This is a genomic window from Streptomyces stoeckheimensis, from assembly GCF_045822005.1.
Classification (GTDB): Bacteria; Actinomycetota; Actinomycetes; order Streptomycetales; family Streptomycetaceae; genus Streptomyces; species Streptomyces stoeckheimensis.
Genome location: NZ_CP169550.1, coordinates 1,580,897 through 1,637,466 on the forward strand (window position 1 = coordinate 1,580,897; position 56,570 = coordinate 1,637,466).

The 56,570-nt window shown below is 71.3% G+C and carries 51 protein-coding genes and 1 pseudogene (2 of these 52 running past the window's edge); 24 read left to right on the forward strand and 28 right to left on the reverse strand.

The genetic code is table 11. The features are described from left to right. The 5 genes in view from ACE1OC_RS07505 to ACE1OC_RS07525 are tightly spaced (at most 35 nt apart) and all read right to left on the reverse strand, a layout consistent with a single transcriptional unit that may run on beyond the window. On the reverse strand, window positions 1-50 hold the beginning of the coding sequence (locus tag ACE1OC_RS07505) for a glycosyltransferase family 2 protein (RefSeq protein ID WP_407841499.1). The gene continues 814 nt to the left of window position 1, outside the view; 50 of the gene's 864 nt are visible here — the first part of the coding sequence; it begins with the start codon at window positions 48-50; its stop codon lies beyond the left edge, outside the window. Window positions 51-85: 35 nt separating this feature from the next. Beyond that, complete coding sequence (locus tag ACE1OC_RS07510) at window positions 86-865, reverse strand: CDP-alcohol phosphatidyltransferase family protein (RefSeq protein ID WP_250740857.1); 780 nt, start codon at window positions 863-865, stop codon at window positions 86-88. Continuing rightward, window positions 843-1,904: an iron-containing alcohol dehydrogenase family protein gene (locus ACE1OC_RS07515; RefSeq protein ID WP_250740856.1), complete on the reverse strand. Its 1,062-nt coding sequence runs from the start codon at window positions 1,902-1,904 to the stop codon at window positions 843-845. Before ACE1OC_RS07515 ends, ACE1OC_RS07510 begins: the two co-directional genes overlap by 23 nt. After that, entirely contained in the window at window positions 1,892-2,644 is a 753-nt protein-coding gene (locus tag ACE1OC_RS07520; RefSeq protein WP_407836327.1) for a sugar phosphate nucleotidyltransferase, read from the reverse strand. The genes ACE1OC_RS07515 and ACE1OC_RS07520 overlap by 13 nt, the downstream gene beginning before the upstream one ends. Then, window positions 2,641-4,440, reverse strand: a complete 1,800-nt coding sequence (locus tag ACE1OC_RS07525; protein ID WP_407841500.1) for a DUF5941 domain-containing protein — start codon at window positions 4,438-4,440, stop codon at window positions 2,641-2,643. Before ACE1OC_RS07525 ends, ACE1OC_RS07520 begins: the two co-directional genes overlap by 4 nt. 507 nt (window positions 4,441-4,947) lie before the next feature. Between ACE1OC_RS07525 and ACE1OC_RS07530 the strand changes: the two genes are divergently transcribed. Together ACE1OC_RS07530 and idi are read left to right on the forward strand one after the other, a co-directional pair. Then, window positions 4,948-6,219 (forward strand): methyltransferase domain-containing protein, encoded by a 1,272-nt coding sequence (locus ACE1OC_RS07530; protein WP_407841501.1) that lies wholly within the window; start codon window positions 4,948-4,950, stop codon window positions 6,217-6,219. A gap of 161 nt (window positions 6,220-6,380) precedes the next feature. Then, complete coding sequence (idi, locus tag ACE1OC_RS07535) at window positions 6,381-6,980, forward strand: isopentenyl-diphosphate Delta-isomerase (RefSeq protein WP_250740854.1); 600 nt, start codon at window positions 6,381-6,383, stop codon at window positions 6,978-6,980. Between the two features lie 5 nt (window positions 6,981-6,985). Here idi and ACE1OC_RS07540 read toward each other — a convergent pair whose 3' ends face one another. Beyond that, window positions 6,986-7,504: an ATP-binding protein gene (locus ACE1OC_RS07540; RefSeq protein ID WP_407841502.1), complete on the reverse strand. Its 519-nt coding sequence runs from the start codon at window positions 7,502-7,504 to the stop codon at window positions 6,986-6,988. Window positions 7,505-7,634: 130 nt separating this feature from the next. Continuing rightward, complete coding sequence (locus ACE1OC_RS07545) at window positions 7,635-8,327, reverse strand: HdeD family acid-resistance protein (RefSeq protein ID WP_250740853.1); 693 nt, start codon at window positions 8,325-8,327, stop codon at window positions 7,635-7,637. 125 nt (window positions 8,328-8,452) lie between these two features. Between ACE1OC_RS07545 and ACE1OC_RS07550 the strand changes: the two genes are divergently transcribed. After that, the gene (locus ACE1OC_RS07550; protein ID WP_407836328.1) at window positions 8,453-9,202 is read left to right on the forward strand and encodes an enoyl-CoA hydratase/isomerase family protein; all 750 of its coding nucleotides are present in this window, start codon (window positions 8,453-8,455) and stop codon (window positions 9,200-9,202) included. Here ACE1OC_RS07550 and ACE1OC_RS07555 read toward each other — a convergent pair. Both ACE1OC_RS07555 and ACE1OC_RS07560 read right to left on the reverse strand, forming a co-directional pair. Beyond that, window positions 9,177-9,815 carry a DJ-1/PfpI family protein gene (locus tag ACE1OC_RS07555; protein WP_407836329.1) on the reverse strand — a complete coding sequence of 213 codons (639 nt, stop codon included), beginning with the start codon at window positions 9,813-9,815 and terminating at the stop codon, window positions 9,177-9,179. The two genes, ACE1OC_RS07550 and ACE1OC_RS07555, sit on opposite strands and share 26 nt — an antisense overlap. 40 nt (window positions 9,816-9,855) lie before the next feature. Then, a pseudogene (locus ACE1OC_RS07560) lies at window positions 9,856-10,837 on the reverse strand (GlxA family transcriptional regulator). Between the two features lie 217 nt (window positions 10,838-11,054). On the opposite strand from ACE1OC_RS07560, the gene ACE1OC_RS07565 reads away from it, so the two are divergent. From ACE1OC_RS07565 to ACE1OC_RS07575, 3 genes are all read left to right on the forward strand, one after another. Continuing rightward, window positions 11,055-12,296, forward strand: coding sequence for an SLC13 family permease (locus ACE1OC_RS07565; protein ID WP_407841503.1), 1,242 nt, complete (start codon window positions 11,055-11,057; stop codon window positions 12,294-12,296). Window positions 12,297-12,370: 74 nt separating this feature from the next. Further along, window positions 12,371-14,008 carry an ABC-F family ATP-binding cassette domain-containing protein gene (locus tag ACE1OC_RS07570; RefSeq protein WP_407836330.1) on the forward strand — a complete coding sequence of 546 codons (1,638 nt, stop codon included), beginning with the start codon at window positions 12,371-12,373 and terminating at the stop codon, window positions 14,006-14,008. A 245-nt stretch (window positions 14,009-14,253) separates the two neighbouring features. Beyond that, the gene (locus ACE1OC_RS07575) at window positions 14,254-14,484 is read left to right on the forward strand and encodes a hypothetical protein (RefSeq protein WP_407836331.1); all 231 of its coding nucleotides are present in this window, start codon (window positions 14,254-14,256) and stop codon (window positions 14,482-14,484) included. Between the two features lie 105 nt (window positions 14,485-14,589). On the opposite strand, the gene ACE1OC_RS07580 is transcribed toward ACE1OC_RS07575, so the two are convergent. The 5 genes from ACE1OC_RS07580 to ACE1OC_RS07600 form a co-directional block, all read right to left on the reverse strand. Then, the gene (locus ACE1OC_RS07580; protein ID WP_407836332.1) at window positions 14,590-15,378 is read right to left on the reverse strand and encodes an SDR family NAD(P)-dependent oxidoreductase; all 789 of its coding nucleotides are present in this window, start codon (window positions 15,376-15,378) and stop codon (window positions 14,590-14,592) included. A 61-nt stretch (window positions 15,379-15,439) separates the two neighbouring features. Beyond that, a complete protein-coding gene (locus tag ACE1OC_RS07585) occupies window positions 15,440-16,621 on the reverse strand; it encodes an MAB_1171c family putative transporter (RefSeq protein ID WP_407836333.1) in 1,182 nt (393 codons plus the stop codon). Beyond that, entirely contained in the window at window positions 16,611-17,156 is a 546-nt protein-coding gene (locus tag ACE1OC_RS07590; protein ID WP_407836334.1) for a hypothetical protein, read from the reverse strand. Before ACE1OC_RS07590 ends, ACE1OC_RS07585 begins: the two co-directional genes overlap by 11 nt. A 241-nt stretch (window positions 17,157-17,397) precedes the next feature. Continuing rightward, window positions 17,398-19,899 carry a Tex family protein gene (locus tag ACE1OC_RS07595; protein ID WP_407836335.1) on the reverse strand — a complete coding sequence of 834 codons (2,502 nt, stop codon included), beginning with the start codon at window positions 19,897-19,899 and terminating at the stop codon, window positions 17,398-17,400. A 143-nt stretch (window positions 19,900-20,042) separates the two neighbouring features. Continuing rightward, the gene (locus tag ACE1OC_RS07600; protein ID WP_407836336.1) at window positions 20,043-20,906 is read right to left on the reverse strand and encodes an SCO6745 family protein; all 864 of its coding nucleotides are present in this window, start codon (window positions 20,904-20,906) and stop codon (window positions 20,043-20,045) included. Window positions 20,907-21,090: 184 nt separating this feature from the next. Here ACE1OC_RS07600 and ACE1OC_RS07605 point away from each other — a divergent pair, with 184 nt between their 5' ends. Beyond that, on the forward strand, window positions 21,091-21,606 hold the full coding sequence (locus ACE1OC_RS07605; RefSeq protein WP_407836337.1) for a hypothetical protein: 516 nt from the start codon (window positions 21,091-21,093) through the stop codon (window positions 21,604-21,606). A 117-nt stretch (window positions 21,607-21,723) separates the two neighbouring features. On the opposite strand, the gene ACE1OC_RS07610 is transcribed toward ACE1OC_RS07605, so the two are convergent. Then, window positions 21,724-22,302: a cysteine hydrolase family protein gene (locus ACE1OC_RS07610; RefSeq protein ID WP_407836338.1), complete on the reverse strand. Its 579-nt coding sequence runs from the start codon at window positions 22,300-22,302 to the stop codon at window positions 21,724-21,726. 294 nt (window positions 22,303-22,596) lie between these two features. Between ACE1OC_RS07610 and ACE1OC_RS07615 the strand changes: the two genes are divergently transcribed. Beyond that, the gene (locus tag ACE1OC_RS07615) at window positions 22,597-24,150 is read left to right on the forward strand and encodes a M1 family metallopeptidase (RefSeq protein ID WP_407836339.1); all 1,554 of its coding nucleotides are present in this window, start codon (window positions 22,597-22,599) and stop codon (window positions 24,148-24,150) included. Window positions 24,151-24,184: 34 nt separating this feature from the next. Here the strand turns inward: ACE1OC_RS07615 and ACE1OC_RS07620 are convergent, their stop codons facing one another. Further along, window positions 24,185-25,045 (reverse strand): oxygenase MpaB family protein, encoded by an 861-nt coding sequence (locus tag ACE1OC_RS07620; protein ID WP_407836340.1) that lies wholly within the window; start codon window positions 25,043-25,045, stop codon window positions 24,185-24,187. A 94-nt stretch (window positions 25,046-25,139) separates the two neighbouring features. Between ACE1OC_RS07620 and ACE1OC_RS07625 the strand changes: the two genes are divergently transcribed. Continuing rightward, a complete protein-coding gene (locus ACE1OC_RS07625) occupies window positions 25,140-25,319 on the forward strand; it encodes a hypothetical protein (protein WP_407836341.1) in 180 nt (59 codons plus the stop codon). 101 nt (window positions 25,320-25,420) lie between these two features. Further along, a complete protein-coding gene (gene sph / locus ACE1OC_RS07630; RefSeq protein WP_407836342.1) occupies window positions 25,421-26,407 on the forward strand; it encodes a sphingomyelin phosphodiesterase in 987 nt (328 codons plus the stop codon). Window positions 26,408-26,490: 83 nt separating this feature from the next. Here the strand turns inward: sph and ACE1OC_RS07635 are convergent, their stop codons facing one another. The 4 genes from ACE1OC_RS07635 to ACE1OC_RS07650 form a co-directional block, all read right to left on the reverse strand. Then, a complete protein-coding gene (locus ACE1OC_RS07635; protein ID WP_407836343.1) occupies window positions 26,491-28,149 on the reverse strand; it encodes a bifunctional aspartate transaminase/aspartate 4-decarboxylase in 1,659 nt (552 codons plus the stop codon). A 64-nt stretch (window positions 28,150-28,213) separates the two neighbouring features. Beyond that, window positions 28,214-29,917, reverse strand: coding sequence for an aspartate-alanine antiporter (gene aspT / locus ACE1OC_RS07640; protein WP_407836344.1), 1,704 nt, complete (start codon window positions 29,915-29,917; stop codon window positions 28,214-28,216). 24 nt (window positions 29,918-29,941) lie between these two features. After that, window positions 29,942-31,621 (reverse strand): aspartate-alanine antiporter, encoded by a 1,680-nt coding sequence (gene aspT / locus ACE1OC_RS07645; RefSeq protein WP_407836345.1) that lies wholly within the window; start codon window positions 31,619-31,621, stop codon window positions 29,942-29,944. Window positions 31,622-31,742: 121 nt separating this feature from the next. Continuing rightward, on the reverse strand, window positions 31,743-33,584 hold the full coding sequence (locus ACE1OC_RS07650; protein WP_407836346.1) for an AMP-dependent synthetase/ligase: 1,842 nt from the start codon (window positions 33,582-33,584) through the stop codon (window positions 31,743-31,745). Window positions 33,585-33,681: 97 nt separating this feature from the next. On the opposite strand from ACE1OC_RS07650, the gene ACE1OC_RS07655 reads away from it, so the two are divergent. Beyond that, window positions 33,682-34,458: a MerR family transcriptional regulator gene (locus ACE1OC_RS07655; protein WP_407836347.1), complete on the forward strand. Its 777-nt coding sequence runs from the start codon at window positions 33,682-33,684 to the stop codon at window positions 34,456-34,458. Beyond that, complete coding sequence (locus ACE1OC_RS07660) at window positions 34,421-35,086, forward strand: maltokinase N-terminal cap-like domain-containing protein (protein ID WP_407836348.1); 666 nt, start codon at window positions 34,421-34,423, stop codon at window positions 35,084-35,086. The genes ACE1OC_RS07655 and ACE1OC_RS07660 overlap by 38 nt, the downstream gene beginning before the upstream one ends. A gap of 5 nt (window positions 35,087-35,091) precedes the next feature. On the opposite strand, the gene ACE1OC_RS07665 is transcribed toward ACE1OC_RS07660, so the two are convergent. From ACE1OC_RS07665 to ACE1OC_RS07690, 6 genes are all read right to left on the reverse strand, one after another. Next, window positions 35,092-37,263, reverse strand: a complete 2,172-nt coding sequence (locus ACE1OC_RS07665; RefSeq protein WP_407836349.1) for a 3-hydroxyacyl-CoA dehydrogenase NAD-binding domain-containing protein — start codon at window positions 37,261-37,263, stop codon at window positions 35,092-35,094. Window positions 37,264-37,317: 54 nt separating this feature from the next. Then, window positions 37,318-38,532, reverse strand: a complete 1,215-nt coding sequence (locus ACE1OC_RS07670; RefSeq protein WP_250740830.1) for an acetyl-CoA C-acetyltransferase — start codon at window positions 38,530-38,532, stop codon at window positions 37,318-37,320. Window positions 38,533-38,659: 127 nt separating this feature from the next. After that, entirely contained in the window at window positions 38,660-39,802 is a 1,143-nt protein-coding gene (locus tag ACE1OC_RS07675; RefSeq protein ID WP_407836350.1) for an acyl-CoA dehydrogenase family protein, read from the reverse strand. Between the two features lie 12 nt (window positions 39,803-39,814). Next, a complete protein-coding gene (locus ACE1OC_RS07680; protein WP_407836351.1) occupies window positions 39,815-40,840 on the reverse strand; it encodes an LLM class F420-dependent oxidoreductase in 1,026 nt (341 codons plus the stop codon). Next, a complete protein-coding gene (locus ACE1OC_RS07685) occupies window positions 40,840-42,021 on the reverse strand; it encodes a CaiB/BaiF CoA transferase family protein (RefSeq protein WP_407836352.1) in 1,182 nt (393 codons plus the stop codon). The genes ACE1OC_RS07680 and ACE1OC_RS07685 overlap by 1 nt, the downstream gene beginning before the upstream one ends. 104 nt (window positions 42,022-42,125) lie before the next feature. Then, window positions 42,126-42,563, reverse strand: coding sequence for an MmcQ/YjbR family DNA-binding protein (locus ACE1OC_RS07690; RefSeq protein WP_407836353.1), 438 nt, complete (start codon window positions 42,561-42,563; stop codon window positions 42,126-42,128). Window positions 42,564-42,769: 206 nt separating this feature from the next. Between ACE1OC_RS07690 and ACE1OC_RS07695 the strand changes: the two genes are divergently transcribed. The 4 genes from ACE1OC_RS07695 (at window position 42,770) to ACE1OC_RS07710 (ending at window position 49,526) form a co-directional block, all read left to right on the forward strand. Then, window positions 42,770-44,407 carry a PKD domain-containing protein gene (locus ACE1OC_RS07695; protein WP_407836354.1) on the forward strand — a complete coding sequence of 546 codons (1,638 nt, stop codon included), beginning with the start codon at window positions 42,770-42,772 and terminating at the stop codon, window positions 44,405-44,407. A gap of 222 nt (window positions 44,408-44,629) precedes the next feature. Continuing rightward, window positions 44,630-46,297 carry a hypothetical protein gene (locus tag ACE1OC_RS07700; RefSeq protein WP_407836355.1) on the forward strand — a complete coding sequence of 556 codons (1,668 nt, stop codon included), beginning with the start codon at window positions 44,630-44,632 and terminating at the stop codon, window positions 46,295-46,297. Window positions 46,298-46,590: 293 nt separating this feature from the next. Then, a complete protein-coding gene (locus ACE1OC_RS07705; RefSeq protein ID WP_407836356.1) occupies window positions 46,591-48,174 on the forward strand; it encodes a PKD domain-containing protein in 1,584 nt (527 codons plus the stop codon). A 146-nt stretch (window positions 48,175-48,320) separates the two neighbouring features. Beyond that, window positions 48,321-49,526, forward strand: coding sequence for a saccharopine dehydrogenase family protein (locus ACE1OC_RS07710; protein WP_407836357.1), 1,206 nt, complete (start codon window positions 48,321-48,323; stop codon window positions 49,524-49,526). A gap of 10 nt (window positions 49,527-49,536) precedes the next feature. Here the strand turns inward: ACE1OC_RS07710 and ACE1OC_RS07715 are convergent, their stop codons facing one another. Beyond that, the gene (locus tag ACE1OC_RS07715) at window positions 49,537-50,217 is read right to left on the reverse strand and encodes an endonuclease V (RefSeq protein WP_407836358.1); all 681 of its coding nucleotides are present in this window, start codon (window positions 50,215-50,217) and stop codon (window positions 49,537-49,539) included. Window positions 50,218-50,243: 26 nt separating this feature from the next. On the opposite strand from ACE1OC_RS07715, the gene ACE1OC_RS07720 reads away from it, so the two are divergent. The 3 genes from ACE1OC_RS07720 to ACE1OC_RS07730 all read left to right on the forward strand — a co-directional run bounded on the left by ACE1OC_RS07720 (window position 50,244) and on the right by ACE1OC_RS07730 (window position 53,068). Continuing rightward, window positions 50,244-50,543, forward strand: coding sequence for a YciI family protein (locus ACE1OC_RS07720; protein ID WP_407836359.1), 300 nt, complete (start codon window positions 50,244-50,246; stop codon window positions 50,541-50,543). Window positions 50,544-50,821: 278 nt separating this feature from the next. Next, a complete protein-coding gene (locus tag ACE1OC_RS07725) occupies window positions 50,822-51,238 on the forward strand; it encodes an SsgA family sporulation/cell division regulator (RefSeq protein WP_250740819.1) in 417 nt (138 codons plus the stop codon). A gap of 195 nt (window positions 51,239-51,433) precedes the next feature. Beyond that, the gene (locus tag ACE1OC_RS07730) at window positions 51,434-53,068 is read left to right on the forward strand and encodes an ABC-F family ATP-binding cassette domain-containing protein (RefSeq protein WP_407836360.1); all 1,635 of its coding nucleotides are present in this window, start codon (window positions 51,434-51,436) and stop codon (window positions 53,066-53,068) included. On the opposite strand, the gene ACE1OC_RS07735 is transcribed toward ACE1OC_RS07730, so the two are convergent. Continuing rightward, entirely contained in the window at window positions 53,065-53,532 is a 468-nt protein-coding gene (locus tag ACE1OC_RS07735) for an ATP-binding protein (RefSeq protein WP_407836361.1), read from the reverse strand. The genes ACE1OC_RS07730 and ACE1OC_RS07735 overlap by 4 nt on opposite strands. Window positions 53,533-53,744: 212 nt before the next feature. On the opposite strand from ACE1OC_RS07735, the gene ACE1OC_RS07740 reads away from it, so the two are divergent. The 5 genes from ACE1OC_RS07740 to ACE1OC_RS07760 form a co-directional block, all read left to right on the forward strand. Next, complete coding sequence (locus tag ACE1OC_RS07740; protein WP_407836362.1) at window positions 53,745-54,596, forward strand: helix-turn-helix domain-containing protein; 852 nt, start codon at window positions 53,745-53,747, stop codon at window positions 54,594-54,596. A 67-nt stretch (window positions 54,597-54,663) separates the two neighbouring features. Beyond that, entirely contained in the window at window positions 54,664-54,912 is a 249-nt protein-coding gene (locus tag ACE1OC_RS07745) for a hypothetical protein (RefSeq protein ID WP_407836363.1), read from the forward strand. Window positions 54,913-55,078: 166 nt separating this feature from the next. After that, window positions 55,079-56,050, forward strand: coding sequence for an acyl-ACP desaturase (locus tag ACE1OC_RS07750; protein WP_407836364.1), 972 nt, complete (start codon window positions 55,079-55,081; stop codon window positions 56,048-56,050). A 160-nt stretch (window positions 56,051-56,210) separates the two neighbouring features. Then, window positions 56,211-56,522 carry a hypothetical protein gene (locus ACE1OC_RS07755; protein WP_407836365.1) on the forward strand — a complete coding sequence of 104 codons (312 nt, stop codon included), beginning with the start codon at window positions 56,211-56,213 and terminating at the stop codon, window positions 56,520-56,522. Then, window positions 56,515-56,570, forward strand: partial view of a WXG100 family type VII secretion target gene (locus ACE1OC_RS07760; protein ID WP_407836366.1) — the beginning only. The gene runs 1,087 nt beyond the window's last position; 56 of the gene's 1,143 nt are visible here — the first part of the coding sequence; its start codon is at window positions 56,515-56,517; its stop codon lies off the right edge, out of view. The genes ACE1OC_RS07755 and ACE1OC_RS07760 overlap by 8 nt, the downstream gene beginning before the upstream one ends.

The window sequence follows — 56,570 nt, forward strand, 5'->3', positions numbered from 1 at the left end:
CGGGCCACCGAGTCGATGAGCGCCTTGAGCTCGTCCGGGCGGTTGCCCATGGTGATGATGACGGCGCCCAGCCGCAGCGGGGCCGTCACTTGAGCCTGCTGGAGGCCAGGACCGACACCAGGTGCAGAACCGTCTGGAGCATGGCGATGCCGGCGAGCACCGCGACGCCGAGGCGGGAGAAGTACAGGTCGCCGCGCATCTGGTCCAGTACGGCCAGCACCAGGATGAGCAGCGAGGCCTCGATGCCGAGGACCAGGCGGTGGAACTTGAGCGCGGCCGCGGCCCGGCGGGCGAGCGCCATGCCGGAGGAGCGCGGCGTGGCCGCTGCGTCCTGGACCACGGGCTTGCCGGCCTGGTGGCGGGCGACGCCGACCAGGTCGGTCTCGGCCTTGATCAGGATCGCGCCGAGCGCCGCGAGGGTGCCCAGGAAGGCCCACAGCCAGTCGATGCGCCCGGTGCCCCACAGGTCGGAGGCGCGCAGGCCGAAGCCGACGAGCACCGCCGCGTCGCACAGGTAGGCGCCGACCCGGTCCAGGTAGACCCCGGACAGCGAGAACTGCTTCTTCCAGCGGGCTACCTCGCCGTCGACGCAGTCGAGCAGCAGGTACATCTGGACCGCCACCACGCCGAGGACGGCGCCCCAGACGCCCGGCACGAGCAGGGCCGGGGCGGCGAGGACTCCGGCGAGGGTCATCACGTAGGTCAGCTGGTTCGGCGTGACCTTGGTGGTGACCAGGAGGCGGGTGATGCGCAGGGAGATCTCGCGCATGTAGAGGCGGCCGCCCCAGTGCTCGCCGCTGACCCGGTCCTTGACGCCCGCCGGGTGAACGACGGGCCGGAGTTCAGCTACGGATGGTCTTGGCATAGTCGGCGTAAGCGTCCCTGATCTCGGCTGCGGACAGGTTGAGGTGTTCCAGGATCGTGAAGCGTCCCGGACGGGTCTGGGGGGCGTACTCGACGGCCGCGACGAACTCGTCCACGCTGAACCCGATCTCCTCGGGCAGCACGGGCAGGCCGTGACCGCGCAGCACCCGGACGAAGAGCTCGGACTTGTCCGTGTCCCCCCGCAGGTGCATCGCGAAGGCCGCGCCGATGCCGACCTGCTCCCCGTGGAGCGCGGAGCGTCCCGGGTAGAGCAGGTCGAAGGCGTGGCTGATCTCGTGGCAGGCGCCGGACGAGGGGCGGGTGTCCCCGCTGATCGCCATGGCGATGCCGGAGAGGACCAGCGCCTCGGACAGCACGGTGAGGAACTCGTCGTCGCCGACCCCGCCGGGGTGGCGCAGTACGGACTCGCCCGCGGTACGGGCCATGGCGGCGGCCAGGCCGTCGACGGGCTCGCCGTTGAGGCGGTGCGAGAGCTCCCAGTCGGCGATGGCCGAGATGTTGGAGATCGCGTCGCCGATGCCCGCGCGGACGAACCGCGCCGGGGCCTCGCGGATCACGTCGAGGTCGACGACCATCGCGATCGGCATGGGCACCCCGTAGGAGCCCCGGCCGTTGTCGTTGTCCAGGATGGACACCGGCGAGCAGATGCCGTCGTGCGAGAGGTTGGTGGCGACGGCCACCATGGCCAGCCCGACCCGCGCCGCGGCGTACTTCGCCACGTCGATGATCTTGCCGCCGCCCAGGCCCACGACGGCGTCGTAGCGGCGTCCCTTTATTTCGTCGGCCAGCTTGACCGCGGAGTCGATGGTCCCGTCGACGACGGAGTACCAGTCGGCGTGCGGCAGCACGGGCTCCAGCTTGGCGCGCAGCACCGCGCCGGAGCCGCCGCTGATGGCGATCGCGAGCTTGCCGGACGCGGAGACGCGCTGGTCGGCCAGGAGGCCGGCCAGGTCGTCCATCGCGCCGCGGCTGATGTCGACGACGACGGGCGAGGGGATGAGCCTCGTCAGTACTGGCATGCGATCGTCCGGCCCTTGGCGAGGTCGTCGTGGTTGTCGATCTCGACCCACTTGACGTCACCGATGGGGGCCACGTCGATGGTGAAGCCGTCGTTGACGAGCTGCTGGTAGCCGTCCTCGTAGTAGAGGTCGGGGTCGCGCTCGAACGTGGTCTTCAGGGCCTCGGCCAGCGCCTCGGCGGCCTCCGGCTCGATGAGGGTGACGCCGATGTACTCGCCGGTCGCGGTGGCCGGGTCCATCAGCTTCGTGATCCGCTGGACACCCTTCTCACCGTCGGTGATGACCTTCATCTCCTCGTCGGCCAGGTTCTTGACCGTGTCGAGGGCGAGGATGATCTTCTGGCCCTGGCCGCGGGCGGCGAGCAGGGTCTTCTCGACGGAGACCGGGTGGACGGTGTCGCCGTTGGCGAGGATCACGCCCTGCTTGAGGACGTCACGGGCGCACCACAGGGAGTAGGCGTTGTTCCACTCCTCGGCCTTGTCGTTGTCGATCAGCGTGATCTTGACGCCGTACTTGGCCTCCAGGGCCTCCCGGCGCTCGTACACGGCTTCCTTGCGGTAGCCGACGACGATGGCGACCTCGGTCAGGCCGACCTCGGCGAAGTTGCCGAGCGTCAGGTCGAGGACCGTGATGCTCTCCTCTGCGCCTTCGGGTCCGACGGGCACGAGGGCCTTGGGCAGGGTGTCGGTGTAGGGACGCAGGCGGCGTCCGGCTCCGGCAGCGAGGACGAGGCCGATCATGCTGGTTCTCCTTCGTCATGTACGGCGGGTGCCCCGGAGGAAACCCAGAAGCGGATGCTCTCCACGAGCACCACGAGTGCCACGAACACGGCGAGGGCCGTGAGCGCGACGGGGAAGTCCACGGCGCGCGACGCCAGGACGGAGGCCAGGACCGTGATCAACAGAACCCGGCCTTCGTGCCCGCCGATCGTCCGCACCAGCCAGTGCGGGGGCGCGCCGGTGCCACCGCGGATGCGGTAGACCGTGTCGTAGTGATGGTAGGCGACCGCCGCGACCAGTCCGAATGCCGCCGGAAGGGCCCCGGGGACGTCCGCCTTGGCGGCGAGGATCAGGACGGTGGTGTACTCGGCGGCCCGGAAGACGGGCGGCAGCAGCCAGTCCAGCGGTGCCTTGAGCGGCTGCGCGACGGCGGCTCCGGCGGTCAGCACGTACAGCCCGGCGAAGAAGATCGGCACGGAGCTGCCGAAGGACCACTCCTGTGCGGCGAAGAGCAGCATGGCCGCCGAGCCCACCCCGCTCACCATGAACGCGGGCGCGGTGTAGTGGGGCAGCCTGCGCAGGCCGCGGGCGATCAGCTCGCCCAGCGGGCCGGTGTCGGTCAGGTCCGCGAGCGCCCGGGCGGCGCGGTCGGTCCGCTCCGCCTTGCGGGTCAGCGAGCGCAGGACCCGGCCGGCGGTGGTGTAGAGCGCGCCGAAGGCGCAGCCGACGAGCAGGGCGTAGAAGACGATCCGCGGGGTGGTGAAGGCGATCAGGACTGCGATCATGGCCCAGCGCTCGCCGATCGGCAGGATGATCATGCGCCGGACCCAGACGGTCCAGCCCACGCTGTCGAGCTTGTCGGAGAGCGCCGCGGTCGGGCTCGTATTGGCCGTGGCGTCGTGGTTGGCCTCGTTGAAGGCGAAGTCCACGACGTGCCGGCAAGTCATGAGGATCATGGCGCCGAGGGCCAGGGCCCAGACGTCGTCGCCGTTGCGGGCCGCGCCGAGCGCGAGGCCCGCGTAGAAGGAGTACTCCTTCGCGCGGTCGAAGGTGGCGTCGAGCCAGGCGCCCATCGTCGAGTACTGGAGCGAGTAGCGGGCGAGCTGCCCGTCCGTGCAGTCCAGGACGAAGGAGACGAGCAGCAGCACGCCGGAGGCCACGTAGCCCCAGCGGTCGCCGGTGGCGGCGCAGCCGGCCGCGATCAGCGCGGTGATCAGCGAGGCGGTGGTGACCTGGTTGGGGGTCAGTCCGCGGCGCGCGCACCAGCGGGCGATGTAGCGCGAGTACGGACTGATGAAGAAGGTGGTGAAGAACCCGTCGCGGGACTTCACGGCGGTGCGCAGCCGGACGGCCTCGTCGTCGACGGCCGCGACGGCGGCGGTGGCCGCCCGGCGCTCGTCGGTGGTGGCGGGCACGGCGGCGACGAGGGTGCCCAGCTCGGGCCGGTGCACCGGGGTGCCGGCCGCCTCGACGGCGGCGGCGAGCCGGTCGGGGTACGGGCCGTCGCCCACCGGGGCGTACACGTCGTTCTCGGCGGCCCGGTCCAGGGCCGCGCGGGCGGCGGGCAGGACGGCGAGGGCCCCGGTGACGGAGCAGGCGTCGAAGCGCGGGTCGGTCAGCGCGAGCCGCAGCGCGTGCACGTGCCCGACGAACTCCCCGTCCACGACGGCCACCCGCTGGTCGGCGGGTACGAGCGCCAGGGCGGCGGCGGCCTCCGACGGGGTGGCCGCGGGGTGGACCTCGAAGCCGAGGGAGCGCAGCTCGCCGGCGAGCGCTGATCCGGGCACCGGCAGGCCGGTAAGGATGACGGTCGGCAGACGAACTCACTCCTTGCACGCACACGGGACAACGGGCACCGGGTGGCCCGGCGGCACGTCGGCAGAGGCTATCGGATGAACGGAAGCGGGGGTTCACCGCCTGTTTAGGCTCCGATAAGCCGAAAATCACGGGCCTGTCGACCCTGTGGCGATCATCATTGACGATCGGATGCAGCGATCACAAACCGCCGTCGGCACCGCGGCTGTTAAGCTGGCCGCAGACGCGTACGAGTTCCGCAAAAGCGTCCAGATCGCCCGGATGTCACACACAACGTGACGTACAAGACGTGACGAAGAAAGAAAGAGGTGGGGTTGATGACCGTCGCAGGCGTCGCCGCCCAGCGCAGCGCACTCCGGTACATCCCCCTCTCCTTCCGGGCATCCGGCCGGGTCTGATCACACCGATCACCCCCGTCGGCCGGAGCCCCCTTTCAAGGGTTCACGTTGACCGACAACACCGGTAACACCAGCAACTCCCACACCACCGATTTCAGCACCCAGAGCGACCTGTTCTTCGAGGCGTTCTTCGAGCTGCATCGCGGCCTGCCCCGGCAGTCCCCCGGTTCCGAGGCCACCACCCGCCACCTGCTGTCCCTGTGCGGACCGCTGCCCGAGCGGCCGCGCGCCCTGGACCTGGGCTGCGGTCCCGGCCCCAGCGCCCTGCTGCTCGCCGCCGAGGCGGGCGGGCTCGGGGCCGACGTCACCGCCGTCGACCTCCACGACGGCTTCCTCGACGAGCTCCGCGCCGCCGCCGCGGCCCGCGGGCTCACCGACCGCGTCCGCGCCGTCAAGGCGGACATCGGTGCCCTCTCGCGCAGCGAACTTGCACATCCGGACGGTTCCTTCGATCTCGTCTGGGCCGAGGGCTCCGCCTACAACATCGGCTTCGCCACCGCCCTCGCCCGGTGGAAGCGACTGCTCGCCCCCGGCGGCACCCTGGTGCTGAGCGAGTGCGAATGGACCGTCGACGAACCGTCCGCCGGGGTCCGCGCCTTCTGGGACCCGCACTACGCGCTGCGCTCCACCGCCCGCAACCTGGCCGCGATCCAGGCCGCCGGCTACCGGGTGCTCGGAATCCACCGGCAGCCCGACTCCGACTGGGCCGCCTACTACGGCCCGCTCGGCGAGCGGGTCGCCGCGGCCACGGAACCCTCGGGTCCCGAAGCCGCGGCCGCGCTGGGCTTCGTACGCGAGGAGATCGACGTACGGGAGCGGTACGGGCACGAGTACGGGTACACCGCCTACGTCCTGCGGCCGGTGACGGCCGGGGACGGCGGCGGCTGGCCCGTCCGCCCCGAGGCGGACGGGGACGCGGCCGCCGTGCACGCGGTGAACTCCGCCGCCTTCGAGACCCCGGCCGAGGCCGACCTCGTGGACGCGCTGCGCGCCGACGGCTCCTGGCTGCCCGGCCTCTCCTACGTGGCCGAGGCCCCGGACGGGTCGGTCGCGGCGCACGCCCTGCTGACCCGCTGCACGGTCGACGGGGTGGCCGCGCTCGCCCTCGCCCCGGTGGCCGCGGCTCCCGCGCTCCAGCGCTCGGGCGCCGGCAGCGCGGTCGTACGGGCCCTGCTCGCGGCGGCCGCGGAGCGCGGGGAGAACCTCGTCCTCGTCCTCGGACATCCCGAGTACTACGGGCGCTTCGGGTTCGTGCCGGCTTCGCGCTTCGGGATCGAGGCGCCCTTCGAGGTGCCCGACGAGGCCATGATGGCGCTGGTGCTCGACGATTCGGTGCCGGTTCCCACGGGCACGATCAAGTACCCGGCCCCCTTCGGGGTTTGATGCCGGATCCGGCCCGTGGCCGGATGAACTGACCGATCCCCGTGTTCCGCCCCTCGCCGCATATCACGCGGCGGGGGGCGGACATGCGCGGATCACCGAAGTGGGGGGAATCCCCATTTGTACGGCAGACTGAAAGCCGAAGTCCGAAGCGAAGGATGGGTATGCCGACCACACCAGCCACCGCCGCGAACAGCGCGACCACCGGCACCGGCGCTCAAGAACCGATCATGCTCGAACTGGTCGACGAGTCCGGCAACACCATCGGTACGGCGGAAAAGCTCTCCGCTCACCAGGCGCCCGGCCAGCTGCACCGGGCGTTCTCGGTGTTCCTCTTCGACGAGCAGGGCCGGATGCTGCTCCAGCAGCGCGCCCTCGGGAAGTACCACTCCCCCGGTGTCTGGTCGAACACGTGCTGCGGTCACCCCTACCCCGGGGAGTCGCCGTTCGCGGCCGCGGCCCGGCGGACCCACGAGGAGCTGGGGCTGTCGCCCTCGCTGCTCGCGGAGGCGGGGACGGTCCGCTACAACCATCCGGACCCGGCGTCGGGGCTGGTGGAGCAGGAGTACAACCACCTGTTCGTGGGACTCGCGCAGCGGTCGGTGCGGCCGGATCCGGAGGAGATCGCGGACACCGCCTTCGTGACCGCGGAGGAACTCGCGAAGCGGCACGCCGAGGTGCCGTTCTCGGCCTGGTTCATGACCGTGCTGGACGCGGCACGGCCCGCCATCCGCGAGCTGACGGGCGACGCGGCGGGCTGGTAGCCGCTTCAGACCGCCGAGGTCGGAGTCGCCGCCGGTGTGGCGAGGGCCGTGGTGAGCGGCAGCGCCGCCCAGATCACCTTTCCGCCCGTGGAGGTGTGCTCCACGTCGCAGACCCCGCCGGCCTCCAGCGTGATCTCCCGGACCAGGAGGAGGCCACGGCCGCCGGTCTGGCCGAAATCGGCCTCCAGCGCCTTGGGGCGGTACGGGTGGTTGTCCTCGACGGCCACCCGTACCCACTCCCGGCCGATGGCGACCTCCACCGCGACCTCCGGCGAGAGCAGGGCCGCGTGCCGGACCGAGTTCGTCACCAGCTCGGAGACGATCAGCAGCAGGGAGTAGACCAGGTCCCCGTCGGCCGGCACCTCCTGCCGGCCGAGCAGGTCACGGACCGCACGGCGGGCCTGCGGAACGGATTCTTCTACTGCGGGTGCCGTGAATCGCCACACTCCCTCGTACGCGAGGGGGGCCGCCGCGACCTCCGGCTCCTCCCCCTTGACTGGCGGGACGCTCCCGCTCACATCCATCTCCCGGCCCCCGTCTTCACGCTCGATCGTCTGCACACGTCAAGAGTGGGGACCGGACCGCTCCGCGCCGGACCACTGACCAGAAGTCAGCATCAATCGGACACTTTCTGACCGCTGGCGTATGACAGAGTCAGTTGTTCGACCGTTCCTGATCTTCTGGGGGCAGCTTCTCGGCCGCCTCGGGCGTCTCGGGTGCCGCCACTCCCGCCCCCGCAGGGGTCACCGGAACCTCGTCGTCCCTGACCAAGCCCAGGATCCGGCGGGCTCCCATGCCCACGGCGATCAGACTCAGGCCGTCGAACAGCAGCGCGAGGGAGAAGAACGCTCCGATCACGTACAGGCTGCTGCCGGGCCAGTTGGCGAGGATCAGGAGCCCCAGCAGGATGCCGAAGGCGCCCTGGACCAGCGTCAGCCCCAGGTGCGCGCCGCGCACCACGACGGCCCCGGCCAGCCGGAACACCCCGCCGGTGAGGAACAGCAGCGCCGCGAACATGGTGAGCGCCTCCGCGCTCGCCTCCGGGCGGCGCAGGATCACGAAACCCGCCGCGATGTTGATCGCGGCGACGATGACGGCGAGCCAGAAGTAGTTGCTCTTGCGGGACTGGATCGCCTGGAGCAGGCCCACCACACCGCCGGCCAGCAGCAGCCAGCCGAAGAGGAACATCGTGGTCAGGGTGGCGACGCCGGTGTAGACGAGGCCCACCAGCCCGGCCACCACCAGGAGCGCCCCGAGCAGGGCCATCCACGCGAAACTGCGGCTGACCTTCTCCTTGTCGGCCTTGACGGCCTGTGGACCCGTACGGCCCGCACGGTCTGCGGCCATGGACGCGCCACCTTTCAGCTGCCCCCGACGGACCCTCGGACCCCGCTACTGCCTGCCGGTACACCGAGCTGCCGGTGACCGGTCTCTTGATCATAGGTTTGACCGTCCGGGATAGCATCCGGCGCATGGACGCCGCCCTGCTCTCCTCCGTCGCCGACGGGGTCGCCACCGTCGTGATCTCGCACCCCGCCAAGCGCAACGCCATGACCGCCGCGATGTGGCGCGGGCTGCCCGAGCTGCTGACCGGGCTCGCGGCGGATCCCGCCGTACGGGTGCTGGTCCTGACGGGGGCCGGCGAGACCTTCTGCGCGGGAGCCGACATCTCCTCGCTGACCGGGGACGAGGACCCGCAGGCCCTGGCCGTGGCGGCGGAGGAGGCGCTCGCCGCCTTCCCCAAGCCCACGCTGGCCGCGATCCGCGGGTTCTGCGTGGGCGGCGGCAGCCAGCTGGCCGCCGCCTGCGATCTGCGCTTCGCCGAGGAGGGGGCCTCCTTCGGGGTGACGCCGGCGCGACTGGGCATCGTGTACCCGGCCTCGTCCACCCGGCGCCTCGCGTCCCTGGTGGGCCCGTCGGCCGCCAAGTACCTCCTCTTCTCCGCCGAGTTGATCGACGCGGAGCGGGCACTGCGCACCGGCCTGCTCGACGAACTGCTGCCGGTGGGTCACCTGGCCAAGCGCGTCGCGGAGTTCACCCGGATCCTGGCCACGCGTTCGCGGCTCACGCAGAGTTCGGCGAAGGAGTTCGTGGACGGCCGCAGGGACCGGGACGGGTACTGGGCGGCCCAGGCCGCCGGAAGCGGCGACACCGCCGAGGGGGTCGCCGCGTTCCTGGAACGGCGCGCGCCCGCCTTTACCTGGACTCCGCCGAAGGCTTGAACGCACGCAGCCGCGCGACGATGTCGGCGGGTGCCTTCTCGGGGGAACCAGCGTCGTAGGGCGGCTGCGGGTCGTACTCGGTCATCAGCTGGACCGTCTGCGCGTACTCGTCCCCCGCGATGCGGCCGAGGAGCGTGAGCCCCATGTCGATGCCCGAGGACACCCCGGCGGCCGTCACGTACTTCCCGTCGAAGACCACGCGCTCCCCGGTGGGCTCCGCCCCGAAGCGGGTCAGCTCGTCGACGTACAGCCAGTGGCTGGTGGCCCGCCGCCCTTCGAGCAGGCCTGCGGCGGCGAGCAGGATCGAGCCGGTGCAGACGGAGGTGGTCCAGGTCGTGGTGGCGTCGACGGCCCGCAGCCAGTCGAGGACCACGGGATTCTTCATCTCCACGTCGGGGGCGGGCCCGCCGGGCACGATGACGATGTCCGGCCGCGTCACCTCGCCGAGCCCCCTGTCGGCGACGAGTGCGAGCGATCCGTTGTCGGTCCGTACGGGCCCGGGCCGCTCGGAGACGAAGACGGTCTCGGCGCCGTCGAGCCGGCCGAGGGTGTCGAAGGGCCCGATGGCGTCGAGGGCGGTGAACCGGTCGTAGAGCAGTACGGCGATCTGCATGGCTCCTCCGGAGCGGTGGTCGGGCTCGGTTTCTGGGGGGTCAGGCGTCGAGGGCCGGCGGTGGCGGGGTGCCGAAGCGGCGGCGGTATTCGGCCGGGGGCTGGCCCAGGGTCTTACGCGTTGGCGCGGCGCAGGGCTTCCGGGTTGCCGTAGCCGCAGGCCCGGGAGATCTGGGCGACGCCCTCGCCGCCCTCCTCCAGCAGCCGCCGCGCGTGCTCGACCCGCACCCGCTCCACGTACCGCCCCGGTGTCACCCCCGTCTCCGCCCGGAAGGACCGCGCGAAGTGCCGGGGCGACAGCGCGGCCCGCGCGGCGAGGGCCTCCACGCTCAGGTCCTCCCCCGGGTGCTCCGTGATCCAGTGCTGCACCTCCCGCAGCGGCTCCCGCGACGCCGTCTGCGCCGCGAGCTGCGCGCTGAACTGCGCCTGGTTGCCGGGCCTCCGCAGGAAGACCACCAGGTGCCGCGCGACGGACAGCGCCAGTTCCCGCCCATGGTCCTCCTCCACCAGCGCCAGCGCGAGGTCGATGCCCGCCGTGACCCCGGCCGAGGTGGACACCGGCCCGTCGCGGACGTAGATCGGGTCGGGTTCCACGGTGACGGCCGGGTAGTCCCGGGCCATCTGCTCGCACACGTACCAGTGGGTCGTCGCGCGCCGTCCGTCGAGCAGCCCGGCCTCGGCCAGCAGCAGGCCGCCGGTGCACACCGACACCAGCCGCTGCGCGGAGCCGCCGTACGCACGGAGCCAGTCCGTGATCTGCGGCGCGAAGTCCCCCGTGTACCGGCCTCCCGGCACCAGCAGGGTGGTCCCGGCGCCCGGGCGCTCGCTCTCCAGCTCCCCGTCCGGGACCAGCCGCAGTCCGCTGCTCGTGCGGACCGGGGCCCCGCCCGGCGAGACGGTGCGGAGGGCGTACCGCGCCGGTCCGGGGTGGCGGTCGGCGCCGGAGAAGACCTCCGTCGGCCCCGTGACATCCAGGCTCTGCACGCCGTCGTAGAGGACGACGAGCACGTTTCGCGACGACATGGCCCCATCGTGTGACACCCAGCGTGATGGCCGCAATGACGCGCACCCCACCTATCCGGCCATACGGGTCCGGGTGCGATCCTGTCCTGGCCCCGCCACCGGCCCCGCCGCGTGCCCTGCCCCCGGCCCGGCGGCCTGTCGGCGCGTCCCCGTACGCTCTCCCCTTCTCTTCTCCCTCGCTCCGGAGCCCGTCCTGTACCCCGTCGCCGCCGCATGCCTGTCCGCCGCTCTCCTCCTCGGGGTGCTGGCCTTCGCCGTCCTGCGGCCGCGCGGGCTGCCGGAGGCCGCGGCCGCCGTGCCCGCCGCCGGTCTGCTCGTCGTGCTGGGCGTCGTACCACCGGCCGACGCCTGGGAGCAGACCCGCGAGCTGCTGCCGGTGGTCGGCTTCCTCGCGGTGATCCTGGCGCTGGCCCGGCTCTGCGCCGACGAGGGACTGTTCAAGGCCGCCGGCGCCGCGGTGGCCCGGCGGGCGGCCGGGCGGGGGCCGGTGGCGCTGCTCGGCGGGGTGTTCGCCGTCGCCTCGGTCGTCACCGCCGCGCTGAGCCTGGACGCGACCGTCGTGCTGCTGACCCCGGTGGTGCTCGCGACCGCCTCCCGGCTGGGGGCCCGGCCACGCCCGCACGTCTACGCGACCGCGCACCTGGCGAACTCCGCCTCGCTCCTCCTGCCGGTCTCCAACCTCACCAATCTGCTCGCCTTCGCCGCGAGCGGGCTCTCCTTCACCCGGTTCGCCGCGCTCATGACCCTGCCCTGGCTGGCTGCGATCGGCGTGGAGTACGCGGTGTTCCGGCGCTTCTTCCGCGGCGACCTGGCGGCGGCCCCGGAGCACGTGCCCGAGGCCGTGGAGCAGGCGCCGCTGCCCCGGTTCGCGGCCGGGGTGCTCGCGCTGACCCTGGCCGGCTTCGCGCTCGCCTCCTTCGCGGGGGCCAGCCCCGCCTGGGCGGCGCTGGCGGGCACGCTCGCCTTGGCCGTACGGGCACTGCGGCGCCGGGAGACCACCCCGGCGGCGATCCTGGGCTCCACGGCTCCTGCCTTCTGCCTGTTCGTGCTGGCACTGGGGGTGGTGGTGCGCGCGGTCGTGGACCACGGGCTCGGGGACGGGCTGGAGTGGGTGACCCCGGCCGGGGATTCGCTGCCGGCGCTGCTCGCGGTGGCGGCGGTGGCCGCCGTACTGGCCAACCTGATCAACAACCTGCCCGCGGTACTGGCCCTGCTCCCGGTGGCCTCGGCCGGCGGCGCGGGGCCGGTGCTGGCCGTGCTGATCGGGGTGAACATCGGGCCGAACCTGACCTACGCGGGCTCCCTGGCCACGCTGCTGTGGCGGCGGATCCTGCACACGGACGGGTACGACGGCGTCAGGCTCGGGGACTTCACCCGGCTCGGCGTGCTGACCACCGTGCCCGCCCTCGCCGCCTCGGTGACGGCCCTGTGGGCGGGCCTCCGGCTCATCGGCGCGTGACCCGCCGGCCGGCCCCCGCTCCGTCCCCGGCCCCGGGACCGGAGCGCGCGGGGCGCGGATAGGATCGGGGCATCATGACTGCAACCCTCGTCGCCAAGAAGCTCACCGCCGCGCACGGTGAGCGCACGCTCTTCGCCGATCTCGACCTCGTCGTCGCCCCCGGCGACGTCATCGGCCTCGTCGGCGTCAACGGCGCCGGGAAGTCCACCCTGCTGCGGATGCTCGCCGGGCTGGACGCCCCCGAGACCGGTGAGCTGCGCCTCTCGCCGCCCAGCGCCGCCGTCGGGCACCTCCCCCAGGAGCCGGAGCGGCGCCCCGGCGAGTCGATCCGCGAGTTCCTCGCCCGCCGTACCGGTGTGGCAGCGGCCCAGGCGGAGCTCGACGCGGCGACGCAGGGTCTCGTGGACGGCACCCCCGGCGCGGACGACGCGTACGCGGACGCCCTCGACCGGTGGCTGAACCTCGGCGGGGCCGACCTCGACGAGCGGGCCCTGCAGGTGGCCGAAGACCTGGGGCTGTCCGTCGGCCTCGACCTGCCGATGACCGCGCTGTCCGGCGGCCAGGCCGCCCGCGCCGGCCTCGCCTCGCTGCTGCTGTCCCGCTACGACGTCTTCCTGCTCGACGAGCCCACCAACGACCTGGACCTCGACGGTCTGGAGCGCCTGGAGCAGTTCGTGAAGGGACTGCGCGCCGGCACGGTCGTCATCAGCCACGACCGCGAGTTCCTCACGCGCACCGTCACCAAGGTCCTCGAACTGGACCTGGCGCAGCAGCAGATCAACCTCTACGGCGGCGGCTACGACGCCTACCTGGCGGAACGCGAGCGGGCCCGCAACCACGCCCGCGAGGAGTACGACGAGTACTCCGACAAGCGCTCGGCCCTGGAGGACCGGGCCGCGATGCAGCGCGGCTGGATGGACAAGGGCGTCAAGAACGCCAAGCGCAAGTCCACCGACAACGACAAGTCCGCCAGGAAGTTCAGCGCCGACGCGAGCGAGAAGCAGGCCTCCAAGGCCCGTCAGACGCAGCGCGCGATCGAGCGGCTCGAAGTGGTCGACGAGCCGCGCAAGGAGTGGGAGCTGCGCATGGAGATCGCGGCGGCCCCGCGCTCCGGCTCCGTGGTGGCCACCCTGCGCGAAGCGGTCGTCCAGCGGGGGGACTTCGGCTTCGGACCGGCGAGCCTGCAGATCGACTGGGCGGACCGGGTCGCCATCACCGGCGCCAACGGGGCCGGAAAGTCGACCCTGTTGGCCGTCCTCCTGGGCCGCCTCGCCCCGGACTCCGGCTCCGCCACCCTCGGCTCGGGCGTCCGGGTCGGCGAAGTCGACCAGGCCCGCGGCCTGTTCCTCGGCGAGGAGCCGCTCATCGACGCCTTCTGCGCCGCCGTGCCCGATACCGAGCCCGCCGAAGTCCGCACCCTGCTGGCCAAGTTCGGCCTGAAGGCGGCGCACGTGACCCGCCCGGCGGCAACCCTCTCGCCCGGCGAGCGCACCCGGGCGGCCCTGGCGCTGCTCCAGGGGCGCGGGGTGAACCTGCTGGTGCTGGACGAGCCGACGAACCACCTCGACCTGCCGGCGATCGAGCAGCTGGAGTCCGCTCTCGAGTCCTACGAGGGCACCCTGCTGCTGGTCACCCACGACCGCCGGATGCTCGACGCGGTCCAGGTGACCCGCCGCATGCACGTCGCGGACGGCAAGGTCACCGAGCTGTAGACCGGAGCTCCGCCCGAGATGCCGACCGGCTCGAGCGCGATTAGCCTTTGTGGGTGAGAGCCGCAACCGCGGAGCACGCCCCCATGGCCGGCCGTTCCACGTCGCCAGGGTAGGCGGACCTGTGCTTCCGCATGTTCGGCGGCCCTGTATCCGATTCCGCGCGGCCCGTCGCGTACGCGGCCCGCGGTTCCATCCTCCGTGCCTCGGAGAGGTTCGAGGAGGGTGGGAGGAAAGGGAAATTTCTCATGTTTGCACTGAGAGCGAAGCGCCTCTTCGTGGTCTCCGCAGCCGGTCTCCTGATGGCCGGCGGGGCCGCGCTCGGCACGGCGGGCACCGCTTCGGCGGCGGCCCCGGCCCAGCACGTGAGCTACGTCGCCGGAGGCTGGGACCACGACGACAACGGCTGGCACCACGGCGGCTGGTGGGACGACGATGACGACTACGGCTACGGAGGTTACAACCACGGCGACTGCTGACCCGCCCTCCAACCCAGACGTGCGCGACCCTGCCACAGGGCCGCGCACCGGGCTGCGCTGACGACGGCGTCATCTCCCGTCCGGCCGTCAGCTCCCGACCGGCCGTCAGCTCCCGTCCGGCCGGTCCGCCGGGGCCCGCCGCTTGCGGGCCATCTTCCGGGCCACGAAGGCCCGCGGAAGATGGCGGACCGCCACCGCGTACGCCCGGTAGTGCCGGCCCGTGATGCTCACCGGGCGGCGCAGGGCCAAGTCCTTCAGGGCCTTGGCCACCACGTCGCGCGGCTCCAGCCACACCGCGTCGCGCAGGGCGGTGACGTCCATCCCGGCGCGCTCCTGGAACTCGGTGCGGGTGAATCCCGGGACCACCGCCAGCACGCGGACCCCGTAGGGCTCCATGTCCACGCGCAGCGACTCGCTGAAGGCCGTGATCCAGGCCTTCGCGGCGCCGTAGGTCCCGGTCGGCAGCAGGCCGGCCACCGAGGAGACGTTGAGCACCGCGCCGCGGCGGCGCTCGCGCAGGCCCGGGAGCACCGCGTGGGTGAGCCGGAGCGGCACCTTGACCAGCAGGTCGAGCATCCGCTCCTCGTCCTCGACCGGGTTGTACGGGAACGGCGCGGGGAGCCCGAAGCCGGCGTTGTTGACCAGGATGTCGACGGGCCGGGCCCGGTCGGCGAGCCGCTCGGCGACGGCTGCGAGACCGTCCGCGTCGAGCAGGTCGGCGGGGAGCACCTCGCAGACCGAGCCGAACTCCCGGGCGAGGTCCGCGGCGACGCCTTCGAGGCGGCCCTTGTCGCGGGCGACGAGGACGAGGTCGCAGCCCTTGGCGGCGAAGCCGCGGGCGAAGGCTGCGCCCAGTCCGGCGCTGGCCCCTGTGATCAGTACGGTGGTGGTCAAGAGACGTTCACTTCCTGGCTGTCGGACGTGTTGCGTGTTTGGTGGCGCGTGCTCGTGCGTCTCACGCGGTGAAACCGGCCGTGGCCGGTGAGGCGTAGGCCTGGGCCACGTCCACCAGGAAGCGGGCCTCGCCGTCCAGGTCGCCTCCCTCGGCCGAGGTCTGGAGGGCTGCGGGCAGCTCCAAGGCGTTCTCGTCGGACCGCTGTTGCGGGATCCCGGCCAGCTTCGCCTGCCGCGCTTCCTTCAGTACGCAGGCCAGCGCGGCCGCACTGGCCCGCTGTGCGGGCACTCCGCTGCCGGCCACGTGGCTGCGCGCGAGCTCGGGCACGCCGGGGGCGACGTACTCCCCCAGGATCAGAATGGCGTCGCGGGTCTCGATGACCTTGCGGTAGACGAGCAGGTTGCGCGGGACCGGCGGCCACAGCAGTTCCAGCACCCGGCCGGCGCGCGGCTCGTTGAGGGCGACGTGCGGGACGGCGTGGACCAGATCGCGCCAGAGCGGCCACAGCCGCCAGGCGGTGGCGGTGTCGGCGGCCGTGCGGCGGAAGGTGAACAGCGTCGGGACGAGGATCGCGGCGGCGCGGAGCAGTCCGTGCACGTTCATCAGCAACGGGTTGGCGGGCACCGCCCAGGTGAAGCCGAACAGCGCCTTGAGCAGGTACACGAACCAGAACACCCCGGCGAGCGCGGTGCCGAGGCCGAACAGCAGCAGTCCGGCGGCGAGGCCCCGGCTCTCGGCGCGGCGGCTGTAGCGCCAGCAGACGGAGACGCAGACGGTGTTGGCGATCAGGTGCGCGGAGATCAGCACGAGCCAGTACGCGAGGGAGGGCACCGGTTCGCCGACGGGCGGGATGGTGTGCGTGCCGTGGTCGGGCGCGGCCGCGTCCAGGACGACGAGGACGGTCAGCCACAGGACCGTGCCGACGCCGGAGGCGATCTGGAGCCGGCGGCCCCGGGTGGCGGCGGCCACGAAGTACAGCACCGCGCCGGCCGAGAGGACCCCGATGAGGTTGCGCACGAGTCCGATGGTGTGCGCGTAGTCCGGGTCGCGGCCCATGGCGTAGGCGACGACGTCGGGGAGGTTCAGGGTCATCGCGGCCGCGGCGGTGGCGACGGCGAGCCACAGGCCGCGCTGGTGCGGGGCGCGCAGGGCGCCGGGCGCGCGGAGCAGGACGGCGATCCAGAGGCACACGACGCCGGGAACGGCGAGCGCGTCGCCGAAGGCGATCAGATCAGAAGCCACGGTGGACGGGCCCCCGTCCGCGCCGCTCGTAGCCCATCGCCGACTCCAGCCGGGCGAGCGTGTCACGGCCCGCGGCGCCGTGGCCGAGGTGCGGGCCGCGGGTCCCGGTGCGGATGCGGATCATGCTGGCGAGCATCTCCGCCTCCCGCTCCTGGCGGGTGGTGTAGTTGGTGCGGCCGAGCACGGTGGGGACGGGTCCGTCCGCCCCTCCGGCGCCCGGGGAGTCCTCGACGGGGGCTTCCAGCGAGTGGTGCCCGAAGAGGATGTGACCGATCTCGTGGAGCACGATGTGCTCGCGGTGCAGCCGGGTGGTCTGGGCCTCGTAGAAGACGTAGTCCACGTCGGCGGTCCCGACCCACAGTCCGCACACTCCGGACTCCGCCGCCTCCTTGGGCAGCGGGTGGAGCCGGATGGGACGGCCCCGCTGTTCGGCTATCCGCTCGCACAGTCCGTCGAGCGAGAAGGGGTGTCTCAGGTCAAGACGGCCGAGAATCGCCTCGCACCGTTTGCGCAGACTGGGTTGAGGGTGGCGCATGTGTTCCCTCTTCGGACCCTTTCTCGGGCAACGATGGTAGGCGTGCGTGGGCAGGGGCATGACGTCCTTTGCCTTCAAGGCGACCTCGGGAGTGCGGTCCTGAGGAGGAAAAGCGGAAGCCCGTTCGCCGAAAGACGAACGGGCGTTCCGTCATCCCTACAGATCATCCGGATGGGTTGGCAAGGTATGTCCCCATGTCGGGTGCCTATTCAGCCAATCCGGCACGCACTGCCACGAACGGCTAGCGCTTGCGGCCACCCCGCTCGTCGGGGCCGCTGAGCCCCGCGCGACGCAGGGCGTCGGCCATCGCGCTGTTGGCGGGTGCCGGAGCGCCGCCGCCCTGTCGCTGGCCGCCGCCGCCCCCTTGGCCGCCCTGACCGCCCTGGCCGCCTTGGCGGCGGCCCTTGCCGCCGTCGCGGGAGCCGCCCTGGCCGCCCTGGCCGCCGCCTTGACCGCTCTGGCCGCCCGGGCCGCGCTGCTGCGGGGGCCGGCCGCCGCCGCGCCGCTCGCCCCGCTCCTCGCGCTGCCTCGGCGCACCGCCGTCGGCGCCGCCGCCGCGCTCCGCCTCGTCCTCCAGCCGCAGCGTCAGCGAGATCCGCTTGCGCGGGATGTCCACGTCCATGACCTTGACCCGGACGATGTCGCCCGGCTTCACCACGTCGCGCGGGTCCTTGACGAAGTTCTTCGACAGCGCCGAGACGTGCGCCAGCCCGTCCTGGTGGACGCCGATGTCGATGAAGGCGCCGAAGGCGGCCACATTGGTGACCACGCCCTCCAGGATCATCCCGGGGGCCAGGTCGCCGATCTTCTCGACGCCCTCCTTGAAGGTCGCCGTCTTGAAGGCGGGCCGCGGGTCCCGGCCGGGCTTCTCCAGCTCGCGCAGGATGTCCGTGACCGTCGGCAGGCCGAAGGCCTCGGTGACGAACTGCTCCGGCCGCAGCGAGCGCAGCACACCGGTGTTGCCGATCAGGGCCGCCACCTCGCTGCCCGCCGTCTTGCCCATCGTACGGACCACCGGGTAGGCCTCGGGGTGCACGCTGGAGGAGTCCAGCGGGTCGTCCCCGTCGCGGATCCGCAGGAAGCCCGCGCACTGCTCGTACGCCTTCGGGCCCAGCCGGGCCACGTCCTTGAGCCCCTTGCGGTTGCGGAACGGGCCGTTGGCGTCGCGGTGCGCCACGATGTTCTCGGCGAGTCCGCCGCTGATCCCCGACACGCGCGAAAGCAGCGGCGCGGAGGCGGTGTTGACGTCGACGCCGACACCGTTCACACAGTCCTCGACCACGGCGTCGAGCGAACGCGAGAGCTTCACCTCGGACAGGTCGTGCTGGTACTGGCCGACGCCGATCGACTTCGGGTCGATCTTCACCAGTTCGGCGAGCGGGTCCTGCAGGCGCCGGGCGATGGAGACCGCGCCGCGCAACGACACGTCCATGTCGGGGAGTTCCTGCGAGGCGAAGGCGGAAGCCGAGTACACGGAGGCGCCGGCCTCCGAGACCATCACCTTGGTGAGGTTCAGCTCGGGGTGGCGGGCGATGAGGTCCGCGGCGAGCTTGTCGGTCTCCCGGGAGGCGGTGCCGTTGCCGATGGCGACGAGCTCGACCGCGTGCTCCTTGGCCAGCCGGGCCAGCTTGGCGAGCGAGTCGTCCCACTTGTTGGCGGGCACGTGCGGGTAGATCACCTCGGTGGCGACCACCTTGCCGGTGGCGTCCACCACGGCCACCTTCACACCGGTGCGGAAGCCCGGGTCCAGCCCGAGCGTGGCGCGGGTGCCGGCGGGTGCGGCGAGCAGCAGGTCGCGCAGGTTGGACGCGAAGACCCGTACCGCCTCGTCCTCGGCGGCGGCGCGCAGCCGGGAGCGCAGGTCGATCCCGAGGTGCACCTGGATCTTCGTGCGCCAGGCCCAGCGGACGGTGTCGGCGAGCCACTTGTCGCCGGGGCGGCCGCGGTCGTTGATCCCGAAGCGGCGGGCCACCATGCCCTCGTACGTGGAGGGGCCGGGCGTGGCTGCGTCTTCGCGGTCCTCCGGCTCCAGGGTGAGGTCGAGCACGTCCTCCTTCTCCCCGCGGAGCATGGCGAGCACGCGGTGCGAGGGGAGGGCGGTGAACGGCTCGGTGAAGTCGAAGTAGTCGGCGAACTTGGCGCCCGCCTCCTCCTTGCCCTCGCGGACCTTCGCGGCGAGCCGGCCGCGGCCCCACATGCGCTCGCGCAGTTCGCCGATGAGGTCGGCGTCCTCGCCGAACTTCTCGGTGAGGATGGCGCGGGCGCCTTCCAGGGCGGCGGCCGCGTCGGCCACGCCCTTGTCGGCGTCCACGAACGCGGCGGCCGCCACGGCCGGTTCCGCCGACGGGTCGGCCAGCAGCCCCTCGGCGAGCGGCGCGAGGCCGGCCTCGCGGGCGATCTGTGCCTTGGTGCGGCGCTTGGTCTTGAAGGGGAGGTAGATGTCCTCCAGCCGGGCCTTGGTGTCGGCCGCGTTGATCCGGGCCTCCAGCTCGGCGTCGAGCTTGCCCTGCTCCCGTACGGAGTCGAGGATCGCCGCGCGCCGGTCCTCCAGCTCGCGCAGGTAGCGCAGCCGTTCCTCCAGGGTGCGCAGCTGGGCGTCGTCGAGCATCTCGGTCGCTTCCTTGCGGTAGCGCGCGATGAACGGCACGGTCGAGCCGCCGTCGAGCAGCTCGACGGCGGACTTGACCTGCCGCTCCCGTACGCCGAGCTCCTCGGCGATCCTGCCTTCGATGGACATCGTCACTGTGCGGTCCCGCCTGCCTTCGTACGTGTTCGTGCTGCTGGTCCGTGCTGCGTACTGCGTGCAGCCTGCAGCGTGCTGCGTCGGAAGGCTGCCAATTGTGGCAGGTGGCGGCGGCGGACGTCGGGAGCCGGGCCCGTCCGGTCTCAGGCCTTGCCCATGAGGTCCGCGGGGAAGGCTCCGGCGACGAAGGCCTGCACGGTGAAACCACCGCCGATCTCCGCGAGCCGGGCGACTCCGGCCGCGCCGAGGTGCTCGTACGGAGCCTCGTCCAGGCGGTCGGTCTCCGTCTCCAGCGCTTCGCGCAGCGCAGCGCCCTCGGGTGTGAGCTCGCCCTCGGAGTCGAGCAGTCCGCGCTCGCGCAGCCGGCCCGCGGCCGCGTCCAGGTCGGCCTGCTCCCAGCCGCGGATGTACTTGAGGTACTTCGGCGTCATGCCGTGGCCGCTGGCCGTGTGGCTGACCAGGGCCTCGACCGGGTCCAGGCCGACCGTGAGCAGGGCGACCAGGTGTCCGTCGCCGCGGTGTTCGCGCAGCAGGGTGGTGGCGTGCCACAGCTTGAGGTGCGGTTCCTCGGGTACGGGGAGGTCCGCGTGGGCCGAGTAGAGCGTACGGGCGTGCCGGGTGCAGGCTTCGGCCGCGCGCATCGCCAGCCCGGCGGCCTCGGCGACCTCGGGGGACGCGATCGTCTCGTCGCCGAGGAGCCGGCGCAGCGTGCTGTCCACGGCCCGCAGCCGGGCGGCGAGGACCTGCGCGGGGGTGGCGGTCTCCCAGACGGCGGGCAGGTGCCGGGCGACGAGGTCGTGGCGGTAGTTGTAGAAGGTGGCCGTCACCGTGCCCGCGCCGACCGCACCCATGGCCGCGGAGCGGGAGGCGAGGTTGACGGCGTTGCGGTCGGTGATCCCGAGGGCGGCGAACTCCTTGCCGAGGTCGGGCGAGAAGTAGACGGTCGAGTGCAGCGGGTTGATCGCCCCGTGCCAGCAGCTTCGGGCGGCGCGCTCCGGAAGAGTCATGCGGGCAGGCTAACGACTGCTTGGTATGGAGAGAAGTACGGTACCCAAGGGTCCGCTTCCTGCACGCTCCCCGCCGCCCGGCTCGCCCCCGGGTCCCGGCCGGGCGGCGCGCTCGGGGGGCATGGCGGTGGTGCGCGCGTTATCCAGGTGTGGGCCGGCACGAGAGGATGCCAGAGTCGCCGTCGTGACCTTGATGAACGTGCTCGTCGACTTCGCCCGGACCGGCCGCATCGGCCCGCTTCACTGCGGCATGCCGCTGACGGAGGCCGAGGATCTCCTGGGTCCGGGGCGCCCGCACCCCGCCATCCGGCTGATACCGGACATCGACGGCTACCCCCACGCTTGGAACGACCTGGAGCTGTCCGTCACCCGACGCCTCGTGAGCGGAATCTCGATCGGTCTCAGGCCGGGCTCGACGACCAAGCTGCCGCCCCTGGTCTTGCCGGACTCGGAGTCCTACCCGTCCACAGTGCTCCGAGAAGACCTGATCGCCGCCCTCGACGCGGCCGACTGCCGCCACGACGTCAACGACCGCCTCACGTTCGGCAAGCAATCCAGCATCCTCACCCACCCCGCGAACGTCTGCGCGGTGTTCTTCACACGAGGCCGCGACGACCACGTGCCCCACCGCGAACGCCCCTACCTCGGCGCGATCCACAAGCACGCGACCACCTCCGACGCCGCACCCACACCGTCCTGAGCAGCGCCCACCGCAACGCGCGGCGGGCAGATCCAGCCGCGCGTACGGCAGGGCGACCACCCGGACTCCGAAGCGGTTGAGTGTCCGACCAAAGCATCGGCTATGTCCGCAGCTGGGTCACTTCAGTTCGGCTCCCGTGGCTACGACCACGCCGTAGAGCTCGGTGATCGTGGCGAGGGCCGCCTGGTGGATCTGTTGCGCCGTCAGGGCGCCCGCCGGGCTTTCCAGCGCGCGCGTCGCCGAGGCGTCGGCGACGACCGTGGCAGCGTAGCCGTGCAGGAAGGCGCCCTCGGTGGTGAACAGGGTGCACATGTTGGTCATGAACCCGGCGATGATCAGGTTCTTCCGGCCGGTGGCTTCGATGATCTCGTGGAGGTCGGTCCCGTGGAAGCCGTTCGGGACGGACTTGGTGACGACGGCCTCGCCCTCCCGGGGGGCCACGGAGGCGTGGAGGGTGCCCGGCTCGGTGTCGATGCCGTAGCCGCCGTCGCGGATGTGGACGACGGGAGTGCCGAGCTCGCGGGCCCGGGCGAGGAGCCGGGAGGCGGAGGCGAGCGCCGGTTCCCAGCCGTCGAGTTCCATGACACCGCCGGTGTAGGTGTTCTGGTAGTCGACCAGGACCAGGACCGCGTCCTCGAAGGTCGCGGGGGTCTCGTCGAAGCCATTGAGCTGACGCAGGGTCGTGGTGGTGGTCATAGAGGTGCCGTTCTCGCGAGGTGGGGTGGGGTGGTGGCCCGACGCGGGGCCACGACGTCAACGCTAGGAGGCTGCGCACGCCCGGGCAATGACGGCCGAGCCGCAGATCCGGACATCGATCCGCGCAGGCCGGGGGCGGTGCGCGGGCCGTCGCCGCCCGGACGGACGCGTTCCGCACGGGCGTTTTTCAGACGCATGGCGATCGTGTGACAGGAGGGGCCATGGACATGACGTGGGGTCCCGGGCGTGAATACGGTCGAACGGAAGCCACTCCCCTACCACTTGGAGTTCAAGGTGCACCGCAAAGTCATCGCCCCGAGCGTGCTCGCCGCCTCCCTTCTGCTGGTGATCCCGGCGTCGGCGGCGAGTTCCGTTCCGGGCGCACCGGGTATCGGCGACCCCTACTACCCGGCCAGCGGCAACGGCGGGTACGAGGTCTCCCATTACGATCTGCGCCTCCAGTACCAGCCGAAGACCGACCTGCTCGAGGGCACCGCCACCCTGCTCACCACCGCCAAGCAGGACCTGTCCCGCTTCAACCTCGACTTCGGTCTGGACGTCAGCGAGATCCGGGTGAACGGGGTCAAGGCGAAGTTCGCCAAGTCCGGCGTCTCGGAGCTCGAGGTCACCCCGGCCTCCCCGCTCCAGCGGGGCAGGCAGTCGAGCGTGGTCGTCAAGTACGCGGGCAAGCCCTCGGAGTTCAAGGTCGACGGCTGGTCGGCCTGGCAGCGCACCCCGGACGGCGGCGTCGCGGCGCAGGAGCCCGATTCGGCCGCCTGGTGGTTCCCGAGCAACGACCACCCGCTCGACAAGGCCACCTTCGACGTGTCGGTGAACGTGCCCGACGGCACCCAGGCCATCAGCAACGGCGTGCTGCAGTCGCAGAGTTCCCGCCTGGGCTGGACCCGGTACAACTGGCGCTCGAACAAGCCGCAGGCCACGTACCTCGCCACCCTGGCCGTCGGCAAGTTCGACATCACCACGGACAAGACGGCGAGCGGTCTGCCGATCCTGAACGCCTACAGCCAGGACCTCGGTGACAACGCGGGCGCGGCGCGCGCCAGCATCGAGCGGACCGGTGAGGTCGCGGAGTGGCTGGAGGGGGTCTTCGGGCCGTACCCCTTCAACGCGCTCGGCGGGTACGTGCCGAACGTGCCCAGCGGGTTCGCGCTGGAGACGCAGACCCGGCCGTTCTACAGCCCCCGGCAGTTCGCGAACGGCGCGAACGTGTCCGTGGTCGTGCACGAGCTGGCCCACCAGTGGTACGGGGACAGCGTGTCCGTCGACGGCTGGAAGGACATCTGGGTCAACGAGGGCTTCGCCCGCTACAGCCAGTGGCTGTGGTCGGAGAAGGAGGGCGAGGGCTCCGCGCAGGAGCTCGCCGACTGGGCGTACGGGCTGCGGCCGGCCGAGGACCCGTTCTGGCAGGTCAAGCCGGGTGACCCGGGTCCGGAGAACCAGTTCCACGGAGCCGTCTACGACCGCGGCGCGATCGCCCTCCAGGCGCTGCGCAACACGATCGGTGACGAGAAGTTCTTCCGGATCCTGAAGGGGTGGCCGACCGAGCGCGCCTACGGCAACGCCAAGGTCGGGGACTTCGTCCGCTACGCGGAGAAGGTCTCCAACCAGCCGCTCGCGCAGCTCTTCGAGACCTGGCTGTACACCCCGGGCAAGCCCGACGCCTCCGCGCTGAACGCGCCGAGGACGCTGCCGGCCGCGACCACGGGCACCGGCACCGGCACCGGCACCGGCACCGGCACCCTGCGCTCCCCGGCCGCGAAGCCGGCGGCGGAGCCGAAGTCCTGGAAGAAGATCGCCGCGACGAACGAGGTGCACGACCACCACTGATCCGCACCGGTACGGAGCTGCGCGCCGTCGCCCCTCAGCGGGCGGCGGCGCGTTCGCGCGCCCGGGCCGCGCGGGCGATCGGGAGGTAGCGCAGGCGCTCCGGCAGGAGGGGTACGAGCAGGCGCAGGGCGGTGCTGAAGCGGCGCAGGCGGCGTTCCTGGGCCGGGGTCCACTCCAGACCGATGGCGGCGCGCGCCTCGGGCGGCATGTAGCCGGCGGTGACGAAGGCCCGGAAGTGCAGGAAGGCGGCCCGCAGGACGGGCCAGGTCAGGCGCAGCAGGAGCCGGACCGGCAGCGGGCCTCCGGTGGGGCGGGGCAGGGGCGCGTCGGTGGCGAGGAGTTCGCGGGCGACCTTGGTGGGCTCGATCTCCTCGGCCAGCATCCGGTGGTAGTACGGCCAGTACTCCTCGATGCTCTGCGGCATGTCCCGGTCGTGCAGACCGAGGATGCGGCCGACCTGGAGCCACTCGCGGTAGAGCTGCCGTTCCTGGGCCGGGGTGAAGGGGCGCAGCAGGTAGCGCCCGGCGTAGAGGTAGATGGGGAAGCCGGTGGCGTGCACCCAGGCGTAGCAGGCGGGGTCGAGGGAGTGGTAGCGGCGCCCCCGGGTGTCGGTGCCCTGGATCTCCTTGTGCAGGCGGCGCACCCGGCGTCCTTCGGCGGCGGCGTCGGCCCCGCCGTACACCCACAGCTGGACGGAGCGCAGGGAGCGCTCGCCTCGGCCCCAGGGGTCGGTGCGGAAGACGGAGTGCTCGTCGACCCCGGCGCCGATGGCGGGGTGGGCGACCTGCAGGGTGAAGGCGGCGGGCAGCATGAGCAGCGCGCGGACGTCTCCCGCGATGGTCCAGAGCACTCCACCGGGCGGCGGGGGCTCGGGGTCGCTTCGCTTCGTGCCCATCCTTGTGCCCCCAGGGTGTCGACCAGCCGTTCTCCCAGTATGCAGGGGGTCCGGAGGCTTCCGCCGGACCCTGTGGACGGTGCATCCTGCGGCCATGAACCTGTCCCCCTCGGCCGTGGTGCAGGCCCTGGCCCCCTGGGTGCTGACCGGCGCGGCCGTCGCGCTGGCCCTGATCCTCGCGGTGCTCGTCGCGCTGTTCTCGGTGCCGTACTTCCTCCTGCGGTTCCGGGACCGGGCCGGCCGGGGCGGGACCGCGGAAACACCGAAGAAGTAGCACTGCGTCCAGAAACCCGTGTCACAGGTGTTACCGCGAAGTAACCCTGGCTGCTTGGATGGCGGAGCCGATCTTCCCCCACAGGAACGAGGGAGACCTCCATGCCCCAGATCCAGCCCCGCAGGGCCCGCGCCGCCGCCGCGGCCGTCGCCGCCATCGCCGTCGGATCGCTCGTCGCAACCGCGGCTCCGGCCGCCACCGCCGCGGAGAGCGCCACGCCGCGGCTCAGCGTCCTGTCGTACAACGCGTTCCTGATGAGCAAGAACCTGTACCCCAACTGGGGCCAGGACCACCGGGCGGCGGAGATCCCCAAGGCCTCCTGGTACCAGGGCCACGACGTCGTCGTGGTCCAGGAGGCCTTCGACAACGGCGCCTCCGACGCGCTGAAGGCCAACTCGGCCGCGCAGTACCCGTACCAGACCCCCGTCGTGGGCCGCAGCAAGAGCGGCTGGGACGCCACGGGCGGCGCCTACTCCTCCACCACCCCGGAGGACGGCGGCGTCACGATCCTCAGCAAGTGGCCGATCGTGCGCAAGGAGCAGGTGGTCTACAAGGACGCCTGCGGCGCCGACTGGTGGTCCAACAAGGGCTTCGCCTACGTCGTGCTGAACGTGAACGGCACCAAGGTCCACGTGGTCGGCACGCACGCCCAGTCCACCGACCCCGGCTGCGGCGCGGGCGAGGCGGCGGAGATGCGCGCCCGCCAGTTCCGGAACATCGACGCGTTCCTGGACGGCAAGAACATCCCGGCGAGCGAGCAGGTCATCGTGGCGGGCGACATGAACGTCGACTCGCGCACCCCGGAGCTCGCCGGCATGCTGGCCAACGCCGACCTGGCCGGCTCCGACACCCGCACGGGGCACACGTACTCCTTCGACACCGCGCTGAACTCGATAGCGAAGTACCGCTACCCGACGGACCCGCGCGAGGACCTGGACTACGTGCTCTACCGCAAGGGCAACGCCCGCCCGGCGAACTGGGAGAACAACGTCGTCCTGGAGCAGTCGGCGCCCTGGACGGTCTCCAGCTGGGGCACCTCCTACACCTACAACAACCTCAGCGACCACTACCCGGTGATCGGCCGCTGATCCGCAGCTGATCCGCCACACCGAAAGGGGGGTGCCCCGCCGTGATCCGGCGGGGCACCCCCCTTTTCCTGCGGCCCCGGCCGTCAGCCGTTGGCCTTCGACCGCTCCCACTCGCTCGCGTAGTCGTTGAAGATCTCCCGCAGGTGGTGGCCGATCTTCAGGTAGTCCAGGTCGTCGAGGTTCGCCAGCGAGACGCGCACCGACCACTGGGGGCCGTCGAAGCCGCCGCCGTTGAGGAGGACCACCGAGGTCTGCTCGGCGAGGCGGAACAGCGGGTCGACGGGCTCGTAGTTCTTCTCCAGGAAGTCCGCGAAGTCCTTGCCGTGGACCCGTTCCGCCTCGGCCAGCAGGTCGAGCTCGATGTAGTACCCGGCCCGCTTGTCGTCCTCGGAGATCTTCATCTGGGCGCCCTCCAGCAGCAGGTCGAGCCTGCGGTGGACGATCTGCCGGATGCGCTCCTTGTACGCCTGGCCCTCGTCCAGCATGTCGAAGAGCGAGAAGAGCACCATCATCGTCTGCTGCGGCAGCGAGAGGCCGGCCGTGTGGTTGAGGGCCACCGACCGGGAGTCCGCGACGAGCCGGTCGATGAAGCGGATCTTCTCCGGCTCCAGGCTGAGGGTGCCGTACCGCTTGGCCAGCCGGTCCTTCTGGTCCTGGGGGAAGCCCGCGACCATCTCGTCGACGACGTTGTCGTCGTGCAGGCCGATGACGCCGAGCCGCCAGCCGGTGCACCCGTAGTGCTTGGAGTACGAGTACACGAGCAGGGTGTTGCGGGGCAGGTCGGCGGCGATCGAGCGGAAGCCCGGCACGAAGGTGCCGTACACGTCGTCCGTCACGATCAGCAGGTTCGGGTTGCTGGTGGCGACGATGTCCTTGATCTGGTTCGCCACCCGCTCGCTCAGCGCGAGCGAGGGCGGGTTGGACGGGTTGACCAGGCAGACGAGCTTCACGGAGGGGTCGGCCAGCTTGGCGACCTCCTCCTCCGGGTAGCGCCACTGGCGCACGCCGGTCTCGGCGAAGAGGCTCGCGGAGATGTTGACCACCTCGAACTCGAAGGTGTCGAGCTCGGGGATCTCGATGTACGGGGTGAAGACCGGGGTCATCAGGGCGATCTTGTCGCCCTTCTTCAGGACCCCGTTCTTCATCAGCGAGTCGAAGATGTAGCACATGGCGGCGGTGCCGCCCTCGGTCGCGAACAGCGACAGGTTGGTGCCCTCCGGCGGCTTCTTGCCGAACATCTCGTCGGCGACGTAGCCGCGCACGATGTGCTCCGCGTGGGTCAGCATCCGGTCCGGGACCGGATAGTTGTCGCCCGTGATGGAGTCGGTCAGCTCGTGCACGAAGGCGTCCTTGTCGAACGCCCAGCGCGACAGGGCGTACTGGACGCACGCGGACAGCATCTCCACGCCCGGCAGGTCCGGGTGGCGCCGGGTCCAGGAGTCGAACCGCTCCCCGATGCCCTTCTTCTCCGGCATCCCGCCGAGGTTGTCGGCGGTCCACACCCGGCGGGACTCGTCCAGCGCGAAGTAGCCCAGTGCGTAGAAGGCCTCGCGCGGCCCGGTGGCGATCCAGTTCGGGTTGCCGCGGCCCGCGTTGAGCATGGCGCGGGCGGTGGTGTCCTTCTGGCCCGGCTTGTCGGCCTGGGCGGCCGTGGCGAGCTGGATGAACTTGTCCTTCAGCTCGAACGGGCTGAGCTGTGCGAAGGACTGGATCTCCTCGCGGCTGAAAGTGGTCTCCGGCACGGTGGTTCGTTCCTTTGCGTCGGGGGCGTTCGGTCGGCCTCGCGGCCGGGGTGAAGGGGCGAGTTCAGTGGTTGAGGAGGACGATCACCGCGCCCCAGATCGTCAGCAGTACGTTGCTGACCGCGTAGGGGATCGTGTAACCGAGCGTCGGCACCTGGGATTTGGACTCTTCGTTGACGGCTCCGATCGCCGCCGTGGTGGTCTGGCCGCCGGCCAGTACACCCATCAGGATCGGGAAGCGGATCTTCTGGATGTGATGGCCGACGAGGAAGCCCACCAGCAGCGGGATCAGCGTGATGACCGCACCCCAGAGCAGCAGCCCCCACCCGGCGGAGGCGAGCCCGCTGGTGAAGCTGGGTCCGGCGTTGAGGCCGACGACCGCGACGAAGAGGCACAGGCCGAGGGTGTCCATGAACCACTGCGCCCCGGGCGGGACGTTGCCGTAGGTCGGGTACCTGCCGCGGATCCAGCCGAAGACCAGGCCCATGATCAGCGCGCCGCCCGAGGTGGACAGCGAGATCGGGACCCCGCCGGCGGTGAGGGCCGGGATGCCGAGGCAGCCGCCGAGGAAGATGCCGAGGCCCACCCAGATCATGTCGGTGGCGAAGCTGGTCGGGACCGGCTTGCCGATGGCCTTGCCGGCCGGGCCGACCAGCCGCTTCGGGCCCGAGAGGATCAGGGTGTCGCCGCGCTCCAGCTGGGTGGAGAGCCGGTAGGGGAACTCCGCGCCGGAACGGTAGAGCTTGTCGACGTAGACGCCGACCATGAAGGGCTCGGCCCGCAGCTCCGCGATGGTCTTGCCCAGCTGCGCCTTCTCGGAGGCGACCACGTGCAGGTTCTCCGTCTGGTAGCCGAGGAGTTCGACGTCGTCGGCCTCGGGGCCGATGTGCGTGCGGGCGTCGAACTCGACGAGGGATCCGCGCAGGGCGCTGACGGCGACGACGTCGCCCGCGGCCAGAACGGTCTGCTGGGTGTGGTCGACGATCGCGCCGTCCCGGCGGATCCGGGTGAGGTAGATCCGGTGGCCCAGCGACTTCTGCTGGTTCTCGAAGTCGTCGATGGTCCGGCCCACGAGGTCGGGCCGCTGGATCGTGTAGGCCCGCAGGACGATCTCGTAGTAGCCCTCGTGCAGGTCGGGGTCGTCGCTGGGCGCGTCGAGCTCCTTGGCGAGCTGGGCGCTCTCGGCGGCCAGGTTCCGGCGGTAGAGCCGGGGCAGCACGTTGGCCAGGAGCATCGCGCAGAGGATGGTGCCGAGCGGGTAGGTGACGGCGTAGCCGACCGCGACGAGGTTCTGCTGCTCGGTGATCTCGGACGGGCTGAGTCCCGGAAGGTTGCCGATCGCGTCCTGGGCGACGCCGATGACGGCGGACTGGGTGAGTGCGCCGCCGAGCAGGCCCGCGCTGAGCCCGGGGCCGTAGCCGAGCATCACGGCGAAGCCCCAGGAGACGAGCAGGCCGGTGACGCAGACGATCACCGCGTTGAGGACCTGCGGCAGGCCGTCCTTCTTCAGGCCCCGGAAGAACTGCGGGCCGACCTTGTAGCCGAGGGCGAAGAGGAACATCGTGAAGAAGAGGTTCTTCACGGTCCCGTCGATGGTGATCTTGAACTGGGCGCCGAAGACCAGGCCCACGACGAGGCAGCCCGTGACGGCGCCCAGCCCGATGGCCTTCCACCGCAGCTTGCCGACGAGGAAGCCGAAGGCGACGGTGACGAAGACCAGGAGTTCGGGATGGGGCTTGAAGATGTTCCGTACAAGGAAGTCGATCATGCTGGTACCCGTCCTGGTGGGGGGTCAGGCGCCGAGGATCCCGACGAGGATCGGTCCGGTGAGTGGGAGCAGGAAGTTGGAGAGCGCGTAGGTGATCGTGTAGCCGAGCATCGGTACGGAGCTCTGCGCCACCTGCGTGACCGAGGTGATGGCCGGTGTGGAGCACTGCTGTCCGGCGATGGCGCCGATCAGCAGCGGCTTCTCGATCTTCAGGAGCTTGCGCCCGACGAGCAGGGAGATCGTGGCCGGTACGAGGACCATGGCGATCCCGGCGAACGGCAGCAGGGCCCCGTACTCCTTGAGCAGCGGCCAGGCCTGCGGGCCCGAGGTCAGACCGGTGCAGGCGATGAAGACCGCGAGCCCCATGTCCTTGATGGTGGTGGCGGCTTGCGGCGGGAAGGCGCCGAAGGTCTGCCGGCGGGAGCGGAACCAGCCGAAGAGCAGACCCGAGATCAGGCAGCCGCCGCCGGTGCCGAGCGAGAGCGGGACCCCGCCGAGGCGGACCACGAGCTGGCCGATGAGCGAGCCGAGCGCGATGCCGAGACCGAGGTAGATGAAGTCGGTGGCGTCGTTCTTGGCCACCGTGCCGATCTTCTCCACGATCCGGTTCAGGCCCGAGCGGGCGCCCACGAGGGTGATGACGTCACCACGCTCGACGACGGTGTCCGGGTTGGCGGGCAGGTGCTGCTCGCCGCGGAGCACGTCGGTCACGTACACGCCGCTGCGCCCGAACTCCGCGTGGGTGGCGCGGATCTCGTCCAGGGACTTGCCGGCGACCGACTTGTCGGTCATCGCGACCTGCCGGGTGGCCAGCGGGGTGTCCACCCCGGGGATACCCGGGGTCTCCGGGCCGATGGCCCGGCCGGCCGCGATGGCCTCGGAGCGCCGGCCGACGACGAGGACGAGGTCGGAGAGGGTGAGTTCGAGGTCCGGGGCGGGGGTCAGGTCCTTGGAGCCGCGCCGGACGGCCTCCACGGTGACCCCGCCGCCGAAGGCCGCTTCCAGGTTCCCGACGGTGCGGCCGTCGGCGAGGGTGACCAGGTGGGTGCGCCCGACCAGGCCGGGCAGCGCCTCGCGCTCGTCGCTCTCCAGCCCGCCGCCGGAGCCGCGCAGCTTCTCCCACAGTGCGCGCGAGGCGTCCGCGAGGTTGATGCGGAGCAGCATCGGCATGATCTGGCTGGTGTAGATGACGATGGTGACCAGGCCGAAGAGGTAGCAGACCGTGTACGCGGTGGCCACGTGGCCCTGGTACGTGGAGATCTGGTCCGGGGTCAGGTCGGGCAGCTTGCCGATCGCCTCGGTGGCCGTGCCGACCACGGCGGATTCGGTGGCCGCGCCGGCGAGGATGCCGGAGGCGGTGCCGACGTCGAGGTCGAAGGCCTTGGCCAGCAGGTAGGCGAGGCCGAGCACGCTGACGAGCTCGATGAAGCAGAGCGCGAAGAAGCGCAGGCTCTTGCGGTTGAGGTTGGCGAAGAACTGCGGTCCGGCCATGTAGCCGAGGGCGAAGATGAAGAGCGCGAAGAAGATCGTCTTCACGTCGGCGTCGATCTCGATCTTGGCCCAGGCGCCGAGCAGCAGCGACACGATCAGCGTGCCGCAGATGCCGCCGAGGGTGATCGGGCCGACGCGCACCTTGCCGAGGAGGTAGCCGGCCGCGAGGCAGAGGAACAGGGCGAGTTCGGGATGGTCTTGCAGCACACCCATGGGCGATCAGCCGCCCTTGCCGGGCGGCGTGGCGAATTCAGGGCATATACACATTTCCCCACCCTTGCCCGGTGAGTCTCCATCCGCTCACCGGGCAGGGCCATTCGTGTGACGGACCTTTCTACGAGGCTTCGTGCGGCTCCGCGTAGAGCCCCTCGATCAGCTCCGCGTACTTCTCCCGGACCACCCGGCGGCGCAGTTTCAGGGACGGGGTCAGCTCCCCCGACTCCGGACCCCACTCCCCGGTCAGCACCCGGTAGCGCTTGATCTGCTCGGTGCGGTTGAGCCGGGCGTTGGCGGCTTCGACGGCCCGGGCGATCTCCTCCCGCACGGCCGGGTGCGCGGCCAGTTCCGCGGGCGTGGCGGCCTCGATGCCGCGGGCCTGCGCCCAGGCCGGGCCGAGCTCGGGGTCCAGGACGAGGAGGGCGACGAGGTAGGAGCGGCCGTCGCCGTGCACCAGGGCCTGCCCGATCAGCGGGTGTTCCTTGACGGTGTTCTCCACGAGGGCGGGCGAGACGTTCTTCCCGTTCGAGGTGATGATCAGTTCCTTCTTGCGGTCGGTCAGCCAGAGGAACCCCGCCTCGTCGAGCCGCCCGATGTCCCCCGTCGGGAACCAGCCCTCCGCGTCGGAGGCGCTCTCCACCGAACCGTCCGGGAGGAGGTACCCGCCGAAGACGGTCTCCCCGCGCGTGAAGATCTCCCCGTCCTCGGCGATCCGCAGCTCCAGCCCCTGGATCGGGCGCCCCACGGAGCCCAGCCGGAAGCCGTCCGGGCTGTTGACCGTGCACACGCCGGAGGTCTCGGTCAGCCCCCACGCGTCCATGATGGTGATCCCCCAGCCCGCCCAGAAGCGGACCACGTCGATCGGCATCGGCGCGGTGGCGCTGGCCGTCCAGACCAGGCGGTCCAGCCCGGCCAGCGTCAGCAGCGGGTCCAGCACCCGTTCCTTGGCCGCGGCGTACGAGGCTTCGAGCCCGGCCGGGACCTCCTCGCCGCGCTCCCGGTGGCCGGCCCGCTCCCGCGCCAGGTCGTTGGCGGCTTCGATGGCGCGGCGCTGCTCCTCGGGCAGCCGCCCGAGCACCGCCCGTACGGAGGCGGCCAGCTTCTCCCACACCCGGGGCACCCCGAAGAACTGCACGGGGTGCAGCTCGCGCACCGCGGCCGCCACGGCGGTCGGGTCCGCGCACAGCCGGACGTGGGCGGCCCGCAGCAGCGGGAGGTAGATGCCGAGGACCCGCTCGGCGATGTGCGCGAAGGGCAGGTAGCAGACGTGCTCGGCGTGCTCGGGCAGGTCCACGTGCCGGTCGAGCCGGACCGCCTGGAGCACGATGTTGCGGTGGGTCAGGCGCACCCCCTTGGGGTCGCCGGTGGTGCCCGAGGTGTAGACGACGGTCAGCGGGTCCTCGGAGCGGGACTCCCGCCAGGCCTTCTCGAAGGCCTCGGACCGGTGCAGGTGGACCCCGCCCGCGTACACCGACGCGTAGGTCGAGTGCGGGCCGGCCTCGGGGGCCTCGGCCACGACGAGCCGTTCCAGCGGGGTGCCGGGGTCGCTCAGCAGCGGCTCCCACCGGGCCAGCTCCCGGGCGCCCTCGACCACGGCGAGCCGGGCCCGGCTGTGGCGGGCTATGTGGGCGATCTGCTCGGGCGCGGAGGTCCCGTACACGGTGACGGGGACGGCGCCGAGGTGGACCAGGGCGAGGTCGGTGAGCCAGTGCTCGGGGCGGTTGCCCATCATCAGCAGGACGTGCTCGCCGCGTTCGACGCCCAGGGAGGCGTAGCCGGCGGCGAGGACGGCCACCTTGCGGCGGACGTCCGACCAGCTGAGGGTGGTCCAGGCCGTGCCGTCGGGCCCTTCGCGCCACGACAGGGCGGGCAGGTCTCCGTGCTCGGCGGCGTTGCGCGCCAGCAGGGCGGGCAGGGTGAGCTCGTCGGGAGGTGCGGGCAGGCGCAGTTTCGTGGGCATGGGCAGCTCCTTGCCGTTTCACATCGTTGGTGCGACAGCAATACTGTTGAACACGAACCGAGTCGACGCGCTGATCAGAGAGCAAGGCGGAAAGCCCATGACCACCCAGGCACCGGAGCCGGCGTCGCTGACCGTCGACGAGCTGGCGGCCAGGGCGGGTGTGACCGTCCGCACCGTACGGTTCTACAGCACCCGCGGGCTTTTGCCCCCTCCCGTGATCGGACCCCGTCGGGTGGGCCGGTACGGCCCGGAGCACCTGTCCCGCCTCGCGCTCATCGAGGAGTTGCAGCATCAGGGCATGACCCTGTCCGCCATCGAGCGCTACCTCGACGCCCTGCCCGACGACCTGAGCGCGCACGACCTGGCCATCCACCGCGCGCTGGTGGCGACCTGGGCCCCGGACGCGGCGCTGGACTCCTCCCGCGCGGAGCTGGAGAAGCGGGCGGGGCGCACGCTGACGGAGACCGACATCCGGCGGCTGACGGCCATGAACGTGCTGACGCCGACCCCGGAGGGCTTCCGGGTGGACGTGGGGCTGCTGCGGCTCGGGGTGGCGCTGCTCGACGTACCGATCGCCCACGAGACGATCCTGGCCGCGCGCGAGGTGCTGCTCGGGCACGCGCGGACGGCGGCGCACCAGCTGACCGCGCTGTTCCGGGACGAGGTGTGGGGGCCGTTCACGGAGGGCGAGAGCGATCCGGAGCGGGTGGAGTCGATGAAGGCGCTCTCGGCGCACATGCAGCCGATGGTGGTGCAGGCCCTGGTGACCGCGTTCCAGCGCTCGTTGAAGGAGGAATTGCGGGCGGCCTTCGTTTCGGAGCCGGTAGGTTCACGCCATGGCGATGATCTACAAGACCACCATGAAGCCCGGTAAGACGGAGCTTCTTACTGCCTGGCTTCCGACCCGGCCGTGGTACGCGTCCACGGGACACGCCCCCGAGCTCGACCGCTCGGGCGGGTTCCGCCTCGACGACCCGGAGGGTGAGGTCGGCATCGAGTTCATGGTGCTCACCGACCGCTCGGGCGGCCGGGAAACCTCGTACCTCGTGCCGCTGACCTACCGCGGCGCCCCGCTCGACGGCGCCGGAGCCGCTCTGGTGGGCACCTCCGAGCACGGGGTGCTCGGCACCCGCTGGATCTACGACGGCGCCCACGACCCGGTGCTCGTGGGCCAGTTGCTCGCCCTGGTCCAGGGCCGCGCCGTGGCGCAGGACCAGTGCGACAGCGGGGTGAGCGACCCCTCGGTCACCGCGTGGTGCGACGAATCCGGGCTCCCGGCCGCCCTCCTGGGGTGGCCGGAAGTCACCGACACCGCGCAGGGCACGGAGGTACGCGTACCGGGCGGCCCCGCGATCGCCCTGACGCGGGTCCTGCGCCCCGGGGACGACGTGCGGGCGGAGCCCCGGGGGGCGGCCGGCCGGCTCACCGCCGGCTGGACCACCCCCGACGGGGCGGCCCACCGGGGCCTCTTCGCGGAGCTCCGCGCGCACGTCACCCCCTGACCCGCTCAGTCGGCGTACGTCTCTCCCCGCTCGGCCTTCTCCACCAGGGAGGCGGGCGGGGCGAAGCGCTCGCCGTACTTCTCGGCCAGCTCGCGGGCGCGGGCGACGAACCCGGCCGGTCCGCCCTCGTAGCCGTTGATGTACTGGATCACCCCGCCGGTCCAGGCCGGGAAGCCGATGCCCATGATGGAGCCGATGTTGGCGTCGGCGTACGAGGTCAGGACCCCCTCGTCGAAGCAGCGGACGGTGTCCAGCGCCTCGGAGAAGAGCATCCGCTCCTTCATGTCCTCGAAGGGGATCTGGTACCCCTCCTTGGTGAAGTGCTCGCGCAGCCCCGGCCAGATCCCGGCGCGCTTGCCCGCCTCGTCGTACGCGTAGAAGCCGCCGCCGCCGCTGCGCCCGGGGCGCCCGAACTCGTCGACCATCCGGTCGATGACGGTGTCGGCGGGGTGCTCGGCCCACGCCCGGCCCTCGGCCTCGAAGGCCTTGCGGGTCTCGTTGCGGATCTTGCGGGGCAGCGTGAGGGTCAGCTCGTCCATCAGGGAGAGCACCTTGGCCGGGTACCCGGCCTGGGCCGCGGCCTGCTCGATGGACGCGGGCTCGATGCCCTCGCCGACCATGGCGACGCCCTCGTTGATGAACTGGCCGATGACCCGCGAGGTGAAGAACCCGCGCGAGTCGTTGACCACGATCGGCGTCTTGTTGATCTGCCGTACGAGGTCGAAGGCGCGGGCGATGGCCTCGTCACCGGTGCGCTCGCCCTTGATGATCTCGACCAGCGGCATCTTGTCCACGGGCGAGAAGAAGTGCAGGCCGATGAAGTCCGCGGGCCGCGAAACCCCTTCCGCGAGGCCCGTGATGGGCAGCGTGGAGGTGTTGGAGCAGAGCAGCGCGTCGGGGGTCAGGAACTCCTGGATCTCCTGGAACACCTTGTGCTTGAGGGCGGTGTCCTCGAAGACGGCCTCGATGACGGCGTCGCAGCCCGCCACGTCGGCGGCCTCGGCGGTCGGGGTGATCCGGGCGAGCAGCTCGGCGCGCTTGGCCTCGGTGGTACGGCCCCGGGACAGGGCCTTGTCGAGCAGCTTCTCGGAGTACGCCTTGCCCTTGGCCGCGGCTTCGGGAGTGACGTCCTTCAGCACCACCTCGATGCCCGCGCGGGCACAGGAGTAGGCGATGCCGGCGCCCATCATGCCGGCGCCGAGCACGGCCACCTTGGCGACCTTGCGGGGCGCCACGCCCTGCGGGCGGCTGCGGCCCGCGTTGACGGCCCCGAGGTCGAAGAAGAACGCCTGGATCATGTTCTTGGCGGTCTGCCCGGTGACCAGCTCTGTGAAGTAGCGGGCCTCGATGGTCAGCGCGGTCTCGAAGTCCACCTGGGCACCTTCGACGGCGCAGGCCAGGATGTTGCGCGGAGCCGGGTACGGGACTCCGTTCAGCTGCTTCTTCAAGTTGGCCGGGAAGGCCGGGAGGTTGGCGGCGAACTTCGGGTTCGACGGCGTGCCGCCGGGGATCCGGTAGCCCGGGACGTCCCACGGCTGCTTCGACTCCGGGTTCGCGTCGATGAAGGCGTGCGCCTTGGCGAGCATCTCCTCGGGCGTGGCGGCCAGTTCGTGGACCAGACCGTTGTCCAGGGCGCGCTGGGGGTTGTACTGGGTCCCCTGCAGCAGCACCTTGAGGAGCGCGTCGGCGATGCCCATCAGGCGCACGGTGCGGGTGACGCCGCCACCGGCCGGGAGCAGGCCGAGGGTGACCTCGGGCAGGCCGATCTTGGAGCCGGGCGCGTCGAGGGCCACCCGGTGGTGGGAGGCCAGACAGATCTCGTAACCGCCGCCGAGGGCCGTGCCGTTGATGGCGGCGACGACGGGCTTGCCGAGGGTCTCGATGCGGCGCAGCGAGGCCTTGATGGCGGTGCCGGTGTCGAAGGCCAGCTGCGCGTGCTCGGGACGGAGCCGGATCATGTCCTTGAGGTCGCCGCCCGCGAAGAAGGTCTTCTTGGCGGAGGTGAAGATGATGCCGCGGATGGAGTCCTTCTCGGCCTCGGCGCGGTCGGCGATCGCGGCGATGGAGTCCTTGAAGGCCTGGTTCATCGTGTTGGCGGACTGGTTGGGGTCGTCGAGGACCAGGGTGACGACGCCGGTCTCGTCCTGTTCCCAGCGGATCGTGGTGGACTCGCTCATGTTCGCAACTTCCGTGTCAGGGGTGGGATCAGGGATCGGGGGGATCAGGACGAGTCAGAGGCGTTCGACGATGGTGGCGACGCCCATGCCGCCGCCGACGCAGAGGGTGACGAGGCCGTAGCGCTTGTCCTGGCGCTCCAGTTCGTCGACGACGGTGCCGAGGATCATCGCGCCGGTGGCGCCGAGCGGGTGGCCGAGCGCGATGGCGCCGCCGTTGACGTTGACCTTGTCCAGGGAGACGCCCATGTCCTTGACGAAGCGCAGCACGACGCCGGCGAAGGCCTCGTTGATCTCGATCAGGTCGATGTCGTCGATGGTCAGGCCGGCCTTGGCGAGGGCCTTGCGGGTGGCCGGGGCGGGGCCGGTGAGCATGATGGTGGGCTCGGAGCCGGAGACGGCGGCCGAGACGATCCGCGCACGCGGGGTGAGGCCGTTGCGCTCGCCCGCCTCGCGGGAGCCGATCGCGACGAGGGAGGCGCCGTCGACGATGCCTGAGGAGTTGCCCGCGTGGTGGACGTGGTCGATCTTCTCGACCCAGTGGTACTTCTGCAGGGCGACGGCGTCGAAGCCGCCGAGTTCGCCGATGTCCGCGAAGGAGGGCTTCAGCCGGGCGAGGGTGTCGGCGGTGGTGCCGGGGCGGACGAACTCGTCGTGGTCCAGGACCACCAGGCCGTTGCGGTCGGTGACCGGGACGACCGACTTGGCGAAGCGGCCGTCCTTGATGGCGGCGGCGGCCCGCTCCTGGGACAGGGAGGCGTACTCGTCCACGTCGCGCCGGGAGAATCCCTCGATCGTGGCGATCAGGTCGGCGCCGATGCCCTGCGGGACGAAGTCGGTGTCCCAGCCGGTCATCGGGTCGTTGAACCAGGCTCCGCCGTCCGAGGCCATCGGGACGCGGGACATCGACTCCACGCCGCCCGCGAGGACCAGGTCCTCCCAGCCGGAACGGACCTTCGCGGCCGCCATGTTGACGGCTTCGAGGCCCGAGGCGCAGAAGCGGTTCTCCTGGACGCCGGCGACGGTGTCCGGCAGCCCGGCGGCGATCGCCGCGATCCGGGCGATGTCGGAGCCCTGGTCGCCGACCGGACTGACGACGCCGAGCACGATGTCGTCGATGGTGCCGGGGTCCAGGCCGGGGTTGCGCTCGCGCAGGGCGTGGATGAGGCCGACGACCAGGTCGATCGGCTTGGTTCCGTGCAGGGAGCCATTGGCCTTGCCTCGGCCGCGCGGCGTGCGGATCGCGTCGTATACGTACGCTTCGGTGCTCACTGGTCAAGCCTTTCGGGGGTGCGGAGGCGTGGGGAGGGTCAGGGGAGGCGTGGGGCGAGGGTCAGAGGCGGGGGGAGGGGGAGGGGGAGGGGGAGGGTCAAGGGAACCAGGAGGAGGTCCGGGGAGGTCAGGCCAGCAGGGAACGGCCGATGATCTCCTTCATGATCTCGGTCGTGCCGCCGTAGATGGTCTGGATGCGGCCGTCGGTGAAGGCCCGCGCGACCCGATACTCGGTCATGTATCCGTATCCGCCGTGCAGTTGCAGACAGCGGTCGGCGACCCGCTTCTGGAGTTCGGTGGCCCACCACTTCGCCATCGAGGCGTGGACGTGGTCCAGTTCCCCGTTGGAGTGGTCGGTGATGCAGCGGTCGAGGAAGGTGCGGGTGACCGCGCACTCGGTGGCCATCTCCGCGATCTCGAAGCGGATGTGCTGGAGCTTGGAGAGCGGCCGCCCGAAGGCCTCGCGCTCCTTCACGTACTGCGTGGTGATCTCCAGCAGGTACTCGGCGGCGGCGATGCCGGCCATCGCGATGCCCATCCGCTCCTGCGCGAGGTTGGTCATCAAGTGGACGAAGGCGCCGTTGAGTTCGCCGAGCAGATTCTCCTTCGGGACGCGCACGTCGTTGAAGAACAGCTCGGCGGTGTCCTGCGCCTTCTGGCCGATCTTGTCGAGGTTGCGGCCGCGCTCGAAGCCCTCCGTGCCCCGCTCCACGACCAGCAGCGACATGCCGTGCGCCCCGCCCTCGGGGGTGGTCTTCGCGACCACGATCACCAGGTCGGCGAGGATGCCGTTGGAGATGAAGGTCTTGGAGCCGTTGAGCACCCAGTGGTCGCCGGCATCCTCGGCGGTGGTCCGGATGCCCTGGAGGTCGGAGCCCGCGCCCGGCTCGGTCATCGCGATGGCGGTGATGATCTCGCCGGAGCAGAAGCCCGGCAGCCAGCGGCGCTTCTGCTCCTCGGTGGCCAGCGAGGTCAGGTACGGCCCGATGATGTCGTTGTGCAGGCCGATGGCGAGCCCGGCGGCGCCCGCCCGGGTGAACTCCTCGGCGATCACCGCCGCGTACCGGAAGTCGGCGTTCCCGCCGCCCCCGTACTCCTCGGGGACGGCGAGGCCGAGCAGCCCCTGCCGGCCTGCGGCCCGCCAGGCCTCGCGGCTGACGATCCCGTCCTTCTCCCACTGTTCGTAGTGCGGCAGCACCTCCTTGGTGAGGAAGGTTCGGACGGTCTCGCGGAACGCCTCGTGGTCGGCGTCGAAGATCTGGCGTTTCATTTCGGGGGCCTCCTAGAGCCAGTTCTTGACGGTCTCGACGAGCCGGGCCGGTTCGGGCCCGACGGGCGTGACGTTGAGCATGGTCACCCCGGCGGCCCGGAAGGCCTCGACGCGCTCGCGCACGTACCCCTCGGGCCCGCACAGCGTGGTGAGCTCGCACAGTTCGTCCGGGACGGCGGCCGCGGCGTCGCGCTTGTGGCCGGAGAGGTAGAGCTCCTGGATCTTCCGGGCCTCCTCCTCGTACCCGTAGGCCACGGCCAGGTCGTTGTAGAAGTTCTTGCCGACCGCGCCCATGCCGCCGATGTACAGGGCGATCTGCGGGCGGGCGAGGTCCCGCAGCGCCGCCGCGTCCTCGCCGATCGCGAGCAGGCCGCCCGCCACCGTCCGCAGCGGGCCGAGTTCCGGCGCGCGCAGGGCCGCGCCCGCGGCGAGCGCGCTCCCCCACACGGCGCCGGCCTTCTCCGGCACGAAGAGGGTGGGCAGCCAGCCGTCGGCGATCTCCGCCGTCATCCGCACGTTGGCGGGCCCGAGCGAGGCCACGTAGACGGGGATGTCCGCGCGGACCGGCCGGGTCAGCATCTTCAGCGGTTTGCCGTGCCGCCCGCCCTTCTCCGCGGGCAGCGGCATGTCGGTGATGCCGTGGTGGTCGATGGTCTCGCGGCGCCAGATGCGCCGACACAGCTCGACGGTCTCTCGGGTCCGGCCGATCGGCTTGTCGTACGGCTTCCCGTGCCAGCCCTCGACCACCTGCGGGCCCGACGCCCCGAGGCCGAGCATCGCCCGGCCGCCGGACATCGCGTCCAGGCCCGCCGCGGTCTGTGCGATGAGGGCGGGGGTGCGCGAGTAGACGTTGAGGATGGCCGAGCCGATCTTCATCCGCTCGGTGCGGGCGGCCAGGTACCCCATGATCGTCGGGGCGTCGAAGCCCCAGGCCTCGGCCACCCACACGGCGTCGAGCCCGGCCGACTCCAGCTCCGCCGCGGCGTCGGCGGCGCGGCGCGGGTCCGCGGAGTAGTCGAGCATCATCGAGAGTTCCATCAGGCGCCGTCCCCCCTCTCCGACGACTCCTTCCCCAGCAGCCCCGGCACGCCCCAGTCGGCCGCCACGGACTCCGTGTGCGCGCCCGGCAGCGCGGGGCCGCCCACGACGGCGGCCGGGGTCGCGGAGAAGCGGGGCGCGGGGGCGGGCTGGGTGATCCCGGCGGCCTCGACGAAGGTGCCGCGGGCGGCCAGGTGCGGGTGGTGCGGGGCCTCGCGCAGCGAGAGCACGGGCGCCACGCAGGCGTCGGTGCCCGCGAAGACGGCCGTCCACTCCTCGCGGGTACGGGACTTGAAGCGCGCGGCGACGGCCTCGCGGAGCTCGCCCCAGCGGGCCAGGTCCTTGCGGGCGGGCGCCTGGTCCTTGATGCCGAGGAGCTCCACGAAGGTGTCGTAGAACTGCTGCTCCAGCGCGCCGACGGCCATGTAGCCGCCGTCGGAGGTCTCGTAGCTGCCGTAGAAGGGGCAGCCGCCGTCGAGGAGGTTGGCCCCGCGCCGGTCCTGCCAGCCGCCGGCCGCCATCATCCCGTGGATCATGGCGGTGAGGTGCGCGGTCCCGTCGACGATGGCCGCGTCGACGACCTGTCCGGTGCCACCGGGGGTGCGGGCGTGCTGGAGGGCGGCGAGGACGCCGATGACGAGGTAGAGCGAGCCGCCCGCGTAGTCGCCGACCAGGTTGGCGGGGACGGCCGGGGGTTCGCCCGGGTTGCCGATCATGCCGAGGGCACCGGTGACGGCGATGTACGCGATGTCGTGCCCGGCGGTGTGGGCGAGCGGGCCGTCCTGGCCCCAGCCGGTCATCCGGCCGTAGACGAGCCGGGGATTGCGGGCGTGGCAGTCGGCCGGGCCCACGCCGAGCCGTTCGGCGACCCCGGGGCGGAAGCCCTCGATGAGCACGTCGGCGCGCTCGACCAGGTCCAGCACGCGGGCCGGGCCGTCGGCGGACTTCAGGTCGACGAGGACGGAACGCTTGTTGCGGTTGGTGATGTCGTAGGCCGGGTTCACGGCCAGCCCGCCCCCGCCGGGCCGGTCCACCCGCACCACGTCGGCGCCCAGGTCGGCGAGGAGCATGGCGGCGAACGGGCCCGGCCCGATGCCCGCCAGCTCGACGACGCGCACGCCCGCGAGCGGGCCCCCGCCGCTCCCGGGCACGTTCCCCGCCGCGTTCCCTGTCACTGCCATCGAGCCCCCAGCATCCGGTGGCACCACTGCCGCCACTGTGTGACACAACTGATGTAACACCAGTGATGCTAGGAACCTGTTCCACTGAGCACAAGAGCAAGCGCTTAGCCGGTTGCGGCGTTTCCCCCTGCATCGGGTCCGGCACCGGGTCCGGCGGTCCGCGCGTCGAGCTCCTTGAGGTCCCGTTTGAGCGCGACGGTCCGGTAGCTCTCCTCCACCCACTCGCACAGCACCTCGGCGGACGGCGCCCCCTTCTCCCCCAGCGGTACGGAGACCCAGCCGGCCTTCCCCAGCCCGTACCCGGTCGGCTCCGCGCCGGGGGCGGTCATGGCGTGACCGTGCAGCGCCTCGTCCTTGAGCTTCACGGAGATCCCGGGCGACGGGCCGTCGGTGTTCCCGAGGAAGACGAAGATCTTCTTGTTGACCTTCACCACGCAGTCCTCGGGGCCCCACGGGAACTCCTCCCGCGCCTGCGGCAGTCCCCGGGCGAACTCCCGGACCACTTCCCACTTGCGCACCCCAGCCTTCACGCGCACCTCCACTCACCGCGGGCCTCACCCGCTCGCACGGACCGTCCTCTCCTCACGCTAGACCGGCCTGCCTCGACGAGGCCGGAGGAATCGGGCCACAGGCCCCAATCAGTGCAAACGCAAACAGATAAACCCAGGTGATCCACGAGCTGGTCGTTCTGTAGTCTGAGCGGGCTTTCGGCCCTGTTCCAGGGCGCACAGACATTTGGGGGGGCTCGGTGTCTCATCGCCGACTCGTAGCATCCGCGACCATCCTCGCGGCAGGAATTTCTCTCATACCGGGGCTGGCCAACGCCGCCGACTCCGAGCCGGGCAAGGTGCAGGGGGTATCCACGCCCGATCTGGACTCGGCCATCGAGGCCAAGACCACCAAGTTCGACAGCCCGGCCGACCGCTCGGTCAAGGTCCCCTCAGCCGGCAAGAGCAAGGCGGCCGGCACGCTGGCGGCCTCCGAGGGCAACCCGGACCTCGCGGTGGCCCTGCACGGCACCACGTTCAACGCGCACTCGCTCGAACTGAGCATGGGCGTCACGAGCGCGGACGTCGACGTCGAGCTCACCATCGACTGGGGCGACGGCACCTCCGGCACGGCGAGCGCCCACGGCACCGAATCGGCGCAGGTGGAGCACGTGTACCGCGAGGTCGGCACGTACAGGGTCAAGGTCAAGGTGACCGACGCCGTCAACGGCGTCTCCGCCGAGAACTCCGTCACCGTCACCACCGAGGGCTCGGACTTCACCCCGTACACCCCGACCCGCCTGCTGGACACCCGTACGGCCGGGAACCCGGTCCTCGGGTACAAGTCCGCGCGCGTCAAGGTCGGCGGCTTCGGCACCATCCCGGCCGGTGTGACCGCGGTGGCCCTCAACGTCACCGTCACGAACACCTTCAGCCCCGGCCACATCACCGCCTTCGCCTCGGGCACCGAGCGTCCGACCACCTCGAACCTCAACTTCGAGCCCGGCCAGACGGTCCCCAACCAGGTCATCGTGCCGGTCGGCGCCGACGGCTACGTCGAGCTCTACAACGGCACCTGGCTGGGAGTCGACCTGATCGCCGACATCACCGGCTACTTCACCCAGTCCGCCGCCAGCGGCTACACCGGGATCTCCCCGGAGCGCCACGTCGACACCCGTGAGGGTCTCGGCACCCGCAAGGGCCAGATCCCGGGCTACGGAACCATCACCACCAAGATCGCGGGCAACCGCGGCGTCCCCGCAGGGGCCAAGGCCGTGGCGCTCAACGTGACGGTCACCAACCCGCGGAGCGACGGCCACCTGACCGTCTTCCCCGCCGGGAAGGCCGCGCCGAACGCGTCCAACCTGAACTTCACCACGGGCCAGACCATCGCCAACTCGGTGATCGTCCCGGTCGGCACCGACGGAAAGATCAGCATCCGCAACGGCGGCTGGAACCCGGCCGACGTGATCGTCGACGTCGTCGGCTATTACAGCCCCGACAGCGTCAGCGCGTACCTCCCCTTCGCGCCGGAGCGCGTGAAGGACACCCGCGAGAACAAGAAGCCGCTGCCCGGCCGCTACTACAGCGTGCTCGGACTCGGCGACGGCTACCCGAACACCACGGGCTTCGTCCTGAACACCACGGTGACCAACACCAGGGGTGCCGGTTTCCTCGCGGTCGCTCCGGACCCGAACACCATCGCGGACTACAAGAACGGGACCAACATCGAGGTGCCGATCCCGACCTCGTCGAACCTGAACTTCACCGCGAACAAGACCGTCCCGAACCTGGTTCAGGCCGGCCGCGGCAACACCGGCGTCCTCGACTTCTTCAACTGGAGCGACGCCGACATCGACCTCATCGTCGACATCTTCGGCATCTACATGGACAACTGATCCGCCGGTGGGCACCGGAGGCGGCCCGACAGGGCCGCCGCCGGTGCCCACCCCGGATCACGGTGCCCCGGGAGCACGGCCGTCCAGGCCCTCCCGGGGCACCCCCGCCGCACACCGGGCCAGGGAGGGCCCGTACATGCGGCCACCCGCGGGCCATGGAGGCCCGGCGGGTTCTCCGGCCCCGCTCGGGGGCCGGCAGACACACGACATTGGGGGGGCTCGGTGTCTCATCGCCGACTCGTAGCATCCGCGACCATCCTCGCGGCAGGCATTTCTCTCATTCCGGGGCTGGCCCACGCGGCCGACCCGGCACCGGCCAAGGGCCACGGGCTCGAAGCGCCCGACGTGGAGCAGGACCTGGCCGAGGCGAGGGGCTCCAAGACCTTCTCCAGCCCCGCCGACCGCACCAAGTCGGCCCGTACGGCCAAGGCCGCCGGCTCCGCGCAGGCGCAGGCCGCCGATCCGGGCTACAAGGTCGGGCTGAAGGCCGAGACCACCAGTGCCCACGGGATCGCCCTGACGTCAGAGGTCACGGCCGAGAGCGGCCAGTCCCTCTACGTCACCATCGACTGGGGCGACCAGGGCAGCACGGACGGCTACAACGCCCCCGGCTCCGGTGTGGCGACGAACCAGCACACCTACGCCGAGGTGGGCACGTACGTCATCACCGTCAACGTCGCGGACGCCGCCACCGGTACCTCCGTCAAGAACTCGGTCACGGTCACGACGGACGGGTCCGAGTTCACCCCGTACAACCCGACCCGCCTCCTGGACACCCGTGACGGCACGGGCGCGCCCGAGGCCGCCAAGGTGGCCCCGTACGGCTCCGCCCGCGTGAAGGTCGGCGGCTACGGCACCATCCCCGCCGGTGTGACCGCGGTGGCCCTCAACGTCACCGTCACCAACACCAACAGCGGTGGCCACGTCACCGCCTTCGCCGCGGGCACCACCCGCCCGACGACCTCGAACCTCAACTACGAGCCCGGCCAGACGGTCCCCAACCTGGTCATCGTGCCGGTCGGCGCCGACGGCTACGTCGAGCTCTACAACGGCGGCTGGGAATCGGTCGACCTGATCGCCGACGTCACCGGCTACTTCACCCGGTCCGCCGCCAGCGGCTACACGGCGATCGATCCCTCGCGCCACGTGGACACCCGCACGGGTCTCGGCGTCCGCAAGGGCCAGATCGCCGGCTACGGCACCTTCAGCGCCACGATCTCGGGCGCCGGTTACGTCCCCTTCGGGGCCACCGCGGTCGCGCTCAACGTGACGGTGACCAACCCGAAGGACGCCGGCCACCTGACCGTCTATCCGAGCGGCAAGGCCGCGCCCACCTCTTCCAACCTGAACTTCAGCGGCGGCCAGACCATCGCCAACTCGGTGATCGTCCCCATCGGCGCCGACGGCAAGATCAAGATCCGCAACGGCAGCTGGAAGGGCACCGACGTCATCATCGACGTCGTCGGCTACTACAGCCCCACCAGCCAGGCCGCGTACGTGCCGTTCCAGCCGTACCGCCGGATCGACACCCGCGATCCCAACCTCTGGAAGTACGGCCCCCTGCAGGGCCGCTGGTACATCTACATGAAGCTCAGCACGGCGTACCCGAGCGTCAAGGCCTTCGTCATGAACACCACGGTGACCAACCCCAAGGACACCGGCTTCCTCGCGGTCGCGCCGGACCCGAACTCGAAGGAGGCCTACGACGGGGGCTGGGCGGTCGCGCCCGGATCTCCCAGCTCGTCGACGCTGAACTTCACGCCGGGCAAGACCGTCCCGAACCTGGTCCAGGCGAGCACCGGCAACAACGGCATCGTCGACGTCTTCAACGAGAGCGACCGCAACATCGACGTCATCGTCGACGTCTTCGGCGTCTACGACGACTTCTGATCCCCGCCGAGCGGTGAACGCGGCCGACACTGGCCGCACGACAGCCCCCCGGGAACGGCCGCCCAGCCGCTCCCGGGGGGCTTCCTGGCGCCCTCCCGGCAACGGACGGCCAGGTGAAGGCAACGGAACGGCAACGGAAAGACCCCCGTCTCAGGCCGGTCGGCGGGCTCTGTAGCCTGAGCGCTCTTTCAGCCCTGATCAGGGCTCACTGACATTTCGGAGGCTCGGTGTCATATCGCCGACTCGCTGCATCCGCAGCCGTTTTCGCAGCGGGCATTTCCCTCGTACCGGGCATGGCTCAGGCAGCCGGGCCGGCCAACGGCGGCGTCCAGGGCATCAGCACTCCGGACCTGGTCCAGGACGTCCTGGAGGACGCGCCCAAGTCCACGAGCCCCGCCGGGCAGTCGACCCTGCGGACCGCCCCGGCCACCAAGAGCGCGCCGACGGCCACGACGCTGTCCGCGACCGCCGAGGGCAACCCGGACCTCACGGTGGGACTGACCGCGACCCCCCTCAGCGCGCACGCGATCGAGCTGAAGAGCGAGATCACCAGTGAGACCACGCCGCTCACCGTGGTCATCGACTACGGCGACCAGCAGTCGACGGTCGTCCAGGCCTCCGGCAGCCAGACCCTGACCGAGCAGCACACCTACACCGAGCTCGGCACGTACACGGTCAAGGTGACCGTGACGGACAGCACCAACAACGTGGTGGCCTCCAACCAGTTGTCCGTCACGACCCATGGCTCGGACTACACCCCGTACGGCCCGAAGCGCCTGCTGGACACCCGTAACGGCACCGGTGCGGTCGCGGGCAAGGTCGCCCGGTACACCTCCGCACAGGTGAAGATCGGCGGCAACGGCACCATCCCCACCGGCGTGACCGCCGTGGTCCTCAACGTCACCGTCACGAACACCACGAGCGGCGGCCACGTCACCGCCTTCGCCGGCGGCACCACGCGTCCGACCACGTCGAACGTCAACTTCGCACCCGGCCAGACCGTCCCGAACCTGGTCATCGTGCCCGTCGGCGCCGACGGCTACGTCAACCTCTACAACGGCGGCTGGGAATCGGTCGACCTGATCGCCGACGTCACCGGCTACTTCACCCAGTCCGCCTCCAGCGGCTACACCGCGCTGGCCCCGGCCCGCTTCGTCGACACCCGCATGGCCCTCGGCGCCCCCAAGGGCCAGGTCCCCGGCTACGGGATCTTCAGCACCCAGATCACCGGCCTCCGCCAGGTGCCCGCCTCCGGGGTCACCGCCGTGGCCCTCAACGTCACGGTCACCAACCCGAGGAGCGACGGCCACCTGACCGTCTTCCCGAGCGGGCAGCAGGTGCCGACCGCGTCCAACGTGAACTTCACGACGGGCCAGACCATAGCCAACTCGGTGATCGTCCCGGTCGGCCCCGACGGCAAGATCAGCATCCGCAACGGCGGCTGGAACCCGGCCGACGTCATCGTCGACGTCGTCGGCTACTACAGCCCGCAGAGCAAGGGCTCCTACCTGCCCTTCGAACAGCCTGCGCGTTTCGTCGACACCCGTGACCCCGATGACGACGTGTACGGACCCCTGGCCGGCCGCGACTACATCCACGCGCCGCTGTCCGCACCGGGTTACGGCGTCACGGGCTTCGTGCTGAACGCCACGGTGACCAACCCCAAGGACAGCGGCTTCCTCGCGGTCAGCCCCGAGCCGAGCACGGGCGAGCCCGTGGCGCCCACCTCCTCGACCCTGAACTGGACGCCCGGCAAGACCGTCCCGAACCTGGTCCAGACGAGCACCGGCGAGACGGGCATCGTCAACTTCTGGAACCAGAGCGACGGAGACATCGACCTCATCCTCGACGTCTTCGGCATGTACCAGGAGGACTGACCCACGAGGCCGAGCACCCGCCCGGCCGCCCGTACAGCGCCCCGGGAACGGCCGTCGCAGGCCGCCCCCGGGGCGCTGTCCGTCGCACGGCGGCCACGCGCTAGCCTCAGCCACCACCGAAAGCGACACCGTCTGGGAGGCTCCCGATGAACGCAGCTGTCCGGCACGAACCGCGCACCGCGGAACGGGAGTACGACCTCGTGCTCTTCGGCGCGACCGGGTTCGTGGGGGCGCTGACCGCCGAGTACCTCGCGGCGCACGCCCCCGCGGACTGCCGCTGGGCCCTCGCGGGGCGCGACCTCGCGAAGCTGGAGCGGCTGCGCGAGCGGCTGACCGCCCTCGACCCGCGCTGCGCGGACCTGCCGCTGCTGCGCGCGGACGCCCAGGACGCCGCGGCGACCCGCGAACTGGCCGCCTCCACCCGGGTGCTGGCCACGACCGTGGGGCCGTACGTCTGGTACGGGGCTCCGCTGGTGGCCGCCTGCGCCGCGGCGGGAACCGACTACCTCGACCTGACCGGCGAGCCGGAGTTCGTGGACCGGATGTACGTCGAGCACGACGCGCGGGCGCGCGAGACCGGCGCCCGGATCGTGCACGCCTGCGGCTTCGACTCCATCCCGGCCGACCTCGGGGCGTACTTCACGGTCGGACAGCTGCCGGCCGGGGTCCCGCTGACCGTGGACGCGTTCCTGCGCTCCAACGCCCTGTTCTCGGGCGGCACCTTCACCACGGTGCTCACCGCGCTGGGCCGCGGACCGCAGAACCTGGCCGCCGCCCGCGCGCGCCGGATGCACGAGCCCCGGCTGCTGGGCCGGCGGGTGCGCGTGCCCGTGGGCGCACCGCGCTTCAGCCGGGAGACCGGCACCTGGGCCCTGCCGCTGCCCGTCCTGGACGTCCAGGTCGTGGCCCGGTCCGCGGCCGCGCTGGAGCGGTACGGCCCGGACTTCCGCTACCGGCACTACGCCTCCGTACGCCACCTGCCCGTCGCCGTGGGCGGTACGGCGGCGGTCGGCGGGGTGGCCGCCCTCGCGCAGATCCCGCCGGTGCGGCAGTGGCTGGCGAACCGCTGGGAGCCCGGCCAGGGCCCGGACGCGGAGCGGCGGGCGCGCAGCTGGTTCAGCGTGCGGTTCGTGGGCGAGGGCGGCGGCCGCCGGGTGTTCACCGAGGTCTCGGGCGGCGACCCGGGGTACGGGGAGACCGCGAAGATGTTCGCGGAGTCCGCGCTCTGCCTCGCCTACGACGCCCTGCCCGAGCTGTCCGGCCAGCTGACCACCGCCGTGGCGATGGGCGACGCCCTGCTGGACCGGCTCCGACACGCGGGCATCCGCTTCCGGGTGGCGGCCTCCGACTGAGGCTCCCGCCCTACGCGGTGGCTTCGCGCAGGGCCCGCCGGCACAGGGAGTCGGCGTGCCGGGTGGTCTCCGGGATCCGGAAGCGGGGGCTCAGCGCCAGGGCGTGCGCGCAGGCGTTGTCCAGGGAGACCCGGTGGCCCACCGAGACGTACACGGGCTTGATCCCGTCCTGCGTGCGCAGCGCCCGCCCGACGACCTCGCCGTCGGATGCGCGGAGCGGGGAGAGGTCCCCGCGCCGGTCGCCCGGTTCCTCGTACGTGAAGGTGAACGGGTTCTTCGCGACGCCGATGGCGGGCAGCCCGGTGACCACGCCGAGGTGGCAGGCGAGCCCGAAGCGGCGCGGGTGGGCCAGCCCGTAGCCGTCGCAGACGACCAGACCGGGCGTGACGGTCAGCGCCTCCAGCGCGGCGAGCACGGTCGGCAGCTCGCGGAAGGCGAGCAGTCCGGGTACGTAGGGGAAGCTGACGCGGCCGACGGAGGTGGCCTCCTCGACGACCCTCAGGGTGGCGGCGTCGAGGACGACGGCCGCGGCGGCCACCAGGTCGCGTTCGTCGTCGTAGGCCACGTCCACCCCCGCGATGAGCCCTTCGCCGGGCGGGGGTCCGGTTTCGGTCAGGACGACCCGCCCGCGCAGTTCGTCCTGTATCGCCTTGGCCCCGGCCTCGTCGGCGGGCATCTTCGCACTCGTCATAGTGGTGCGAGAGTAGCCTGGCGATCATGTTCGTCATGGAGCTCACCTACACCGCGCCCGTCGAAGCCGTCGAAGAAGAGATGGACGCGCACATCGCCTGGCTGGACGGCTACTACGCCGCCGGCATCTTCCTCGCCTCGGGTCGCAAGGTCCCGCGCGACGGGGGCGTGATCCTGGCCGGCGGGGTGTCCCGCGCGGAGATCGAGAAGATCGCGGCCGGGGATCCCTTCACGGTGGCGGGGGTCTGCTCGTACCGCATCACCGAGTTCCTCGCGACGAAGACCTCGGCGGACCTGGCGACGGTGCGGGAGAGCCCGGTGGTCTAGGCCGTCCCTTTCGGATGGTCCGCGGGCGGTCCGAAGGCTGCCTTGGGCCTGTGGAGTGAGCGGGAACCAGCCGTACTGCGGCCGCTCCGGGGCCTGCGGACAGACCCCGGAGGCCCGTGCCACCCGTCACCCTGTGCGATCACACAGGCGTGTTCAGGCCATTCGGTGACACAGCTCACTCCAGGTCGCGTGCACGGATTCGCCGCTTCACGCGTCTATCCCGTTGCCGGGCCCCCATCCCGCGGTCCGGCACGAGATCCGCCGCAAGGGAGCGAGCCTTGATCACTGTCATCGAGCAGGCCGTGCAGGCCCGACTGGTCGCCACCGCGCCGAAGGTCGACACCGTACCCGTCACGCTCTGCTACGACCGGTCGGATCCCTTCGCCGTCCGGATGGCCTTTCCCGCGCCCGCGACCCTGGAGGGCGTCGAGGTCTCGTGGACGTTCTCTCGGGAACTGCTGGAGTACGGGCTGGACCGCCCGTCCGGCTGCGGGGACGTGCGCGTGCGCCCGTACGACGCCGACCGGACCACCGTGGAGTTCCACGCCCCCGAGGGGGTCGCGATCGTGCTGATGGTGACGGCCGAGCTGCACCGCTTCCTGGAGCGGGCCTCGACGATCGTGCCGCCCGGCCTGGAGCACCTGTACCTCGACATGGACCAGAGCCTCGCCGAGCTGATGCGCGACTCCTGCTGACCCCTTGCTCGGATTCGTCTTAATTCGTTTGCCCGCGGCTCCGGCCGCGCCGTAGCTTCGTAGACGCCCCATCGCCGTCGAAACGGAGCAGGACGTTGTTCCTCTGAGGTCCGAGACACCGACCACCGCCCACACCCGCGGTCCCCTGTGTCTCCCCCGCGTTGCACTCACCACTCACGCAACCTGGAGGCCTCCATGAGTCCTGCTCCCACGTTCATCACCTGCTCCGACCTGTCCTTCGACTGGCCCGACGGAACCCCCGTCTTCGAGGGGTTCCAGCTGGCCGTCGGCCCCGGCCGTACCGGCCTGATCGGACGCAACGGCTGCGGCAAGTCCACGCTGCTCAAGCTCATCGCCGGGGAACTGACCCCGAGCGAAGGCCAGTTGGCCGTCGCCGGCACCGTCGGCCAGCTTCCGCAGACCGTCACCTTCGACACCTCCCTGCGGGTGGACGAGGCGCTCGGCGTCCGCACCACCCGGGCCGCCCTGCACGCCATCGAGGCGGGCGAGGCGACCGAGGCCAACTTCGCGGCCGTCGGCGACGACTGGGACGTGGAGGAACGGGCCCTCGCCACGCTCGACCAGCTCGGTCTCGGCCGGATCGGGCTGGACCGCACCACCGGCGAACTGTCGGGCGGGGAGTGCGTGCTGCTCCGGCTGGCCGCCCTGCTGCTGAGCCGTCCGGACGTCCTGCTGCTGGACGAGCCCACCAACAACCTCGACCTGCGGGCCCGGCGCCGGCTGTACGCGGCCGTCGAATCCTGGTCCGGGGTGCTGCTCCTGGTCAGCCACGATCGGGAACTGCTGGACCGGGTCGACCAGATCGCCGACCTGCGCGACGGCGAACTCCGCTGGTACGGCGGAAACTTCACGGACTACGAGGAGATGCTCGCGGCCGAGCAGGAGGCGGCCGAGCGGATGGTCCGGGTCGCGGAGGGCGACGTACAGCGACAGAAGCGCGAACTGGCGCAGGCACACGCCAAACTGGCCCGGCGCAAGCGGTACGGCCAGAAGATGTTCGAGAACAAGCGCGAGCCGAAGATCGTCATGGGTGCCCGCAAGCGCGCGGCGCAGGAGTCGGCGGGCAAGCACCGCATCATGCACACCGAGAAGCTGGCCGAGGCGGAGGAACGCCTCGACCAGGCGGAGCTGGCGGTGCGCGACGACGCCGAGATCCGGATCAAACTGCCCGCCACCCAGGTCCCTCCGGGCCGCCGCGTGCTCACCCTGAGCGCACTGCACCCGGTCCACGGCGCCCCGGTCGCGGGCGAGTGGGAGCTGCGCGGTCCGGAGCGGATCGCACTGGTGGGAGCCAACGGCTCGGGCAAGACCACGCTGCTGCGCACGATCGCGGGGGAACTGGCCCCGCTGTCGGGCGAGTCGGTGACCCACGTCCCGGCCCGGTTCCTGCCGCAGCGGCTCGACGTGCTGGACGACGAGCGCTCGGTCGTGGAGAACGTGGCGCGGTTCGCCCCGCACGCGACGAACAACCTGATCCGGGCGCGGCTCGCGCACTTCCTGTTCCGGGGTGCGCGGGCGGACCGGCCGGCCCGCACCCTGTCGGGCGGCGAGCGGTTCCGGGCGACGCTGGCGGCGCTGCTGCTCGCGGAGCCGGCCCCGCAGCTGCTCATGCTGGACGAGCCGACGAACAACCTGGACCTGGCGAGCGTGCGGCAGTTGACCGATGCCCTGGATTCCTACGAAGGGGCGCTCGTGGTCGCGAGCCATGACGTGCCGTTCCTGGAGTCGATCGGCATCACGCGGTGGCTGCTGCTCGACGACGGGCTGCGGCCGACGACGGCCGAGGAGGTCCACCGGGACCTGCGCTAACGCGGCAAGGGCAGTAAGGCCCAGGACTTGGTGCCGCCCATCGGGGTGAGCACCGGGGTGAGTCCCCAGTCCCCGCCGCAGGCCTCGACCACCGCCGACAACAGCCACATCCCGCGGCTGCGCCGGCGCCGGCACTCCTCGCTCGCCTCGGGCGAGGAGTGCGCGGGGTGCTGGTCGAAGACGACGATCCGCAGCGCGTCGAACTGCCAGCGGACCTTGAGCACCATCTCCTTGTCGGGCGTGAACCGGTGGGCGCAGGCCACGAGTTCGGAGGCGGCCAAGGCCGCGTTGTCGCACAGGTCGGGCAGTCCGTGCCGGTCGAGCAGGGACCGCAGGGCGCTCCGGGCGCTGCCCGCGCAGTGGGCACCGCCCGGCAGGCCTATGGAGTAGCTCAGTTTCTCCGCCCCTGGCGGGGCCTGCCGGAACTCGTGGACCGACCGCAGGCCACGGAGAGTGCCCGTCATCGTGCTGCTCCAAGGTTCTGAGGTGCTGAATGCGCTGATGGCCGTGTGGTCATACAAGAGCTGGAGGTCGCCCCGTGTGAGACTTGCGCTACCGACCGTAGCGCAACGTGGTGCACAGTGCTACTACTTGTACGACCACTTGATGTTTTCTCATGTCATTTCCGGACTCGTGCGCACGCTCCCGCCTGCCTCGACCGGAGGAGAGGGGACCTGTGCCACCGAGGAGTACACCGACCGCACGCCAGCAGCGCCTGGGCTCCGAGCTGCGCAAACTCCGCGAGCAGTCGGGCATGACGGTGCAGCAGGCCGCGGCGCTCATGGGGGTGGACCGCACCAGGATCCCCAACATCGAATCCGGCCGGATCGCCATCGGCGCCGAGCGTGTCCGCACCCTCGCCTTCAACTACGACTGCCCCGACACGGGGCTGGTCGACCTACTCGCCTCCATGGCCCAGGAGCGCGAGAAGGGGTGGTGGGAGCAGCACCGGGGGATGCTGCCGCCCGCGCTCCTGGACATCTGCGAACTGGAGCACCACTCCGTCGCGTTGCACACCGCCGTGACCACGCACATACCCGGGCTGCTGCAGACCGAGGCGCACGCGCGGGCCGTTTTCGACACCGCCGACCCGCCGCTGCCCGAGCCCGACCTGCAGGCGCGGCTCGCCCTGCGGATGCATCGCCAGCAGGTGTTCTCCCGCGAGGCACCGCCGTTGTACGAGGCGGTGGTGCACGAGGCCGCGCTGCGGATGCAGTTCGGCGGTCCGAAGGTGGCCCGGGCGCAGCTCGAACACATACTGGAGCAGTCGGAGCGGGCGCGTACGACCGTGCGCGTCATTCCGTTCACCGCCGGCGGGTTCCCCGGAGCCGGCCAGTCCTTCACGTACGCGGCCGCCACGATCAGCGAGCTGGACACCGTGCAGCTCGACAGTTCGCACGGCTCGATGTTGCTGGATTCGCAGATGAAGCTGCTCCGCTACCGGGGCCTGCTGGAGCGGCTGCGCTCCCTGGCGCTGCCGGCCCGCGCGTCCCGCGATTTCATCCGCGCCATCGCACAGACCCTCTGACCGGGCCGACCGGCCGACCGGCTGACTGACCACCTGACCGGATCCGACGAGGAGACGAGAGAACGACATGGGCACGACGAGCACGACCCCGACCACCCCGCCCGCTCCGGCGACCCCGTCGGCGACGGCCGGCATCGCGTGGGACGAGGCATTCTGCAGCGAAGGGGCGAACTGTTTCCGCTTCGGCCGGGACGCCGAGGGGAAGGCGTACATCGGAACCACCGACTCCGCCGCCTACGTCACCGACTCGATCGATGCGCTCCGTGCGCTGATCTCGGCCGTCAAGGCAGGAGCAGCGGATCACCTCCTGGCGTGACTTTAGTCCCTTCAGGCCACTCCGCACCCCTCTCAAACTGCACAGATAACGGGATGTAACCAGACAGAGGCCCCCCTGGGGCTTGGCTGGTCTTGATGCCGCGCTTAACCTACGACTCCGTAGGCTACGGAACCGTAGGTAAGCCTCTTTGCACCCAGGAGTACCCGTGACGATCACCTCTCCCCACCTCGGCAGCTCGGAGGCGTGGACGGACGCCAAGCTGCTGTTCGCGCTGGAAGAGGTGGTCGAGAAGGAGCTCAACCGCCATCTGAAGGTCACCAAGGACTGGATGCCCCACGAGTACGTCCCGTGGAGCGACGGCCGCAACTTCCCCGGCTTCTTCGAGGACGGCGAAGCCTGGGACCCGCAGCAGTCGAAGGTCACCGAGATCGGCAAGATCGCGCTCGTCGTGAACCTGCTGACCGAGGACAACCTCCCCAGCTACCACCACGAGATCGCCTCGCTTTTCGGCCGCAACGGCGCCTGGGGCACCTGGGTGCACCGCTGGACCGCCGAGGAGGGCCGTCACGGCATCGTCATGCGCGACTACCTGCTGGCCTCGCGCGCCGTGGACCCGGACAAGCTCGAAGCATTCCGGATGCAGCACATGTCGGAGGGGTTCGAGTCCGACAACCGCCACTCGATGCTCCACTCCGTGGCGTACGTGGCCTTCCAGGAGCTCGCGACCCGCATCTCGCACCGCAACACCGGCCACCAGTCCGGTGACCCGGTCTGCGACCGCATGCTGGCCCGCATCGCGCAGGACGAGAACCTGCACATGGTCTTCTACCGCAACCTGCTGGGCGCGGCCTTCGAGATCGCCCCGGACCTGACGATGCAGGCCGTACGGGACGTCGTGGTCGACTTCCGGATGCCCGGACACGGGATGCCCGGCTTCGAGCGGATGGCCGCGCAGATGGCGATCGGCGGGGTCTACAACCTGCGGATCCACCACGACGACGTGCTGAGCCCCGTGATCCGCTTCCTGAAGATCATGGAGATCGACGGCCTCGGCCCCGACGGGCAGAAGGCCCAGGAGGAGCTGGGTCTCTTCATGGAGGGCCTGGACTCCGAGGCCCGCAAGTTCGACGAGCGGCTGGCCGCCCGCGCGGCACGCATCGCGGCCCGCAAGGCCTGATCCCACCGCGCGGTCGCGAGCCCTGATCCCACCGCGCGGCCGTACGGTCCGTTCGCACCGTCTGATCGCAGCACCCCCACCGACCTGACCGGTTTCCGCTCGCTCGGGCGGGTGACGACGATTGCCCTGGCAGAGCCCCGCTCTGCCAGGGTTTCGCGTCATGACCGCCATGACGCCGCTCCAGGTCGAGATCGACCAGCTGGCCCGCCTCACCAACGCCCTGGACACCTCGCTGGCCGCGCTGCGCGAGGCCCGGCGGGAGCTGGACCACGTACGGGCCGACCAACTGGGCACGGCGGACCTCGACGCGGCGTGCGACGGCTTCCAGGAGAGATGGGGCCACGGCACCAAGGAGCTCGCCGGCCGGATCAAGGCCGTGCGCGAGGGCGTGCGCCGCAGCGCCGCCGAGTACGCGGAGCTCGACGAGGCCATCCGCGCGGCCTTCCGGCAGGCGGCGACCGCCCGTGACTGACTCTCCGGCCGATTTCTCCGCGCTCGGCTTCGACCCGGCCCCGGGGAG

Coding starts and splice junctions, on each gene's coding strand:
- ACE1OC_RS07515 (WP_250740856.1), bottom strand. CDS start 1,904: ATGCCAGTACTGACGAGGCTCATCCCCTCGCCCGTCGTCGTCGACATC.
- ACE1OC_RS07590 (WP_407836334.1), bottom strand. CDS start 17,156: ATGCGCCACCCTCAACCCAGTCTGCGCAAACGGTGCGAGGCGATTCTC.
- ACE1OC_RS07620 (WP_407836340.1), bottom strand. CDS start 25,045: ATGGGCACGAAGCGAAGCGACCCCGAGCCCCCGCCGCCCGGTGGAGTG.
- ACE1OC_RS07555 (WP_407836329.1), bottom strand. CDS start 9,815: ATGCAGATCGCCGTACTGCTCTACGACCGGTTCACCGCCCTCGACGCC.
- ACE1OC_RS07730 (WP_407836360.1), top strand. CDS start 51,434: ATGAGTCCTGCTCCCACGTTCATCACCTGCTCCGACCTGTCCTTCGAC.
- ACE1OC_RS07665 (WP_407836349.1), bottom strand. CDS start 37,263: ATGAGCGAGTCCACCACGATCCGCTGGGAACAGGACGAGACCGGCGTC.
- ACE1OC_RS07715 (WP_407836358.1), bottom strand. CDS start 50,217: ATGACGAGTGCGAAGATGCCCGCCGACGAGGCCGGGGCCAAGGCGATA.
- ACE1OC_RS07710 (WP_407836357.1), top strand. CDS start 48,321: ATGAACGCAGCTGTCCGGCACGAACCGCGCACCGCGGAACGGGAGTAC.
- ACE1OC_RS07745 (WP_407836363.1), top strand. CDS start 54,664: ATGGGCACGACGAGCACGACCCCGACCACCCCGCCCGCTCCGGCGACC.
- ACE1OC_RS07720 (WP_407836359.1), top strand. CDS start 50,244: ATGTTCGTCATGGAGCTCACCTACACCGCGCCCGTCGAAGCCGTCGAA.
- ACE1OC_RS07680 (WP_407836351.1), bottom strand. CDS start 40,840: ATGGAACTCTCGATGATGCTCGACTACTCCGCGGACCCGCGCCGCGCC.
- ACE1OC_RS07550 (WP_407836328.1), top strand. CDS start 8,453: ATGGACGCCGCCCTGCTCTCCTCCGTCGCCGACGGGGTCGCCACCGTC.
- ACE1OC_RS07625 (WP_407836341.1), top strand. CDS start 25,140: ATGAACCTGTCCCCCTCGGCCGTGGTGCAGGCCCTGGCCCCCTGGGTG.
- ACE1OC_RS07685 (WP_407836352.1), bottom strand. CDS start 42,021: ATGGCAGTGACAGGGAACGCGGCGGGGAACGTGCCCGGGAGCGGCGGG.
- idi (WP_250740854.1), top strand. CDS start 6,381: ATGCCGACCACACCAGCCACCGCCGCGAACAGCGCGACCACCGGCACC.
- ACE1OC_RS07705 (WP_407836356.1), top strand. CDS start 46,591: ATGGCTCAGGCAGCCGGGCCGGCCAACGGCGGCGTCCAGGGCATCAGC.
- aspT (WP_407836344.1), bottom strand. CDS start 29,917: ATGATCGACTTCCTTGTACGGAACATCTTCAAGCCCCATCCCGAACTC.
- sph (WP_407836342.1), top strand. CDS start 25,421: ATGCCCCAGATCCAGCCCCGCAGGGCCCGCGCCGCCGCCGCGGCCGTC.
- ACE1OC_RS07545 (WP_250740853.1), bottom strand. CDS start 8,327: ATGGCCGCAGACCGTGCGGGCCGTACGGGTCCACAGGCCGTCAAGGCC.
- ACE1OC_RS07610 (WP_407836338.1), bottom strand. CDS start 22,302: ATGACCACCACCACGACCCTGCGTCAGCTCAATGGCTTCGACGAGACC.
- ACE1OC_RS07570 (WP_407836330.1), top strand. CDS start 12,371: ATGACTGCAACCCTCGTCGCCAAGAAGCTCACCGCCGCGCACGGTGAG.
- ACE1OC_RS07655 (WP_407836347.1), top strand. CDS start 33,682: ATGACCACCCAGGCACCGGAGCCGGCGTCGCTGACCGTCGACGAGCTG.
- aspT (WP_407836345.1), bottom strand. CDS start 31,621: ATGGGTGTGCTGCAAGACCATCCCGAACTCGCCCTGTTCCTCTGCCTC.
- ACE1OC_RS07520 (WP_407836327.1), bottom strand. CDS start 2,644: ATGATCGGCCTCGTCCTCGCTGCCGGAGCCGGACGCCGCCTGCGTCCC.
- ACE1OC_RS07735 (WP_407836361.1), bottom strand. CDS start 53,532: ATGACGGGCACTCTCCGTGGCCTGCGGTCGGTCCACGAGTTCCGGCAG.
- ACE1OC_RS07675 (WP_407836350.1), bottom strand. CDS start 39,802: ATGAAACGCCAGATCTTCGACGCCGACCACGAGGCGTTCCGCGAGACC.
- ACE1OC_RS07510 (WP_250740857.1), bottom strand. CDS start 865: ATGCCAAGACCATCCGTAGCTGAACTCCGGCCCGTCGTTCACCCGGCG.
- ACE1OC_RS07650 (WP_407836346.1), bottom strand. CDS start 33,584: ATGCCCACGAAACTGCGCCTGCCCGCACCTCCCGACGAGCTCACCCTG.
- ACE1OC_RS07575 (WP_407836331.1), top strand. CDS start 14,254: ATGTTTGCACTGAGAGCGAAGCGCCTCTTCGTGGTCTCCGCAGCCGGT.
- ACE1OC_RS07660 (WP_407836348.1), top strand. CDS start 34,421: ATGGCGATGATCTACAAGACCACCATGAAGCCCGGTAAGACGGAGCTT.
- ACE1OC_RS07755 (WP_407836365.1), top strand. CDS start 56,211: ATGACCGCCATGACGCCGCTCCAGGTCGAGATCGACCAGCTGGCCCGC.
- ACE1OC_RS07600 (WP_407836336.1), bottom strand. CDS start 20,906: ATGACTCTTCCGGAGCGCGCCGCCCGAAGCTGCTGGCACGGGGCGATC.
- ACE1OC_RS07540 (WP_407841502.1), bottom strand. CDS start 7,504: ATGGATGTGAGCGGGAGCGTCCCGCCAGTCAAGGGGGAGGAGCCGGAG.